Annotated in this window: 55 protein-coding genes (2 of these 55 running past the window's edge); 30 read left to right on the top strand and 25 right to left on the bottom strand. The window is 71.7% G+C overall.

Annotated elements, in window-relative coordinates:
* A protein-coding gene (locus J2X46_RS03265) for a hypothetical protein (RefSeq protein ID WP_310246810.1) crosses the window boundary here: on the top strand, positions 1-284 show its 3' portion. It extends 43 nt beyond the left edge of the window; 284 of the gene's 327 nt are visible here — the last part of the coding sequence; its start codon lies off the left edge, out of view; it ends in the stop codon at positions 282-284.
* 3 nt (positions 285-287) lie between these two features.
* On the opposite strand, the gene J2X46_RS03260 is transcribed toward J2X46_RS03265, so the two are convergent.
* Positions 288-500, bottom strand: coding sequence for a hypothetical protein (locus tag J2X46_RS03260; RefSeq protein ID WP_310246809.1), 213 nt, complete (start codon positions 498-500; stop codon positions 288-290).
* Positions 501-795: 295 nt separating this feature from the next.
* On the opposite strand from J2X46_RS03260, the gene J2X46_RS03255 reads away from it, so the two are divergent.
* A complete protein-coding gene (locus J2X46_RS03255) occupies positions 796-1,191 on the top strand; it encodes a DUF1801 domain-containing protein (RefSeq protein WP_310246807.1) in 396 nt (131 codons plus the stop codon).
* A gap of 70 nt (positions 1,192-1,261) precedes the next feature.
* Here J2X46_RS03255 and J2X46_RS03250 read toward each other — a convergent pair whose 3' ends face one another.
* The 3 genes from J2X46_RS03250 to J2X46_RS03240 form a co-directional block, all read right to left on the bottom strand.
* A complete protein-coding gene (locus J2X46_RS03250) occupies positions 1,262-1,402 on the bottom strand; it encodes a hypothetical protein (RefSeq protein WP_310246804.1) in 141 nt (46 codons plus the stop codon).
* Between the two features lie 186 nt (positions 1,403-1,588).
* On the bottom strand, positions 1,589-2,722 hold the full coding sequence (locus J2X46_RS03245; RefSeq protein WP_310246802.1) for a DUF222 domain-containing protein: 1,134 nt from the start codon (positions 2,720-2,722) through the stop codon (positions 1,589-1,591).
* A 267-nt stretch (positions 2,723-2,989) separates the two neighbouring features.
* Entirely contained in the window at positions 2,990-3,457 is a 468-nt protein-coding gene (locus tag J2X46_RS03240; protein ID WP_310246801.1) for a nucleoside deaminase, read from the bottom strand.
* Between the two features lie 38 nt (positions 3,458-3,495).
* On the opposite strand from J2X46_RS03240, the gene J2X46_RS03235 reads away from it, so the two are divergent.
* From J2X46_RS03235 to J2X46_RS03180, 12 genes are all read left to right on the top strand, one after another.
* Positions 3,496-3,879 (top strand): VOC family protein, encoded by a 384-nt coding sequence (locus tag J2X46_RS03235; protein WP_310246799.1) that lies wholly within the window; start codon positions 3,496-3,498, stop codon positions 3,877-3,879.
* A 104-nt stretch (positions 3,880-3,983) separates the two neighbouring features.
* Positions 3,984-5,699 (top strand): sodium:solute symporter family protein, encoded by a 1,716-nt coding sequence (locus J2X46_RS03230; RefSeq protein ID WP_310246797.1) that lies wholly within the window; start codon positions 3,984-3,986, stop codon positions 5,697-5,699.
* A 22-nt stretch (positions 5,700-5,721) separates the two neighbouring features.
* Positions 5,722-6,033, top strand: coding sequence for a hypothetical protein (locus tag J2X46_RS03225; protein WP_310246794.1), 312 nt, complete (start codon positions 5,722-5,724; stop codon positions 6,031-6,033).
* Between the two features lie 20 nt (positions 6,034-6,053).
* Positions 6,054-7,307, top strand: a complete 1,254-nt coding sequence (locus J2X46_RS03220) for a DUF6986 family protein (RefSeq protein WP_310246793.1) — start codon at positions 6,054-6,056, stop codon at positions 7,305-7,307.
* Between the two features lie 4 nt (positions 7,308-7,311).
* Positions 7,312-8,673, top strand: a complete 1,362-nt coding sequence (gene pucL, locus J2X46_RS03215; protein ID WP_310246791.1) for a factor-independent urate hydroxylase — start codon at positions 7,312-7,314, stop codon at positions 8,671-8,673.
* Positions 8,673-8,993, top strand: coding sequence for a hydroxyisourate hydrolase (uraH, locus tag J2X46_RS03210; RefSeq protein ID WP_310246789.1), 321 nt, complete (start codon positions 8,673-8,675; stop codon positions 8,991-8,993). The genes pucL and uraH overlap by 1 nt, the downstream gene beginning before the upstream one ends.
* Complete coding sequence (gene allB, locus J2X46_RS03205; protein ID WP_310246786.1) at positions 8,994-10,319, top strand: allantoinase AllB; 1,326 nt, start codon at positions 8,994-8,996, stop codon at positions 10,317-10,319.
* On the top strand, positions 10,319-11,134 hold the full coding sequence (locus J2X46_RS03200; RefSeq protein WP_310246785.1) for a bifunctional allantoicase/(S)-ureidoglycine aminohydrolase: 816 nt from the start codon (positions 10,319-10,321) through the stop codon (positions 11,132-11,134). Before allB ends, J2X46_RS03200 begins: the two co-directional genes overlap by 1 nt.
* Before the next feature lie 110 nt (positions 11,135-11,244).
* Positions 11,245-12,639, top strand: coding sequence for an FAD binding domain-containing protein (locus J2X46_RS03195; RefSeq protein WP_310246783.1), 1,395 nt, complete (start codon positions 11,245-11,247; stop codon positions 12,637-12,639).
* The gene (locus tag J2X46_RS03190) at positions 12,636-14,921 is read left to right on the top strand and encodes a molybdopterin cofactor-binding domain-containing protein (RefSeq protein ID WP_310246782.1); all 2,286 of its coding nucleotides are present in this window, start codon (positions 12,636-12,638) and stop codon (positions 14,919-14,921) included. The genes J2X46_RS03195 and J2X46_RS03190 overlap by 4 nt, the downstream gene beginning before the upstream one ends.
* Position 14,922: 1 nt before the next feature.
* Positions 14,923-15,732, top strand: coding sequence for a xanthine dehydrogenase accessory protein XdhC (gene xdhC / locus J2X46_RS03185; protein ID WP_310246780.1), 810 nt, complete (start codon positions 14,923-14,925; stop codon positions 15,730-15,732).
* Positions 15,729-17,072, top strand: coding sequence for a guanine deaminase (locus J2X46_RS03180; RefSeq protein WP_310246778.1), 1,344 nt, complete (start codon positions 15,729-15,731; stop codon positions 17,070-17,072). Before xdhC ends, J2X46_RS03180 begins: the two co-directional genes overlap by 4 nt.
* On the opposite strand, the gene aceB is transcribed toward J2X46_RS03180, so the two are convergent.
* Positions 17,035-18,615 carry a malate synthase A gene (aceB, locus tag J2X46_RS03175; protein ID WP_310246776.1) on the bottom strand — a complete coding sequence of 527 codons (1,581 nt, stop codon included), beginning with the start codon at positions 18,613-18,615 and terminating at the stop codon, positions 17,035-17,037. The genes J2X46_RS03180 and aceB overlap by 38 nt on opposite strands.
* A gap of 24 nt (positions 18,616-18,639) precedes the next feature.
* Between aceB and J2X46_RS03170 the strand changes: the two genes are divergently transcribed.
* The gene (locus tag J2X46_RS03170) at positions 18,640-19,332 is read left to right on the top strand and encodes a hypothetical protein (RefSeq protein ID WP_310246774.1); all 693 of its coding nucleotides are present in this window, start codon (positions 18,640-18,642) and stop codon (positions 19,330-19,332) included.
* Positions 19,329-20,105: a type I methionyl aminopeptidase gene (gene map, locus J2X46_RS03165; RefSeq protein WP_310246771.1), complete on the top strand. Its 777-nt coding sequence runs from the start codon at positions 19,329-19,331 to the stop codon at positions 20,103-20,105. The genes J2X46_RS03170 and map overlap by 4 nt, the downstream gene beginning before the upstream one ends.
* Before the next feature lie 38 nt (positions 20,106-20,143).
* On the opposite strand, the gene J2X46_RS03160 is transcribed toward map, so the two are convergent.
* The 4 genes from J2X46_RS03160 to J2X46_RS03145 form a co-directional block, all read right to left on the bottom strand.
* Positions 20,144-22,294, bottom strand: coding sequence for an MMPL family transporter (locus J2X46_RS03160; protein WP_310246767.1), 2,151 nt, complete (start codon positions 22,292-22,294; stop codon positions 20,144-20,146).
* Positions 22,295-22,367: 73 nt separating this feature from the next.
* Positions 22,368-23,420, bottom strand: coding sequence for a hypothetical protein (locus J2X46_RS03155; RefSeq protein WP_310246765.1), 1,053 nt, complete (start codon positions 23,418-23,420; stop codon positions 22,368-22,370).
* A 35-nt stretch (positions 23,421-23,455) separates the two neighbouring features.
* On the bottom strand, positions 23,456-24,289 hold the full coding sequence (locus J2X46_RS03150; protein ID WP_310246763.1) for a glycerophosphodiester phosphodiesterase family protein: 834 nt from the start codon (positions 24,287-24,289) through the stop codon (positions 23,456-23,458).
* The gene (locus tag J2X46_RS03145) at positions 24,286-26,139 is read right to left on the bottom strand and encodes an AMP-dependent synthetase/ligase (protein ID WP_310246760.1); all 1,854 of its coding nucleotides are present in this window, start codon (positions 26,137-26,139) and stop codon (positions 24,286-24,288) included. The genes J2X46_RS03150 and J2X46_RS03145 overlap by 4 nt, the downstream gene beginning before the upstream one ends.
* Before the next feature lie 107 nt (positions 26,140-26,246).
* Here J2X46_RS03145 and J2X46_RS03140 point away from each other — a divergent pair, with 107 nt between their 5' ends.
* Both J2X46_RS03140 and J2X46_RS03135 read left to right on the top strand, forming a co-directional pair.
* Complete coding sequence (locus J2X46_RS03140; protein WP_310246758.1) at positions 26,247-27,077, top strand: arylamine N-acetyltransferase; 831 nt, start codon at positions 26,247-26,249, stop codon at positions 27,075-27,077.
* A 136-nt stretch (positions 27,078-27,213) separates the two neighbouring features.
* Positions 27,214-27,495, top strand: a complete 282-nt coding sequence (locus tag J2X46_RS03135; RefSeq protein WP_310246756.1) for a hypothetical protein — start codon at positions 27,214-27,216, stop codon at positions 27,493-27,495.
* Here the strand turns inward: J2X46_RS03135 and J2X46_RS03130 are convergent.
* The 3 genes from J2X46_RS03130 to J2X46_RS03120 form a co-directional block, all read right to left on the bottom strand.
* Positions 27,492-27,863 (bottom strand): nuclear transport factor 2 family protein, encoded by a 372-nt coding sequence (locus tag J2X46_RS03130; RefSeq protein ID WP_310246755.1) that lies wholly within the window; start codon positions 27,861-27,863, stop codon positions 27,492-27,494. The two genes, J2X46_RS03135 and J2X46_RS03130, sit on opposite strands and share 4 nt — an antisense overlap.
* A gap of 75 nt (positions 27,864-27,938) precedes the next feature.
* Positions 27,939-28,733, bottom strand: a complete 795-nt coding sequence (locus J2X46_RS03125; RefSeq protein ID WP_310246752.1) for a DinB family protein — start codon at positions 28,731-28,733, stop codon at positions 27,939-27,941.
* 49 nt (positions 28,734-28,782) lie between these two features.
* A complete protein-coding gene (locus J2X46_RS03120; protein WP_310246750.1) occupies positions 28,783-28,998 on the bottom strand; it encodes an amphi-Trp domain-containing protein in 216 nt (71 codons plus the stop codon).
* A 97-nt stretch (positions 28,999-29,095) separates the two neighbouring features.
* Here J2X46_RS03120 and J2X46_RS03115 point away from each other — a divergent pair, with 97 nt between their 5' ends.
* Together J2X46_RS03115 and J2X46_RS03110 are read left to right on the top strand one after the other, a co-directional pair.
* Positions 29,096-29,983, top strand: coding sequence for an alpha/beta hydrolase (locus tag J2X46_RS03115; RefSeq protein WP_310246745.1), 888 nt, complete (start codon positions 29,096-29,098; stop codon positions 29,981-29,983).
* A gap of 8 nt (positions 29,984-29,991) precedes the next feature.
* Positions 29,992-30,843 carry a helix-turn-helix transcriptional regulator gene (locus tag J2X46_RS03110; protein WP_310246742.1) on the top strand — a complete coding sequence of 284 codons (852 nt, stop codon included), beginning with the start codon at positions 29,992-29,994 and terminating at the stop codon, positions 30,841-30,843.
* 2 nt (positions 30,844-30,845) lie between these two features.
* Here J2X46_RS03110 and J2X46_RS03105 read toward each other — a convergent pair whose 3' ends face one another.
* The 9 genes from J2X46_RS03105 to J2X46_RS03065 all read right to left on the bottom strand — a co-directional run bounded on the left by J2X46_RS03105 (position 30,846) and on the right by J2X46_RS03065 (position 40,506).
* Positions 30,846-31,736, bottom strand: a complete 891-nt coding sequence (locus J2X46_RS03105; RefSeq protein ID WP_310246741.1) for an aldo/keto reductase — start codon at positions 31,734-31,736, stop codon at positions 30,846-30,848.
* A gap of 80 nt (positions 31,737-31,816) precedes the next feature.
* On the bottom strand, positions 31,817-32,965 hold the full coding sequence (locus tag J2X46_RS03100) for an acyl-CoA dehydrogenase family protein (protein ID WP_310246738.1): 1,149 nt from the start codon (positions 32,963-32,965) through the stop codon (positions 31,817-31,819).
* Positions 32,958-33,845: an oxygenase MpaB family protein gene (locus J2X46_RS03095; RefSeq protein ID WP_310246735.1), complete on the bottom strand. Its 888-nt coding sequence runs from the start codon at positions 33,843-33,845 to the stop codon at positions 32,958-32,960. The genes J2X46_RS03100 and J2X46_RS03095 overlap by 8 nt, the downstream gene beginning before the upstream one ends.
* Before the next feature lie 4 nt (positions 33,846-33,849).
* Positions 33,850-34,890: an LLM class F420-dependent oxidoreductase gene (locus J2X46_RS03090; RefSeq protein ID WP_310246733.1), complete on the bottom strand. Its 1,041-nt coding sequence runs from the start codon at positions 34,888-34,890 to the stop codon at positions 33,850-33,852.
* A gap of 24 nt (positions 34,891-34,914) precedes the next feature.
* Positions 34,915-35,301, bottom strand: coding sequence for an EVE domain-containing protein (locus tag J2X46_RS03085; protein WP_310246731.1), 387 nt, complete (start codon positions 35,299-35,301; stop codon positions 34,915-34,917).
* A gap of 96 nt (positions 35,302-35,397) precedes the next feature.
* Positions 35,398-36,375 carry a hypothetical protein gene (locus tag J2X46_RS03080; RefSeq protein ID WP_310246728.1) on the bottom strand — a complete coding sequence of 326 codons (978 nt, stop codon included), beginning with the start codon at positions 36,373-36,375 and terminating at the stop codon, positions 35,398-35,400.
* 57 nt (positions 36,376-36,432) lie between these two features.
* On the bottom strand, positions 36,433-38,175 hold the full coding sequence (locus J2X46_RS03075; RefSeq protein ID WP_310246726.1) for an ABC transporter ATP-binding protein: 1,743 nt from the start codon (positions 38,173-38,175) through the stop codon (positions 36,433-36,435).
* The gene (locus tag J2X46_RS03070) at positions 38,172-39,896 is read right to left on the bottom strand and encodes an ABC transporter ATP-binding protein (RefSeq protein ID WP_310246725.1); all 1,725 of its coding nucleotides are present in this window, start codon (positions 39,894-39,896) and stop codon (positions 38,172-38,174) included. The genes J2X46_RS03075 and J2X46_RS03070 overlap by 4 nt, the downstream gene beginning before the upstream one ends.
* Before the next feature lie 67 nt (positions 39,897-39,963).
* Positions 39,964-40,506 carry a YbaK/EbsC family protein gene (locus tag J2X46_RS03065; RefSeq protein WP_397212669.1) on the bottom strand — a complete coding sequence of 181 codons (543 nt, stop codon included), beginning with the start codon at positions 40,504-40,506 and terminating at the stop codon, positions 39,964-39,966.
* A gap of 66 nt (positions 40,507-40,572) precedes the next feature.
* On the opposite strand from J2X46_RS03065, the gene J2X46_RS03060 reads away from it, so the two are divergent.
* From J2X46_RS03060 to J2X46_RS03050, 3 genes are all read left to right on the top strand, one after another.
* Positions 40,573-41,691, top strand: coding sequence for a glycerophosphodiester phosphodiesterase family protein (locus tag J2X46_RS03060; RefSeq protein ID WP_310246722.1), 1,119 nt, complete (start codon positions 40,573-40,575; stop codon positions 41,689-41,691).
* Positions 41,646-42,200, top strand: coding sequence for a pyridoxamine 5'-phosphate oxidase family protein (locus J2X46_RS03055; protein ID WP_310246721.1), 555 nt, complete (start codon positions 41,646-41,648; stop codon positions 42,198-42,200). The genes J2X46_RS03060 and J2X46_RS03055 overlap by 46 nt, the downstream gene beginning before the upstream one ends.
* Positions 42,201-42,275: 75 nt before the next feature.
* Positions 42,276-43,964 carry an aminotransferase class V-fold PLP-dependent enzyme gene (locus J2X46_RS03050; RefSeq protein WP_310246720.1) on the top strand — a complete coding sequence of 563 codons (1,689 nt, stop codon included), beginning with the start codon at positions 42,276-42,278 and terminating at the stop codon, positions 43,962-43,964.
* Here the strand turns inward: J2X46_RS03050 and J2X46_RS03045 are convergent.
* Both J2X46_RS03045 and J2X46_RS03040 read right to left on the bottom strand, forming a co-directional pair.
* Positions 43,961-44,257: a hypothetical protein gene (locus J2X46_RS03045; protein WP_310246719.1), complete on the bottom strand. Its 297-nt coding sequence runs from the start codon at positions 44,255-44,257 to the stop codon at positions 43,961-43,963. The genes J2X46_RS03050 and J2X46_RS03045 overlap by 4 nt on opposite strands.
* 11 nt (positions 44,258-44,268) lie before the next feature.
* Positions 44,269-45,588 (bottom strand): PspC domain-containing protein, encoded by a 1,320-nt coding sequence (locus J2X46_RS03040; protein ID WP_310246718.1) that lies wholly within the window; start codon positions 45,586-45,588, stop codon positions 44,269-44,271.
* A 143-nt stretch (positions 45,589-45,731) separates the two neighbouring features.
* Here J2X46_RS03040 and J2X46_RS03035 point away from each other — a divergent pair, with 143 nt between their 5' ends.
* The 5 genes from J2X46_RS03035 to pcrA all read left to right on the top strand — a co-directional run bounded on the left by J2X46_RS03035 (position 45,732) and on the right by pcrA (position 52,020).
* Positions 45,732-47,036: a PspC domain-containing protein gene (locus J2X46_RS03035; protein ID WP_310246717.1), complete on the top strand. Its 1,305-nt coding sequence runs from the start codon at positions 45,732-45,734 to the stop codon at positions 47,034-47,036.
* Positions 47,033-47,686, top strand: a complete 654-nt coding sequence (locus tag J2X46_RS03030) for a response regulator transcription factor (protein ID WP_310246716.1) — start codon at positions 47,033-47,035, stop codon at positions 47,684-47,686. The genes J2X46_RS03035 and J2X46_RS03030 overlap by 4 nt, the downstream gene beginning before the upstream one ends.
* A 67-nt stretch (positions 47,687-47,753) precedes the next feature.
* Positions 47,754-49,175 (top strand): APC family permease, encoded by a 1,422-nt coding sequence (locus tag J2X46_RS03025; protein WP_310246715.1) that lies wholly within the window; start codon positions 47,754-47,756, stop codon positions 49,173-49,175.
* Between the two features lie 22 nt (positions 49,176-49,197).
* Positions 49,198-49,551 carry a hypothetical protein gene (locus J2X46_RS03020; RefSeq protein ID WP_310246714.1) on the top strand — a complete coding sequence of 118 codons (354 nt, stop codon included), beginning with the start codon at positions 49,198-49,200 and terminating at the stop codon, positions 49,549-49,551.
* Between the two features lie 93 nt (positions 49,552-49,644).
* A complete protein-coding gene (pcrA, locus tag J2X46_RS03015; protein ID WP_310246712.1) occupies positions 49,645-52,020 on the top strand; it encodes a DNA helicase PcrA in 2,376 nt (791 codons plus the stop codon).
* A 448-nt stretch (positions 52,021-52,468) separates the two neighbouring features.
* Here the strand turns inward: pcrA and J2X46_RS03010 are convergent, their stop codons facing one another.
* The gene (locus J2X46_RS03010; protein WP_310246710.1) at positions 52,469-53,194 is read right to left on the bottom strand and encodes a M23 family metallopeptidase; all 726 of its coding nucleotides are present in this window, start codon (positions 53,192-53,194) and stop codon (positions 52,469-52,471) included.
* 245 nt (positions 53,195-53,439) lie between these two features.
* The gene (locus J2X46_RS03005) at positions 53,440-54,765 is read right to left on the bottom strand and encodes a deoxyribodipyrimidine photo-lyase (RefSeq protein WP_310246707.1); all 1,326 of its coding nucleotides are present in this window, start codon (positions 54,763-54,765) and stop codon (positions 53,440-53,442) included.
* 129 nt (positions 54,766-54,894) lie between these two features.
* On the opposite strand from J2X46_RS03005, the gene sucC reads away from it, so the two are divergent.
* Together sucC and sucD are read left to right on the top strand one after the other, a co-directional pair.
* A complete protein-coding gene (gene sucC / locus J2X46_RS03000) occupies positions 54,895-56,064 on the top strand; it encodes an ADP-forming succinate--CoA ligase subunit beta (protein WP_310246705.1) in 1,170 nt (389 codons plus the stop codon).
* A 20-nt stretch (positions 56,065-56,084) separates the two neighbouring features.
* Positions 56,085-56,089: the beginning of a succinate--CoA ligase subunit alpha gene (sucD, locus tag J2X46_RS02995; protein ID WP_310246703.1), read on the top strand. It continues 877 nt past the right edge of the window; only the first 5 of its 882 coding nucleotides appear in the window; its start codon is at positions 56,085-56,087; its stop codon lies beyond the right edge, outside the window.

The following is a 56,089-nucleotide window of genomic DNA, read 5'->3' as shown; positions in this document are numbered from 1 at the left end:
CCTCGGCGGTTGCGGCCGCGCGCCCGGAGGTCGACCTCGCCACGGCCCGCGAGCTGATGTCCGAGGCCGCCACCATGCTCGACAACAGCCTGGCCCTCGACTCGCTCTCGGAGTCCGACGCCGCTGTCGTCGTACGACACCTCGCGGCCGACCTGACCGCACTCGACCCCTCGGCCGCCGTGCTGGCCCGCTCGCTCGCCGTGCCCGACGACCCCGCCGGGCTCGACGAGCCGACGGTCGTGGCGGAGACCTACCTCGTCTGCGCCGCGGTGCTGGGGCTCTGAGCCCTAGTCCGTGGGGCCCAGCTCCTCGATCCGGGCACGCAGGCTCCTTTCGGCCTGGCGCCACAGAGTCGCGGAGTGGGCATGCAGGTGGTGCACTGCGGTGCCCGGTCGAGCCCGGTCCCGGCTGACCTCCTGGGCCTGGGCGCGCGCTGCGAAGTCGTCAGCCACGCTGCTCAGCGCGCTGATCGCCGGCGACCCGTCGACCTGCATCGTCATGGACCGAGGATGCCCCGCCCGTCGTCCGTCGTCCGTGGATGGCGACGGATCTGCTCAATTTTGGCTGACCTGGCCCCGGTCGCCCTCGTGGCTACGGGTTCCGCCAACCCTGACGGGCATGGATGATCTGCTCATGGACGGGCTCTCCCTGGTGATGGTCGGCGGGCCGTCAGGCGTGGGAAAGAGCCGTCTGGCCCATGGCCGAGCGGTGCCGTGACCTCGGTCTGCCGGCACTGAGCGCGCGGCCGTTCGCCACCCTGCTCACACGGGTACGGGACGCACTAGGAGTGGACACATGACCGACCGAGCACACCCCGGGGTGGACGCGTACATCGCGCAGCTGCCCGAGTGGCAGCAGGCGATCTGCACCGAGCTGCGCGAGCTGATCTGGGCCACCGACCCCGAGATCGAGGAGACGATCAAACGGACCGTGCAGCCGTACTTCGTCCTCCAGGGCAATGTCTGCGCGCTGCTCGCGACGAAGGACCACGTCAACCTGTTCCTCTACGACCCGACGCTCACCGATCCGCACGGGATCATCAACCAGGGCCACGGCAACGCCACCGGCCGGGCGGTCCAGATCTACGCGGACGACGAGATCGATCGCGACGCCGTGGTCGGGCTCCTCTCGGAGATCGTCGACCACAACCGTCGGGGCGGCTGGCGGAAGCTGCAGGGCGGCTCTGACTAGTACGCCATTGCGTGCCCTGGACGTGCCTGTGGCCCCGCCATCGGGGTGACTGGCGGGGTGCGGGGCAGGGTCATGGTCGAGCTGGTGGTTCGTCCGGGTCGAGGGGTCTGGTGCCGGTGCGGTCGCGGATGAAGTGGTGGCCGTGGGGGCTGGTCCACTCGAAGACTCCGGGCTCGAGCATCCGGTAGGTCCAGGCGGAGTGCGTCTTCAACCTGTGGTGAGTACGACACAAGGCCGCGAGGTTGCTCGTCGTGGTGGGGCCGGGTTGCTCGCGGCCTTCGGCCTCCGCCTGGTCGTCGTACTCGACGATGTGGTCGACATCCGCCCGCCAGGCGGTCTCGTGCAGTGCGGGAACACGCAGGTGCGGTCGCCGAGGATGACCTGCTCGCGGATCCGGTCAGGGATGTCGTAGCCGGGTGCGCTCAGCTCGGCGGTGAGGTCGATGACGGGCTTGATGGTGACCTTGGTCCTGGAGTCGCCGCACCAGGACTTCAACTGGTCGAGCAGGATCAGGCGCTGGCCTTCCTCCATCCCGGCCGGTCGGACCGAAGACCGTGGTTTCGCCGATGGCGGTGGCGTCGAAGTGGGCGTGGATCACCACCTCGCGCGCCGCGGGAAGGGCGGTTCCGAGGTCGGGTCTCGATACGCCGGCTCGTTCCTCGCCGGCTACTCGACCACCTGGAGGAGGTTCCTCGCCGGCTGCTCGACTACCCAACAGAAGAGTGAGGTCGAGGGCGGTCTGGGTGCGGGCGAGGTCCCCCAGCGCGGCTGAGCGGCGTGAGTCGAGCGAGGCCTCGGAGCCGAGGGCCTTCAGGGTCGCGGCGCCGTGGGCGAGCGCGTGGTCGAGGTCGAGGGCGTCGGCGATGTCGAGCTCGGCCTCGAACCGCATGGTGCCGGCGAAGTGGACGTCCTCGTCGTGCAGGGTGGCGTGGCGGGGGTCGACGTGGAGGTAGCCGTCCTCCGGATCCGCCGCGGGGTCGGGGGCGTCGAGGTCGTACCGCTTGATCGTCTCGGCGACGAGCCGGTCGAGCTGCGCGGGGCCGATGCGGCCCGCGACCGCGGCGACCTGCGCATCCACGAAGGCCGCCGCCTCGACAGTGAGGGTAGGAGTCGAGTGGATGGTGGTCTCGGCGACCGACCGGGCCCGCCACGCGGGCACGACACCCGCCTGGACCTGCGCCCACAACTTCGGGAGGCGGTGGCGCAGCTCGAGGGCGTGACCGATGAGCTTCTTCGCCGAGGTGGTCGAGATGCCGAGGACGGCGCAGAGCTCGGCGATGCAGAACTCCGCGACCAGCGGGGTGCCTTCGCCGGCGATGGGTTCTTCGTGCTCGCAGCCGGGGATCGTGAAGGTGGCGGCGTGGTGGATGGACTCTGGCGGGTGGAGGTCGGCCCACCGGGCGGCGAGGTCGAACTGACGGGCTGTCTCGGCGTTCTCGATCTGTCGGGAGGACTTGATCGAGGCGAGCAGGGCGGATGCCGTGAGGTCGTCTGCGACCCTCTCGGCGTCCTGCTCCAGCTTCTCGATCATGTGTTCGACTCTAGGTGATGGCACCGACAATCGGAACGAGCGAGCGGGAATGGTGGAGAGTGGTTTCGAGGCTCGCTCCGCTCGCACCTCAACCACCAATGGGTCCTTGGTTTCGACACGCTCGCTGGCGCTCGCTGCTCAACCAGCGGAGAGGGCTGGCGCTCGCTGCTCAACCAGCGGAGAAGGGCTGTCGCGAGATGCTCAACCAGCGGGGCGGGGCTGTCGCGAGCTGCTCAAGCCAGCGGCGCGGCCATCAGTGAGCAGGTCTCAGACCCAGAAGTCCTCGTGATGCGCTGCGGCGTCATCCTCCAGCAGCGGACCGGTGACGTCCGTGGCGCGGCTGCCCGCGGCGAAGACGTCGCGGGAGGGGAGCATGAGGGTGGGGTTGTCGGGGTGGGCGCCGGTCAGCGACAGCAGTCGCGACTCGGAGAGGGCGTAGACGACGCGCCCGATGCCGGCCCAGTAGATCGCGCCCGAGCACATCGCGCACGGCTCGCAGGAGGAGTAGAGCGTGTGGCGCGGGAGGTCGGCGTACGGGATCGAGGCGCAGGCCAGCCGCACAAGGTTGAGCTCGGCGTGGTGGGTGACGTCGCGCCCGGTGGTCACCGAGTTCTCCGCAGTGAGCACGACGGCGCCGGAGGCGTCGGCCAGGAGGGCGCCGAACGGATGGTTGCCGTGCCTGCGTGCCTCGGCCGAGACCTCGATCGCCCGGCGCAGCAGCTCCTCGTCGTCCATCCCCGAACGATCGCACGGATGCGGTCTACGTTGAGCCCATGACGCGAGCCGTGCACCACCTCGACCTGTGGGTCGACGACGTCGAGATCGCCGAGGGGGAGTGGGGGTGGTTGCTGGCGTGGTGCGGGTGGCAGCGCGAGGAGGGCATGCGGTCGTGGCTGCACGACGACGGGACGTACCTCTTCATGGAGCACTCGCCCGACCAGCACGGCGCGCACGACCGCCTGCTGCCCGGCATCAACCACCTCGCACTGATCGTCGAGAGCCGCGACGAGCTCGACCGGATGCGGGCCGAGTCGACCGAGCACGGGTGGCACGAGATGTACGCCGACCGCTACCCGCACGCGGGCGGTGACGAGCACGTCGCGCTCTACCTGGAGAACTCCGAAGGCGTGGAGGTCGAGGTGGTGGTGGGCGAGTAGGGAGGAGACGATCGCCCGGAGGGGTGGGTGCGCCGAGCGGTTCGCGGGTCTAGGTTGGCGGGTGGTCCAACTGAATCTCGCCCCGACTCTCGGGAGGTAACCGCGTGTCGTCCGACACCTTGATCGACGCATCCTGGCTCGACTACCTGCTGGTGGCGATCTACTTCGCCTTCGTCCTCGGCATCGGTGTGATGGCCCGTCGATCGGTCTCGGACTCGATCGACTTCTTCCTCTCCGGCCGCTCGTTGCCGGCGTGGGTGACGGGTCTGGCGTTCATCTCCGCCAACCTCGGCGCGGTCGAGATCATGGGCATGTCGGCCAACGGTGCCGAGATCGGCCTGCCGACGGTGCACTACTTCTGGGTCGGCGCCGTCCCCGCGATGCTGTTCCTCGGCGTCGTGATGATGCCGTTCTACTACGGCTCCAAGGTCCGCTCGGTCCCGGAGTTCATGTTCAAGCGCTTCGGCACCGGGGCCCACCTCGTCAACGCGATCAGCTTCGCCGTCGCACAGCTGCTCATTGCGGGCGTCAACCTCGCGCTCCTCGCCGGCATCGTGCACGCCCTGCTGGGCTGGCCGATCTGGATCGCCCTCCTCGTGGCCGGCGTGATCGTGCTGTCGTACATCACCCTCGGTGGCCTGAGCGCCGCGATCTACAACGAGGTCCTGCAGTTCTTCGTGATCGTTGCCTCGCTGCTGCCGCTGACCCTGATCGGACTGCACCGCGTCGGAGGCTGGGACGGGCTCACCGACAAGATCACCGCCGCCGCCGCAAACGCGCCCGCCGATGCGGCCGTCGCGCCCGCCTCTCAGCAGCTCGAGTCGTGGCCCGGCCAGGCGCTCTCGGGCTTCGACTCCTCGCTGCTCTCGGTGATCGGCATCGTCTTCGGCCTCGGCTTCGTGCTGTCCTTCGGCTACTGGACGACGAACTTCGTCGAGGTCCAGCGCGCGATGGCCTCCGACTCGATCTCCGCGGCCCGCAAGACGCCGATCATCGGTGCCTTCCCGAAGATGTTCATCCCCTTCATCGTGATCATCCCGGGCATGATCTCGGCGGTCCTCGTGCAGGAGATGATCGACCTCAAGAACGGCGGCACCCCATCCGGCGGCGCCTCCGGCGACGGCGTGGCCTACAACGACGCGCTCCTGCTGCTGATGCGCGACGTGCTGCCCAACGGCCTGCTGGGCCTGGCGATCGCCGGCCTGCTCGCCGCCTTCATGGCTGGCATGGCGGCCAACATCTCCGCCTTCAACACGGTGTTCTCCTACGACCTGTGGCAGCGCTACATCCGCAAGGACCACACCGACGACTACTACCTCCGCATCGGCCGCCTCGCGACCGTCGCGGCCACCGTCATCGCGATCTTCACCGCCCGGATCGCGATGGGCTACACGAACGTCATGGACTACCTCCAGACGCTCTTCGGCTTCTTCAACGCGCCGCTCTTCGCGACCTTCATCCTGGGCATGTTCTGGAAGCGGATGACCCCGACCGCAGGGTGGGTCGGCCTGGTCGCCGGCACGCTGTCGGCGGTCGCCGTCGACCGCCTCGCCGCGGCCGGTGTGATCGACCTCCCCGGCCAGGGCGCTGCCTTCCTCGCGGCCTCGACAGCCTTCGTGGTCGACATCGTGCTGAGCGTCCTGGTCTCTCTGGTCACCGAGCCCAAGCCGGCCTCCGAGCTCAAGGGCCTCGTCTACTCCGAGACGCCCAGGGAGGACCTCGTCGACCCGGACGAGGCCTCGCACCCGTGGTACCGCCGCACCGTCCCCCTCGCCGGGGTCGCACTCGCGATGGTCATCGTCCTCAACATCGCCTTCTGAGACCGGCCCGAGAGGAGCACCCATGTCTGACGACACCACCGACACCAAGGCCCCCCACAAGGCTGGCGCCTTCGACATCCGCAACATCATCGGCGCGCTCATGGGCGTGTACGGCGTGATCCTGGCGCTCGCCGGGATCTTCGGCGACCAGGAGAGCGACAAGACCGGAGGGATCAACGCCAACCTCTGGACCGGACTCGCCCTGATCGTCGTCTCCGCGTTCTTCATCGGCTGGGCGCGGCTCAAGCCGATCGTGGTGCCCACCGAAGTCGACCGTCCCGACGACGACCCGACGCGCCCCGCACCGGCGCGGAAGCGCCCGCCGGTGCACTGACGCGGGTCTAGGGTCTCCGCATGGAGAGCCTGGTGCCCGGTCTCGACCTCGACGAGCTCGCCGCCGAGCTCGACGAGCGGCTGCGGGCGGCCGACGCCGACCTCGCCCGCCACTACCCGGGCGCGCGCCCCGGGCGCCAGCCCGTGCACACCGTCTACGTCCCCGCCGACCGCTTCCACGAAGGCCTCGTCGAGGAGTACGGCACAACGGCGCTGCGCGCCACGGAGGAGCACGAGGCGACCCTGCGCGGCCTCCTCGGCGACGACGACCTGCTGGCCCGGGTGCAGGCGAAGCTCGCCGCCGAGCCCGTCGAGGACCTGCGCATCGACCTCGAGGACGGCTACGGGAACCGGCCCGACGACGAGGAGGACCGCGACGTCGTACGGGCTGCGGGCGAGCTGCGGGCCGCCATCGCGAACGGCACCGCCCCGGCCGGCACCGGCATCCGCTTCAAGAGCTTCGAGGCGCCGACCCGTCGTCGCGGCCTCCGCACGCTGGCCCTCTTCGTCGAGCGCCTCGCCCAGGGCGGCCCGCTGCCGCCCGGCTTCGTGGTGACGCTGCCCAAGGTCACGGCAGTGGAGCAGGTCGAGGCGCTCGTGCACGCCGCCGAGCGGCTCGAGGCGGCGCTCGACCTGGGTGCACTGCTGCGGTTCGAGATCCAGGTCGAGACCCCGCAGTCGATCCTCGGCCCCGACGGCACCGCCCTCGTCGCGCGGATGGTGCACGCGTCGGGCGGTCGGTGCACCGGGCTGCACTACGGCACCTACGACTACAGCGCCTACTGCGGCATAGCCGCCGCCCAGCAGAGCCTCGAGCACCCGGTCGCCGACCACGCCAAGGCGGTCATGCAGGCGGCTGCGGCCGGGACCGGCGTACGCCTCTCCGACGGGTCCACCAACGTGCTCCCGGTCGGCAGCCACGACGAGGTGCGGGCCGCGTGGGCCAACCACCTGCGGCTCGTACGCCGCTCGCTGGAGCGCGGCTACTACCAGGGCTGGGACCTCCACCCCGCGCAGCTGCCGACGAGGTTCGCGGCCACGTTCGCGTTCTACCGCGAGGGCTGGACGACCGCGGCCGCGCGGCTTCGCACCTACGTCGAGCGTCGGGAGTCCGGCGTCCTCGACGAGCCCGCGACGGCGCGGGCGCTCGCCGACTTCCTCCTGCGCGGCCTCGACTGCGGGGCGCTGACGGCGCAGGAGGTCGAGGACGCGACCGGGCTCGACACGCGGGCCCTGGGGACACTGGCGCACCGCGCCGCCGAGGCTGGAGGCTGACGACATGGGCATCGTGCTGGGACCGAACCGCTACGGCAAGGCGGAGACCCGCGTCGTACGCATCGTCCGCGACACCCCGCGCCACGAGATCCGCGACCTCAACGTCAGCACGTCCCTCTACGGCGACTTCGCCGCGGCCCACACCGATGGCGACCAGTCCCAGGTGCTGCCCACCGACACCCAGAAGAACACCGCCTTCGCCTACGCGAAGAAGGTCGGCGTCCACTCCCCGGAGGACTACGCCGTTGCCCTCGGCACCCGGCTGCTCGAGGCCACCCCCGCCGCGCAGGGAGCGATCGTGCTCGTCAAGGAGTACGCCTGGGACCGGGTCGAGGTCGACGGCCGCGGCCACGACCACGCGTTCGTACGACGTGGCGGCGAGGTGCGCACCGTCAAGGTCGGCGTGAAACGGGGCTCCGTCGACGTCTTCGCGGGGCTCGAGGACCTCGTCGTGCTGAAGTCCACGGGCTCGGAGTTCAAGGGCTTCCTGCGCGACGAGTACACGACGCTGCCCGACGCCGACGACAGGATCCTGGCCACGGCCCTGCAGGCCGAGTGGTCCTACCGACAGGGGCTCGACCTCGACTTCGACGCGACCTACGACGCCGTGCGCGCGCTGCTGCTCTCGACCTTCGCGACGACCTACAGCCGCGCGCTGCAGGAGACCCTCTACGCCATGGGCAGGGCGGTCCTCGAGGCGCACGACGAGATCGACCTGATCTCGTTCAAGGCGCCCAACAAGCATCACTTCCTCGTCGACCTCGAACCGTTCGGGCTCGACAACCCCGGTGAGGTCTTCATCGCGGCTGACCGGCCCTACGGCCTCATCGAGGCGATGGTCACGCGAGAGCCGGAGGGCGGGACCCTGCTGTTCGGGCTGCCCGCCTTCGAGGCGATGCCGGCCGACGAGGCAGGTGAGCTGCTGCGGACCTTCCTCGACGTGCCGCGCTGGGCCGACGACGTGCTGGCCGGGCGCCCCTACGCAGACACCGGCGAGCTCGAGGCGGCGATGGTCGCGGCGTCCGCGACGATGACCGACGACGAGCTCGAGCAGGCGCTCGCGCGCCACCCGCGGATCGGAGAGCGCGCCGATGCCGCGAAGCACGACGCGGAGCACTCGACGCGTGAACAGTCGGGCGTCGACCGCGGCGACGCCGACGTCGTACGACGTCTCGAAGAGGGCAACCGTGCCTACGAGGAGCGCTTCGGCCGGGTCTTCATCATCCGGGCGGCCGGTCGCGACGCCGAGGAGATCCTCGCCGAGCTCCGTCGCCGGCTCACCAACCCCGACGACGCCGAGCGCGCCGAGACGATCGACCAGCTCACCCAGATCGCGGTGCTGCGGATGAAGGAGGCAATGGGCTGATGGCATCACTGAGCACGCACGTCCTCGACACGTCCACCGGGCGGCCGGCCGCCGGGGTGGGGATCACCCTGGAGTCGGCCGACGGCAGCGTCCTCGCCGAGGGCGTCACCGACGCCGACGGCCGGATCGGCGAGCTCGCCGCCGACCTGGTTGCCGAGGACCACGTCCTGCGCTTCGACACCGGCTCCTGGTTCGCCGCGCAGGGGACCACCGCCTTCTACCCCGAGGTCGTCGTCACCTTCGCCGTCGGCGGCGACGAGCACTACCACGTGCCGCTGCTGCTGAATCCCTTCGGCTACTCGACCTACCGGGGCAGCTGAGTGGCAGGCGGGACCCTCCTCCGCGCGCACCGCGCGGTCGTCGACGGTGCCGAGGTGTCGTGCTCGGTCCGCGTGCGCGACGGTCGGATCACCGCCGTCGAGGAGTACGACGCCCCGGCCGGCGAGGCCGAGGTCGTCGAGCTCGCGCCCGACGAGGTGCTGCTCCCCGGCCTGGTCGACACCCACGTGCACGTCAACGAGCCGGGCCGCACCGAGTGGGAGGGCTTTGCCAGCGCCACCCGCGCCGCGGCGGCCGGGGGCGTGACCACGATCGTCGACATGCCGCTCAACAGCATCCCGCCGACCACCACGCTCGCCGCGCTCGACCTCAAGCGCGACGTGGCGAGGGACCAGGCGTGGGTCGACGTCGGCTTCTGGGGCGGCGCGGTGCCGGGGAACACCGGCGACCTCGCGGACCTCCATGCCTCCGGCGCCTTCGGCTTCAAGTGCTTCCTGCTCGACTCCGGCGTCGAGGAGTTCCCGCACCTCACCGCACCGGACTTCGCCACCGCGATGGCCGAGACGGCACGGCTCGGCGCGCTGATGATCGTGCACGCCGAGGACGGGGACGCGGTCGCCGAGTGCGCCCACGGAGCGTCGTACTCCGGGTTCCTCGCGAGCCGGCCCGACGCGGCCGAGGAGCGCGCGATCGCCCTCGTCCTCGACACCGCCCGCGCCACCGGCGGCCGCGCCCACATCGTGCACCTGAGCGCATCCGGCGCCGTGCCGGCACTCCGCGAAGCCCGCGAGGCCGGCGTCGACGTGAGCGTGGAGACCTGCCCCCACTACCTCGTGTTCGACGCAGCGACCATCCCCGACGGGGCCACCGAGCTCAAGTGCTGCCCGCCGATCCGCGACGCCCGCAACCGCGACGCGCTCTGGGCCGCGCTGGGCAGCGGCGACATCGACCTGGTCGTCAGCGACCACTCCCCGTGCACGGCCGACCTCAAGCGGCAGGACACTGGCGACTTCGCCGACGCGTGGGGCGGCATCGCCTCGCTCCAGCTCGGGCTGCCTGCTGTGTGGACCGCCGCCCGCGAGCGCGGGGTGCCGCTGACCGACGTGGTGCGCTGGATGTCGACGGCTCCGGCCCGGAGGGTCGGGCTGGCAGGCAAGGGCGAGATCGCCGTCGGCGCCGACGCCGACTTCTGCGTCTTCGCCCCCGACGAGGAGTGGACCGTCGACCCCGCGCGGCTCCACCACAAGAACCCCGTCTCGCCCTACGCCGGGCGTACGCTCACCGGCACCGTCCGCCAGACCTGGCTGCGCGGCGCACCGATCGACCTGGCCGCGGCCCCGACGGGCCGGCTGCTGAGGAGGACGTGATGACCTACTACGTGCCGACGGGTGGGCTGCCCGGCCAGACCGAGCTGACGACGGACCGGGCCGTCTTCACCGAGGCCTACGCCGTGCTCCCGCGCGGCACGATGCGCGACATCGTCACCAGCCGCCTGCCGCACTGGGCCGACACCCGGCTCTGGGTGATCGCCCGCCCGCTCTCGGGATTCGCCGAGACCTTCTCCTGGTACGTCGCCGAGGTGGCGCCCGGTGGCGGGTCGGAGCGTCCCGACGACGACCTCGACGCCGAGGCCGTGCTGCTCGTGGTCGGCGGCACCGCGTCGCTGACCCTCGACGGCATCGAGCACCGCGTCGGCCCCGGTGGCTACGCCTTCGTGCCGCCCGGCACCGAGTGGGCACTGCACAACCACGGCGACGAGCCCGCGACCTTCCACTGGATCCGCAAGGCCTACGAGCGGGTCGACGGCGTCGAGGTGCCCGAGGCGTTCGTCGTGCACGAGGACGACGTGGCGATCGAGCCGATGCCCGACACCGACGGCGCGTGGGGCACGCAGCGCTTCGTCGACCCCCTTGACGTGCGCCACGACATGCACGTCAACATCGTCACCTTCGAGCCGGGCGGGGCGATCCCGTTCCCGGAGACCCACGTCATGGAGCACGGGCTCTACGTGCTCGAGGGCAAGGCCGTCTACCTCCTCAACAAGGACTGGGTCGAGGTGCAGGCCGGCGACTTCATGTGGCTGCGCGCCTTCTGCCCGCAGGCCTGCTACGCCGGCGGCCCGGGCCGGTTCCGCTACCTGCTCTACAAGGACGTGAACCGGCACCCGAGGCTCCGCCTCTAGCTCCACGCCGATGTGACCCCGGTCACGTACACTCGTCTACGGCAGGTCGTCGTTCGGCATGGACAACCGGCGGCCCGCGACTCCCTGAACCATGCACGAAGGGGAGTGCCGTGCCCGATCCGCAGATCACCGTCAACGGGCAGTCGCGTCCGCTCGCCGGTGTGCCCGTCCACACCAACGCGCTCGACTTCCTGCGCGGCCTCGGGCTGACCGGCGCCAAGGAGGGGTGCGCCGAGGGGGAGTGCGGCGCCTGCGCGGTGATGGTGGCCCGGCCCGACGGCGACCGCACCCGGTGGACGCCGGTCAACGCCTGCCTCGTCCCCGCGGCCGCGCTCGACGGCCAGGAGGTCGTCACCGCCGAGGGCATCGGCAGCCCCGGTGACCTGCACCCGGTGCAGGCCGAGCTCGCGGTGCGCGGCGGCTCGCAGTGCGGCTACTGCACGCCGGGCTTCGTCTGCTCGATGGCGGCGGAGTTCTACCGCCCCGACCGGGCGGCCGGTCCCGACAGCTTCGACCTCCACGCGATCGACGGCAACCTCTGCCGCTGCACCGGCTACCGCCCCATCCGCGACGCGGCCCTGGCCCTCGGCTCCCCGGCGCCCGGCGACGTCCTCGCCGAGCGGCGCTCCAGCCCCGCACCTGCCGCTGCCGCCACGCGGCTCGACGGCTTCGCCCGGCCGCGCGACCTCGCCGAGGCGCTGGCGCTGCTGGCCGAGCACCCCGACGCGACGGTCGTCGCCGGCTCCACCGACTGGGGCGTGGAGGCCAACCTGCGCGGCCGCCGGGCGTCGTACGTCGTCGCGGTGGACCGGGTGCCCGAGCTGCGCGTCCTCTCCACCGACGAGGTCGTCGAGATCGGCGCGGCGCTGACGCTGAGCGAGGCCGAGCGCGCGCTCGGCGACACCGTGCCGCTGCTGGCGCAGGTGTGGCCGCTCTTCGCCTCCCGCCTGATCCGCAACAGCGCCACCATCGGCGGCAACCTCGGCACGGCCTCGCCCATCGGCGACCTGGCGCCGGCGCTGCTGGCGCTCGACGCCACGCTGGTGCTCGCGTCCACCGACGGCGACCGCGAGGTGCCGCTGGCCGACTTCTTCACCGGCTACCGCGAGACCGTGCTGCGGCCCGGCGAGCTGGTGCGCAGCATCCGCATCCCGCTGCCGCTCGCCCCGCTCACCACCTTCCGCAAGGTCGCCAAGCGCAGGTACGACGACATCTCGAGCGTCGCGGTCGCGGCCGCCCTCGACGTGCTCGACGGCACCGTAGTGCGGGCCCGGATCGGGCTCGGCGGTGTCGCGGCCACGCCCATCCGCGCGCTGGCCACGGAGGCGGCGCTGGAGGGGCGTCCGTGGACGTCCGCGAGCGTCGAGGAGGCGGCCACGGTGCTGGCGGGCGAGGGCACCCCGATCGACGACCAGCGGGCGAGCGCGGCGTACCGGTCCGCGATGCTCGGCACCGCCCTGCGGGCCTGGTGGGCGGAGTCGGCGGAGCCGGAGGTCGTGCGATGAGCCGGCTGTCCGAGCGACCCGGCGACGCCGTCGTCGGCCTCGCGCTGCCCCACGAGAGCGCCGACCGGCACGTCACCGGCCACGCGCTCTACACCGACGACCTGGTCCACCGCACCCCGCGCGTCCTCCACGCCCACCCGGTCTGCTCGCCGCACGCCCACGCCAGGGTCACCCGGCTCGAGGTCGCGCCGGCGCTGCAGGTCGAGGGCGTGGTCCGGGTGCTCACGGTGGACGACGTGCCGGGCGTGAACGACGCCGGGGTCAAGCACGACGAGCCGCTCTTCCCGAGCGAGGTGATGTTCGTCGGCCATGCCGTCTGCTGGGTGCTGGGGGAGACGCTCGAGGCCGCGCGGCTCGGTGCCGCGGCAGTGCAGGTCGATTACGACCCGCTCCCGTCGGTCGTCGCGCTGACCGAGGCGATCGCCGCCGAGAGCTTCCAGGGTGCCCGTCCCGTCGTCGAGCGCGGCGACGTCGACGCGGCGCTCGCCGGAGCGGCCCACGTCTTCGAGGGCACCACCGAGATGGCCGGGCAGGAGCACTTCTACCTCGAGACGCACGCCTCGCTCGCGCTGGTCGACGAGGGCGGCCAGGTCTTCGTGCAGAGCAGCACCCAGCACCCGACCGAGACCCAGGAGATCGTCGCGCACGTGCTCGGCGTGCCGTCCCACGCGGTCACCGTGCAGTGCCTGCGGATGGGCGGCGGCTTCGGCGGCAAGGAGATGCAGCCGCACGGCTTCGCGGCGATCGCGGCCCTCGGCGCCACGCTCACCGGGCGCCCGGTCCGGCTGCGGCTCGACCGCACCCACGACATGACGATGACCGGCAAGCGGCACGGCTTCCACGCCACGTGGAAGGTCGGCTTCGACGACGACGGCCGGCTGGTCGGCCTCGACACGACCCTCACCTCCGACGGCGGCTGGAGCCTCGACCTCAGCGAGCCCGTGCTGGCCCGGGCGCTGTGCCACGTCGACAACGCCTACTGGATCCCGCACGTGCGCGCCCGCGGTCGTGTCGCCCGCACCCACAAGACGTCGCAGACCGCGTTCCGCGGCTTCGGCGGGCCGCAGGGGATGCTCGTGATCGAGGATGTCCTCGGCCGCTGCGCGCCACTGCTCGGCATCGACCCGATCGACCTGCGCCGGCGCAACTTCTACGTCGAGGGGCAGGCCACGCCCTACGGCCAGCCCGTCCGCCACCCCGACCGCGTGCGCGCCGCGTGGGAGCAGGTGCTCGCCTCCGGCGACGTCGTACGACGCCAGGCGGAGGTGGCGGCCTTCAACGCCTCCCACCCGCACCGCAGGCGGGCGCTCGCGCTGACGCCGGTGAAGTTCGGCATCTCCTTCAACTTCACCGCCTTCAACCAGGGCGGCGCCCTCGTGCACGTCTACAAGGACGGCTCGGTGCTGATCAACCACGGCGGCACGGAGATGGGCCAGGGTCTGCACACCAAGATGCTCCAGGTCGCCGCGACCAGCCTCGGCATCCCGCTCGAGCGGGTCCGGCTCGCGCCGACCCGCACCGACAAGGTGCCCAACACCTCGGCCACCGCGGCCAGCTCCAGCGCCGACCTCAACGGTGGTGCGGTCAAGGACGCCTGTGAGCAGGTCATGGCCCGGCTGCGGGAGGTCGACGCCGGGCGCGGGCTCGCGTGGGACGACCTGGTGCGCGAGGCGTACTTCTCGCGGGTGCAGCTGTGGGCGGCCGGCTTCTACCGGACCGAGGGCCTGCACTGGGACCCGGTCGCCATGCAGGGTCACCCGTTCAAGTACTTCTCCTACGGCGTGGCCGCCACCGAGGTCGAGGTCGACGGGTTCACCGGCAGCCACACCACCCGGCGCGTCGACATCGTGCACGACGTCGGCGACAGCCTGTCGCCGCTGGTCGACCTCGGTCAGGTGGAGGGCGGCTTCGTGCAGGGGCTCGGCTGGCTCACCCTGGAGGACCTGCGGTGGGACGAGTCCGACGGCTCGGGTCGTGGCCGCCTCACCACACAGTCCGCCAGCACCTACAAGCTGCCGAGCCTGGGCGAGCTCCCCGACGAGCTCCACGTTGCGCTGCTCGAGCACGCCCACGAGGACGGCGCGGTCTACGGCTCCAAGGCCGTCGGCGAGCCGCCGCTGATGCTGGCGCTGTCGGTGCGCGAGGCGCTGCGCCAGGCCGCGGCCGCCTTCGGCCCGCCCGGCACGAGCGTCGAGCTGGCGTCCCCGGCAACGCCGGAGGCGGTCTTCTGGGCACTCGAGCGGGCGCGGGCCGCGGCGCCCGCCCCGATGGTGGAGGTCTGAGGTGCACTGGCTGGCTGCGGTCCAGATGCTCCGCGACGAGCGGGCGGCGGGCGTCCTCGTCACCGTGACCGACGTGCGCGGCCACGCCCCGCGCGACGCGGGCGCCAAGATGGTCGTGGCCGAGCGCCGCACCTGGGGGAGCGTGGGCGGGGGCAACCTCGAGGAGACCGCCGTCGACCGGGCGCGGGCGATGCTGACGACCGGTGCCGCCGAGCCCGAGCAGCTCACCCTCGGCCTGACCGACCGGGCCCGCACCGACCACGGGCGCCAGTGCTGCGGCGGCGAGGTGACCCTGCTCCTCGAGCCGCTGCCGGTCGTCCCGGCCGTCGCGATCTTCGGCGTCGGCCACGTCGGGCTCGAGCTCGCCCGCATCCTCTCCGGCCACGACCTCGACCTGCACCTCGTCGACTCCCGCGCCGACCAGCTGGCACCGGAGCGGCTCGCCGCGGTCGAGGCGGGGGAGGCCCGGGTGCGGGTCCACCACGCGCCGGTCCCCGAGCTCGCGCTCGGCGCGGTGCCGCAGGGCACCCACGTGCTGGTGATGACCCACGACCACGCCGAGGACTTCGCGCTGTGCGACGCGGCCCTGCGGTGCGCGCACCTGGGCTCGGTCGGGCTGATCGGCTCGGCGGCCAAGTGGGCGCGCTTCCGCACCGGCCTCGCGGTCGAGGGCCACGACGAGGCGGCCCTCGGCCGGATCCGCTGCCCGATCGGCCTGCCCGGGCTCGCCGGCAAGGAGCCGCCAGCCATCGCGGTGTCGGTGGCCGCGGAGCTCGTGGGGCTGTTCGCCGCCGACCGGGCACGCGCGTGAGCAGCGCGGGGGTCCTCTACCGGGCCCACGCCTTCGACGCCCCCGACGACTCGGGCTTCCGCCACGACGACGACCTCGGCCTGCTCGTCTCCGACGACGGCGTGATCCTCGCTCGCGCCCCGTTCGCGACGTTGAGCGCGCGCCACCGCGACGTCGCCGTCATCGACCTGCGTGCCGGGATCCTGCTGCCCGGCCTCGTCGACACCCACGTCCACTTCCCGCAGGTGCGGGTGATCGGCGCGCTCGGCATGCCGCTGCTGGAGTGGCTCGACCGCTGCGCGCTGCCGGAGGAGCAGCGCCTCGCCTCGTCGTCGTACGCCGCCACGATCGCGGGCGAGTTCGTCGCCGGGCTGATCTCCGCCGGGACGACGACGTCGCTGGTCTTCGGCTCGCACTTCGCACCCGCGGTCGACGCGCTGTTCACCGAGGCGTCCCGCTTCGGGCTGCGGATGACCAGCGGCCTCGTGGTGAGCGACCGGATGCTGCCCGAGCCGCTCCTCACCACACCCGAGCGGGCCTTCGACGAGGCCGTCGCACTCGCGTCGCGCTGGCACGGCCACGACCGGCTGCGCTACGCCGTCACCCCGCGCTTCTCGCTGTCGGCCTCCGACCCGGTCCTGGCTTCCTGCCGCGGGGTGCTCGAGGCGGTCGACGGCGCCTGCTTCACCTCCCACGTCAACGAGAACAACGCCGAGGTGGCCACCGTCGCCGGGCAGTTCCCCGACCGGGCGCACTACGTCGACACCTACGACCACCACAAGCTGCTCGGGCCGCTCTCGGTGCTGGCCCACAACGTGCACCCCACCGACCCCGAGCTCGCCGTGATGGCCGAGCGTGGCACGTCGGTGGCCTGGTGCCCGACCAGCAACGCGGCCCTCGGGTCGGGGATGTTCCCGCTGCGGCGGCACCTCGCCGCCGGCGTGCGCGTGGCGCTCGGCAGCGACGTGGGGGCAGGCACCGGCTTCTCGATCTTCAAGGAGGGCCTGCAGGCCTACTTCCTCCAGCACCTGATGGGCGAGGAGGGGATGGCGCTCGGCGCCGGCCGCCTGCTGCACCTCGCCACTGCAGCCGGAGCCGCTGCTCTGGGCCTGGAGGACACGGTCGGCGACCTGTCGGAGGGCAAGCAGTTCGACGCGATCCTGCTGCGCCCGCCGCCCGGCACCGCGCTCGACATCGGGCTGCGGCACGCCGATGCCCCGGAGTCCGCGCTGGGCAAGATCTTCGCGCTCGCCTCCGACGCGGACGTCGCCGACGTGTGGGTCGGTGGCGAGCAGATCGCGTCGGGTGGCTTCGTCCGGCCGGTCAGTCCCCGCGCGCCAGCAGGACGTCGTACGCCCTGAGGGTGAGGAAGTCGGGGAAGTCCTCGCCGAGCGCGCAGTCGACGAACAGGCGCCGTGCGTCGTCGTCGACCGACCCGCCGAGGGCAGCGTGCTCCTCCTCGACGAGCCGCTCGACGAGCTCGCGGGTGACGACCTCGCCGGTGTCGAGGCGGGCCTCGTTGAAGACCCACTGCCACACCTGGGAGCGGGAGATCTCCGCGGTGGCGGCGTCCTCCATCAGGTTGTCGATGCCGGCGGCGCCGTTGCCGGAGAGCCAGGCGTGGAGGTACTGCATGCCGATCCGCACGTTGCCGCGCAGCCCCGCCTCGGTGCGCTCGCCGGGAGTGGCCGCGACGGCGAGCAGGTCGGCGGCCTCGACGGAGACGTCGTCGCGGGCGACGTCGAGCTGGTTGTCGCGCTCGCCCAGCGCCGCGTCGAAGACCTCCGCGCACAACGGGACGAGGTCGGGGTGGGCCACCCACGACCCGTCGAAGCCGGCACTCGCCTCGCGCGTCTTGTCCTCGCGCACCTTCGCGAAGGCCCGCTCGTTGACCTCGGGGTCGCGGCGGCTCGGGATGAACGCGGCCATCCCGCCGATGGCGAAGGCGCCCCGGCGGTGGCAGGTCCTCACGAGCAGGTCGCTGTAGGCCTTCATCATCGGCGCCGCCATGGTCACCGCGTTGCGGTCGGGCAGCGTGAAGCCCGGGCCGGCGTCGCGGAAGTTCTTGATGATGCTGAAGAGGTAGTCCCAGCGGCCGGCGTTGAGCCCGGCGGCGTGGTCGCGCAGCTCGTGGAGGATCTCGTCCATCTCGAAGGCGGCGGTGATCGTCTCGATCAGCACGGTCGCCCGCACCGAGCCGTGCGGCACCCCGAGCGCCTGCTCGGCGTGGGTGAAGACCTCGTCCCAGAGCCGCGCCTCGAGGTGCGACTCCATCTTGGGCAGGTAGTAGTACGGCCCGCTGCCGGCGTCCAGGAGCGCCTGGGCGTTGTGGAAGAAGTGCAGGCCGAAGTCGACGAGCGCGGCGACCACCGGGCGTCCGTCGCGGGTCAGGTGCGCCTCGTCGAAGTGCCACCCGCGCGGCCGCGGCAGGATCACCGGTGCCGTGGCCGGGTCGGTGACGGCGTACTCCTTGCCCTCGGGCGAGGTGAACGTGAGCTGTCCGCGTACGGCGTCGCGGAGCGTGAGCTGCCCGCCCACGACGTTGCGCCAGTGCGGGGTGTTGGCGTCCTCGAGGTCGGCCAGCCACACCCGGGCGCCGGAGTTGAGGGCGTTGATCGCCATCTTCGGCTCGGTCGGACCGGTGATCTCGACCCGGCGGTCGCGCAGGTCGGCCGGCACCGGGGCGACCGTCCAGTCGCCCGCCCGGACGTCGGCGGTCTCGGGCAGGAAGTCGAGGGTGCCGGTGCGCGCGACCTGCTCGCGACGGGCCCGGCGGGCGGCGAGCAGGTCGTCGCGGCGGGCGTGGAAGCGCTCGTCGAGGTCGGCGACGAAGGCCAGCGCGTCGGGCGTGAGGACCTCCTCCGACCGCGGCACGGACGGGGCGGCGACGTCGAGGCCGGACATGCCCGTCACGATAGCCTCGCCCTGATGCTCCGCGCCCGTCTCCTTCCCCTCGTCCTCGCCCTGCTCGCGCCCTTCCTGGCGGCGTGCCTGGGCGACGACCCGACCATCGCGCTGCTCGTCGCCGACCGCACCGACAACTCGTCGCGCGCGGTCGGCGTGGAGGCATTCACCGACCGGGTCGAGGCGACCTGCGACGACTGTCGCGTCACCGTGTACGACGCCGAGGGCGACGTCGAGATGCAGAAGAGCCAGGCCCGCCAGGCCGAGGCCGCCTCCGCCGACGCGCTGGTCGTGGAGGCCGTCGACCCCGACGCACTGGAGGCGGTGGTCGGCCGCGACCTCCCCGTCGTGTCCCTGGGGGTCCTCGTGCCCGGCTCGGACCGCTTCGTCGGCCTCACGGGCGGCGAGGAGCCGGTCTCGCAGGGGTCGGACCTCGAGGCCGCGCGCGAGGTGCTGATGGGCGAGGAGAAGTCGATGACCTACGTCCCGACCCGCGCGATGAGCGAGCAGGCGGCCGACGTCGCCGTGGCCTACCTGGCCGACACGGGGGTGTCCGGTGGCGAGGACGTCGACGGGGTCGAGTCGTGGCTCTACGACGAGGTCGACGTCACCGTCGACACGCTCACCTCGGTGCTCGTCGCGCAGGGCGTGATCACCCTCGACGACCTCTGCAGCGGCACCACCGCGAAGCGCTGCGTACGGTGGGGCCTGCGATGATCGAGATCCTCACTCCCACCCACGTCGACCGAGCCCGCCGCACCGGTGCGCTCGTGGCCGACATCCTCCAGTCCCTGCGCAGCCGCAGCGCGGTCGGCACCAACCTGCTCGACCTCGACCGCTGGACCGCCGAGATGATCCGCGACGCCGGCGCGGAGTCCTGCTACGTCGACTACGCGCCGTCCTTCGGCCGCGGTCCGTTCGGCCACTACGTCTGCACCGCGGTCAACGACGCCGTGCTGCACGGGCGCCCGCGCGACCAGCGGCTCGCCGACGGCGACCTGCTGACCCTCGACCTGGCGGTCCGCCTCGACGGCATCGCCGCCGACTCCGCGATCAGCTTCATCGTCGGCGAGAGCCGCCCGGCCGCGTCGGTCGAGATGATCGAGGTGACCGAGCGTGCGCTGGCGGCCGGCATCGCGGCCGCTAGGCCCGGAGCCCGCATCGGCGACCTGTCGCACGCCATCGGCACGGTGCTCTCCGCGGCCGGCTTCCCGATCAACATGCAGTTCGGCGGCCACGGCATCGGTACGACGATGCACCAGGACCCGCACGTCTCCAACGACGGACGCCCCGGCCGGGGCTACCAGCTCCGACCGGGCCTCCTGCTCGCGCTCGAGCCGTGGATCATGGCCGACACCGACGAGCTCGTCACCGACGACGACGGGTGGACGCTGCGCAGCGCGACCGGCTGCCGCACGGCCCACAGCGAGCACACCATCGCCATCACCGAGGACGGCGCCGAGATCCTGACGTTGCCGTCCGTGCGCTGAACCGTCCCCCGACGGTCAGTGCACGGACGGCCGCACGATCAGTGCACCGTCTCCATCGGTGCCTCGGCCTCCGCCTCGGTGAGCGCGTGGTCGGCCGAGTCGAGCTTGCTCGGCCACCAGATCTTGCCGCCCAGGTCGAGGTTGAGCGCGGTGACCAGCACCGACCGGACGATCAGGGTGTCGAGCATGACGCCCAGCGCCACGGCCACGCCGAGCTCGGCCAGGAACACCAGCGGCAGCGAGCCGAGCACCAGGAACGTCGCGGCGAGCACGATGCCGGCCGAGGTGATCACGCCACCGGTGGAGGCCAGGCCGATCAGCGAGCCCTTGCGGGTGCCGTAGGTCTGGGTCTCCTCCCGGACCCTGGTCATCAGGAAGATGTTGTAGTCGATGCCCAGCGCCACGAGGAACACGAAGGCGAACAACGGGAAACCCGGGTCGGACCCGGCGAAGCCGAAGGCGTACTCGAAGAGCAGCGCCGAGATGCCCAGCGCGGCGCCGAACGACAGCACCACGGTCGCGATCAGGATCACCGGCGCGAGCACGGCCCGCAGCAGGCCGATCAGGATCAGCAGCACCACGGCCAGCACCAGCGGCATGATCACCTTGCTGTCGCGCTCCGAGGCGATCTTGGTGTCGAGGTAGAACGCGGCACCCCCACCCACGATGGCGTCGGCCCCGGACACCTCGTGGACGGCCTCACGGCTGGCCTCGACGACGTCGGCCGCGGTGGTCGAGGAGATGTCGGCGTTGACCGTCGCCTCGAACCAGACGCGATCGCCGCTGACCGGCTGCGGCTCGCTGGGCGTGCCCAGGCTGTCGATGCCCTCCAGCGACGCGGCGACATCGGCGGCCTGGGCGGAGTTGGTGACGACCTGGATGGTGTTGGAGTTGTCGGCGAGGCCGTGCTCGGTGAGCAGCTTCTGGCCCTTGATCGAGTCGAACTCCTTCGTGTAGGTGTCCTCGGTCGACAGGCCGGACGCGTCGAGTCGGAACAGGCCCAGGCAGGCGAGCAGCAGCAGGCCGGTCGTGGTGATCCACACGCGGCGCGGGCGGTGGCTGATGGCGCGACCCACGCGGGCCCACAGGCCGTTGGCGGTCGGCTCGGTGCTGCGGAAGGTGGGGCGCTTGGGCCAGAAGACCCAGCGGCCGCAGATCACCAGCAGCGCCGGGAGCAGCGTCACCATCACGAGCAGGGTCACCGCGACGCCGATGGCGAGGACCGGGCCGAGGCCCGCGGTGGAGTTGAGCTCGGCGAACGACAGGCACAGCATGCCGACCGCGACGGTCGCGCCGCTGGCGAAGATCGCCGGGGCAGCGCGGTGCAGGGCGAAGGCCATCGCCTCGTGGCGGTCCTCGTGGCGACGGAGCTCTTCCCGGTAGCGGGCGACCAGCAGGAGGGCGTAGTCGGTGCCCGCGCCGATCACCAGGATGCTGAGGATGGCCTGGCTCTGCCCGTTGACCGTCAGGTCGGCGTACTTGGCCAGCAGGTAGACCAGGCCGGTGGCGATGAAGTTGGCCGAGACCGCGCAGAGGATCGGGAGCAGCCACAGGATCGGGCTGCGGTAGGTGAACAGCAGGATCACGATGACCACGGCCAGGGTGGCGAAGATCAGGTTGGTGTCGATGCCCTCGAACGCCTCGGCCGAGTCGGCCGCCTGGCCGCCGTAGCCCGCGAGGTGGACCTCGCCGCCGTCGAGCGTGGCGATGTCGCGGATCTCGTCGGCGGCGTCGGGGATGTCGTTCCAGCCGTTGGTGCCGAAGTTGAGCACGAAGTAGAGGTAGGCGACCTCGCCGTCGTCGGACACCAGCGTCGGCACCGGGGCGCCCTGGTCGGCCGCGGCCTGGGCGGCGGCCGGGGTGAGCACGCCCTGGTCGGTGACGCCGTCGAGCTTCGCGATCTCCGGGCCGTCGGCCTCCATCGCGGCCAGGTCGGCGTCGGTGAGCCCGCCGTCGCGGTGGAAGACCACGAGGGTGGGGATGTCGTTGGGGTCGACGGTCTCGGACAGCTCCTCGAGGACCTTCGTCGACTCGGCCGATCCGGGCAGCCAGGACGAGGCCTCGTTGTTCTGGACCGACGTGAGCTTGGCCGAGAAGCCGGCCATGATCACGGTGATGCCGAGGACCGCCACGAGGACGATCCACTTGGTCACGCGTCCGGTCAGGGCTCCAGCGATCTGTCGATGCATGGCTCCAGCAGATCAGCCGGCACCGACATCGTGCATCGGTGATTTCCCGGAGGTCTAGACCGGGTCGTCCCGGTCAGCGGGTCTGCAGGTGGAACGGGTTCCGGGTGTCGATCGTCCCGGCGCGCGGGGCGACGGCGTACTCCATGGAGCCGTCGACGCCCAGCCTGACCACGGCCCACTCGTCGTCCTGGAAGGTCACCACGAGCACGTGCTCGGCGTCCTCCCAGACCTCGTCGAAGTACGTCGCCGAGTGCCCGTTGCGGGCGTAGGTGAAGGTGCGGGCCACGTCGCCGTCGGCCGTGGCCAGGACGTCGAGCACGGTCGGGCCGAAGCCGTCGGCGTAGGCCGGCGTGCCGAGCACGTGGCCGTTGTCGGGCGCGACGTCGGAGAGGATGTTGTCGCAGGTGCGCCACTTCACCCGCCAGTTGCGCATCATCGCGCTGCACGACCCGAAGTCGCTGAGCGAGGTGATGCCGCCGAGCCAGCGGCCGCGGCCGGTGGTGGTCTGCTTCAGGTGCGGCATGGTGTCGACGATGCCGTGCGAGGACGTGTAGAACGCGCGGTGCGGGCCGTTCACGGCGATCGTGCACCCGAAGCCTGGGTCGCCCTCGCCCTCCTTGCAGTTCTCGCCCGTGACCGCGACGGCCCGCGCGGTGCCGGTCACGGGGACCGGGTTGAAGCGGAACACGCGGTCGCCCTCCTGGTCGATCGTCCACACCTTGCCGGCCCGGCCGGCGAAGGAGACCACCTGGCCCTGCGGCGACACGGCGAGGCCGTAGCCGGTGCGCCACTCGCCGCGGCCCGGCGTGCCGTCGGCGGCGACCCAGCGCACCGTCGTGGGGCGGTTGAGTGCCGTCTGGACGACGTAGCCCGAGCCCATCGGGGCGAACGCGACGAGGTTGTTGGCCACCGGGGTCCGCGTGCCCTCGGGCCCGTGGATCACGGTCTTCCCGCTGCGTCGCTCGGACCACGCGATGGCCGGCGGCTCGCCCTGCGCGAGGTCGCGGACGTCGAGCACGGTGCGCGGCGCCTTCGCCGCCACCCGTCCCTCCGCGCTCACGGCCGGTGCGGACGGGACGAGTGCGGCGACGGCGAGCGCGGTCGCGGCGAGGACGAGGGTCTTCATGCTGAGGAGACGTCGCCGACCGGGGGTTGGTTGCGTCAGGCGCCCGGAAAGGCCGGCGGCACGTCGAGGCCCTCGTCGGCCAGGACCTCGCGGAGCCGGTCGGGTCGGTTGGTGATCAGCCCGTCGACGCCGAGCCGCACCAGGTGGCGCTGCGTGGCCTCGTCGTCGACGACGTACGGGATGACCGCCAGACCGGACGCGTGCGCCCGCTCGACCAGGTCGGCCGAGGCGAACGGCTTGTAGGCCGGGTCCTCCACGCCGCTCAGGTAGGGCGAGCCGTGGATGGGGGAGATCGCCGTGAAGCCCTCCGCCGCCGCGGTGCGCACGAAATCGGCGTCGACCGCAAGCCCGTCGAACCACGGCGACGGGGCGTCGGCGCTCGCCTTGAGGTACTTCGGCGAGACGAGCAGGTTGCGGTCCAGCACCGGCTCGGCCTCACCGACGCGGGTCAGCACGCCCCAGTCGAAGCACTGGATGCTGGTGCGCCCGACGAGCCCGTCGACCCGCAGCGCCTCGACGACCTTCGCGACGAACGCCTCGCGCGTGGTCAGCTGTGCGGCGTCGAGGGCGTCGTACTTGATCTCGAGGTTGATCCGCACCGGGTCGGCACCCCGGTCCTCGAGCAGCGCGGCGACCTGGCGCAGCAGGGGCATGGTCGGCGGCAGGTCGGCGCGGGTGAGCTGCCGGATCAGCCGCGCGTCGGCCAGCGCCGCGTCGTGGCAGACAACGACGTCGTCCTCGGCCGTGAGGTGCACGTCGAGCTCGAGCGTCGAGACGCCGAGCGCGAGCGACCGGCCGAAGGCCTCCAGCGTGTTCTCGGGCCAGAGGCCGGCCCCGCCGCGGTGGGCCTGAAGGTCGAAGGACGTCACCCGTAGAGTCTGTCGACCACGTCGGAGTACTTCGCGTTGACCACGCGCCTCTTCAGCTTCAGCGTCGGCGTCAGCTCCTCGGACTCGGCCGTCCACTCGTGGGGCAGCAGCTCCCACGCCTTGACCTGCTCGGGGCGGGAGAGCCGCTCGTTGGCCGCGTCGACCGCGGCCTGCGCCATCGCGCGGATCTGCGGCTTGGTGGAGAGGTCGGCCAGGTCGGTGAACTCGATGCCCATCTTCGCGGCGACCAGCGGCGCGATCTCGCCGTCGAGGGTGAGGATCGCGACGACGTAGGGCTGGTTGTCGCCGAGCGCCATCGCGTGCCCGACGATCGGCGACTCCTTGAGGTAGTTCTCGATGTTGGAGGGCGCGATGTTCTTGCCGGCCGAGGTGATGATCAGCTCCTTCTTGCGGTCCACGACCGCGTAGAAGCCGTCGTCGTCGACCGTGCCGATGTCGCCGGTGTGGATCCAGCCGTCGTCGTCGATGAGGTTGCGGGTCGCGGACTCCTGGCGGTGGTAGCCGGGGGTGTTCACCGGCCCGCGGGTGAGGATCTCGCCGTCCTCGCCGAGGCGCACCTCGATGCCGGGGTTGGGCCGCCCGACCGTGCCCAGCTTGAAGTGGCCGGGGCCGTTGGAGGTGAAGGCCCCGGTCGTCTCGGTCATGCCGTAGACGTCGTACACCTGCAGGCCGAGGCCGCCCATGAACTTCGCGACCTCGAGCGGCATCGGCGCAGCCGCGCTGGCCGCCCACTGCACCTGGTCGAGGCCGAGCAGCAGCCGCAGGAAGCCGAGGATGGCCTCGTCGGCCTTGGCGTAGGCCTCCTCGACCTCGGGCGTCATCTCGTTGCCGTACTCGTGGGCCTGGGTCCACGCCAGCCCCGCGGCCATCGCGTTCGTGACCATCGTCTGGTTGTCGGGGTTCGGGTCCTCGGCGAGCTTGGCCGAGATGCCGGTCTTGATCTTCTCCCACACCCGCGGGACGCCGAAGAACGCGGTCGGGTGGACCTCGCCGAGCGCGCCGAGCAGCCCCGCCGGGTCGGGGATCGCGTGCACGTGGCTGCCCAGGAACGGGGGACCGTACGTCGCCAGCACCCGCTCCGCGATGTGGGCGAGCGGGAGGTAGCTGATGGTGCGCTGCTGGCCCGTGAGGCCGGCGGCGTCGAGCGTGGAGACCGCCTCGTACATCACGTTGTGGTGGGTGAGCACGACGCCCTTGGGGTTGCCGGTCGTGCCGGAGGTGTAGAGGTAGGTGGCCGGCAGGTCGGGGGTGATCTGGTCCATCCGCGCCTCGACGCCGCTGGTGTCGGAGCCGCGGGCGACGAAGTCGTCCCACGTCATCACACGCGCGTCGTCGGCCGTGTCGGCCTCGCTGAGCATCACGACGTGGCGGATCGAGTCGACCTCGGCCAGCGCGCGCTCCCAGCGGCGGTAGCGGTCGTGGTCCTCCAGGATCACCACGACGGGTCGCGCCTCGCCGGCGATGAACGCGACCTGGTCCTGGGCGAGCGTGTTGTAGATCGACATCGGCACCGCGGCGGCGGCCATCGAGCCGTAGTCGGCGAGCGTGTGCAGCGTGCGGTTGGAGGCCATCAGCGCAACCGCGTCGCCCTTCTGCACGTCGAGGGCGATCAGCGCCGCCGCGACCTGCTGGGTCCGCTCCCACGTCTCGGCCCAGCTGATCGTCGACCAGGTCTCGCCCTCGGGCACGTCGAAGCGGTCCGAGAAGGCGGGCTGGTCGCCGAACCGCTCGGCGGCCTGGCGCACCGTGGCCGGCATGTGCAGGCCCAGGATCCGGGCCTCGTAGTCCTCGCGGGCTGCCGCGACGTCGGCGGCGATCTCGTGGGCCATCTTGGTCTCCAACCTGTCTCGCACATGTCTCGGGGCATGTGGCGGGGGTCACATCATGGCCGCGGCGCCCGTGGGCTGGCTAGGTGTCGGTGCGGTTGGATGGACCGGTGACAGGTGATCCGTGGCAGGTCGACCGGCTGGACCTCGACAGCTATCTCGCACGCGTCGGCGTGCCCGCCTCGCCGCCGAGCCGGGCGTCGCTCGACGCGCTGCACGAGGCGCACGTGCGCTCCTTCACCTTCGACAACGTCGACGTGCTGCTCGACCGCCACGCCGGGGTCTCGCTGGAGGCGGTGCAGGAGAAGTTCGTCGGCCGCGGTCGCGGTGGCTACTGCTTCGAGCACAGCACCTTGTTCGCGGCCGTGCTGGAGCGGCTCGGCTACGACGTCCGACGACACCTGGGCCGCGTCGGTGACCCGGCCGCCGGCACCCAGCAGGCGCGCACCCATATGACCATCTCGGCCGTCGTGGACGGGTCCCGGGTGCTGTGCGACCCCGGCTTCGGGATGAGCCTGCTGCGGCCGGTGCCGCTGGAGGACGGCGGGGAGGACGACTACCTGCCGGGCTGGCGCTACCGCGTCCGTCGTACGACGGAGGGGTGGGCGCTGGAGCGCCTCCGCGAGGCCGGCTGGGAGGTCGCCCACACCACCGACGACCTGGCCGTGCTGCCGGTCGACGTGGCGATGGGCCACCACTTCACCAGCACGTTCCCCGGCTCGCACTTCCGGTCCGGGCTGATGGTCACCCGCCACCTGCCCGGGCGCCACGTGACGGTGACCCACGAAGCGCTCACCGTGCGCGTCGCCGGCGGCCCCACCGAGCACCGGCCGCTGCGCGACGGCGAGCTGGGGGAGTGGCTCGACGCCCTGGAGACCGGGCTGTCGGACGAGGAGCGCGAGCTGCTGCTCAGCCGCTTCGCGTCCCCGGCGGCCCCCTAGGAGAGGAGGCGGCGCCAGCCGCGCTTCGGGTGCGGTGACCGGCGCACGTGCGGCGGTCGTGGCCCCTCCACGCTCGACAGGGCAGACGGTGGCACCGTCCGTATGACGTCCCGCGGCCGCGGCGTAGGTTCGAGGCATGGCAACCGACGAGAACACCATCGATGACATGGTCGCCGAGTCGGCCCTCCAGCTGTGGGCGGCCGCCCAGACCGACTTCGACCCGTTCGAGGTGCCGTCCGACGAGTGGCCGGACGACCCCGTGGCGGTGCGTGACGCCGACATCGCCGTCGACGCGCGGCTCGAGGTCGTCGACGTACGCGCCTCGCTGGACCGGCTCGACGGCGTCAAGGTCGTGGTCGGTCGTGATGCCGGCACGTGGAGCGTGCTCCGCACGATCCCCGAGGACACCCCGCTCTAGGACGACCGCGGGCGGAAGCCCGAGCACATGATCCGGAGGTGGCTGATCGTGCCGTCGCCGCGGTAGTAGGCCTGCTGCTCGGCGACGTACTCCCCGTCGGGGTTGGCCAGCTCGAAGCGGTAGCTGACGTGCGCGGTGTCGACCACCTCGTCACCGTCGCTGACCGCGACGACCCGCTCGATCGTGTCGGACGGCTCGAACCACGATCCGAACACCGTCTCCACCACGTCGTCGGGGCCAGTGCCCTCCCAGAGCCGTCGCGGGGTCAGTCCCTTGAAGTCCACGTCGTCCGCGAGCAGCGCGCGGAGCGCCGCCTCGTCCTTCGTGGCGATCGCGTGTGCCAGCCGGCTGCCCAGGGTCTCCGTCACTGGGCCAGTGTGCTCCCGCACGCGTGGCGAGGGAAGGCGCCTCGTCACACGGATCCGTCCGCGAGCGGCAGCGTCTCAGCCCGCCAGCGCGGCGAGGTCGCGCTCGGCGTAGAGCCGGTGCTCCCACTCCTCGTTGAGGATCACCTTCAGGCAGTCGGCGACGGTGAGCGAGTCGGCCTCGGTCATGAACGGTGTCGCCGAGGTGACGTGGCGGGCGAGCCCCTCGTCGTCGAGGTCGGCGAGCACCGCGGCGACGGTGGCGCGCCGCTGTGCCCGGAGGTCGAGCACCTCGTCGAGCGGGGGACGTACGTCGCGGTCCCACGGCACGCCCTCGAAGGTCGGCGCCTCGTCCCACGGCAGGTCGAGCGCGTGCCAGGGCGAGGGGTCGGCGAGCACGACGCCGGAGACCCAGCAGGCGTGCGCGAACCCGAGGTGGCGCAGGGTCTCGGTGAACGACCACTCGCCGTCGACCTGCTCGTGCAGGGTCTCGGCGGGCAGGGCCCGGGCCTTCTCGACCGTGCCCGCCCAGAGCCGGTCGAGCGTCTCGAACGCGAGCCGGAAGCCGGCGGCGTCGGTGGGGGACATGAGCGCGCGCTCGGGCATCCGGCGGTTGAGCTCGGCGTCGACGAGGGGTACGACGTCGACGCCGTTGACCACGACCCGGCCGAGCTCGCCGTAGATCTCGAGGTCGGGCACCTCGACGCCCGTCATCCGTACGCCGTTGAGCCAGGCGGACCGCATGCGCAGCCCGCTCAGGTCGGCGTCCCGGATCGTGGCGTCGTTCAGTCGCACCTCGCTCAGGCGCGCGCCGGAGAGGTCGACCCGCACGAACGTCGAGCCGCTGAGGTCCTGCTCAGTGAAGTCGGTCATGGACCACACCGTAGGGAGGGTTGCGGACGTTCGGCGACCGCTTCGCGGCTCACCAGGTGAGCTCGATCTCCACCTCGTTGGAGTCGCCGAGCTCCACCTCGACCTTCAGGCTGACCTCGTCGGGCACGCCGACCGTGATCCGGCCGCCGTCGCGCGCGAACTCGACCGAGTTGTGCTTGGCCAGGGAGTCGGCGAGGGTCCGCAGCCGGGCGGCGGCCTCCTCGCGGCTCATGGTCCGGGTCTCGTCCATCTCGAAGAGGTCCATCGGGTCTCCTGCTCGCTGGTGGCGGTGTGCCCCGAACCTAGCCAGCGGGTGGGAATCCCCACTGCCGCCTGTCGGTGCCGCGTGGCACGCTGGCCGCGTGACCGACTCCCACCGCCACACCCTCGACGTCCCCGGCGCCACCCTCAGCTACGTCGTCCGCGGCGACCTCGCCGACGCGACCGCCGACTCACCGCCCCTCGTGCTGTGCGGCTCGCCGATGGACGGCACCGGCTTCGGCAGCCTGGCCGACCGCATCCCCGACCGCGTGCTGGTGCTGGTCGACCCGCGCAACACCGGGCACAGCCTGCGCGAGGACCCCACCGCTCCGGTCACGCCCGAGCAGCACGCGGAGGACCTGCACGCCCTCGTCGGGGCGCTCGGTGCCGGCCCGGTCGACGTGTTCGCGTCCTCCGGGGCGGCGGTCAACTTCCTCTTCCTCGTCGCCGCCCACCCCGACGACGTACGGATCCTGGTGGCGCACGAGCCGCCGATGGCCGGGTTGCTGCCCGACGCCGCCGCGATCTCGGCCACGTGCGACGACATGGTCGCGACCTACGACGCCTCCGGCTTCGGTCCGGCGATGGCGCGCTTCATCGGCCTGGTCATGCACCGCGGCCCCGTCGACGATGACTACCGCGCGGCCCCGCCGCCCGACCCGGCGATGTTCGGCATGCCGACCGACGACGACGGCTCCCGCGAGGACCCGCTGATGGCAAACCTGCGCGGGGGCGGCGTCACCCGCGTGCCCGACCTCGAGGCCGTGCGATCGGCGTCCACCCGCGTGGTCGTCGGGGTCGGTGAGGAGTCAGGTGGGCCCGAGGACGGCGAGATCGCCGGCCGATCGGCGCACGCAGTGGCGGCCGCGCTGGGCGTGGACCCCGTTGTGTTCCCCGGTGGGCACAACGGCTTCCTGGGCGGCGAGTTCGGCCAGACCGGCAAGCCCGACGAGTTCGCCGAGCGTCTACGTGAGGTGCTGGCTGGTTGACTCGTCGCATGGACTCTAGCGGGCTTGCCACGCAGCTGAGGCTGTGGCGCGACCGGACGTCACCGGCGTCGGTGGGGCTGCCGAGCCAGCCGCGCCGCCGGGCTCCCGGGCTGCGGCGCGAGGAGGTCGCCCAGCTCGCGGGGATCTCGGGTGACTACCTCGTCCGCCTCGAGCAGGGGCGGGCCCAGCACCCGTCGGTCCAGGTCGTGCAGTCGCTCGCCCGGGCGCTGCGCCTCGACGACATCGAGCGTGACGTCCTCTACCGCCTGGCGGGGCACCTTCCGCCGTCACCCTCGCGGATCCAGCGCCACGTCCCGCCGAGCGTGATGCGGCTCGTCGACCGCCTCGGCGACACGCCGGTCAGCGTGATCGACGCGTCGTGGCAGACGATCCTGCAGAACCAGGCGGCCACCGCCCTCTTCGGCGACCTGTCCGGGGAGTCCGAGCGAGGACGCAACCGGGCGTGGCGCACGTTCATGGACCTGCCCGGGATGGGCCGGTTCGAGCCGCAGACCCGCTCGATGGTCGAGCGCGACGTGGTCGCCGACCTGCGCGCGGCGCTCCTCCGGCTGCCCGACGACCCCGACCTCGCCTCCCTCGTGCGCGACCTGCGCGAGCAGAGCCCGCGCTTCGCCGAGCTGTGGGAGACGACGCCGGCGAAGCCGCGCGGCGCCCAGCGCAAGACGTTGCACCACCCGGTCGTCGGGTGGATGACGCTCGACTGCGACAAGCTGACCGTCAACGACGGCGAGCTCCAGATCGTGGTCTTCACCGCCGAGCCCGGCACGCCCGACGCCGAGGCGCTAGCGCTCGCGGTGGTGATCGGCCTCCAGGAGATGGAGGCCGTCGCCACCGGGTGAGGTCAGTGGCCGACCGGCTTCGGCTCGACCTTGTCGAGCAGCGTGAGGTCGTCCTGGTCGAGCGCGATGTCGAGCACGGCCAGGTTCTCCTCGAGGTGCGCGACCGAGCTGGTCCCGGGGATCAGCAGCAGCCGGTCGTACTGCGCGAGCAGCCACGCCAGCGCCACCTGGCTGGCGGTCACGCCGTGCTTGCGGGCCACCGCGGAGACGTGCTCGTCGGCGGCGAGGGCGGCCGGTCCGCCGGTGAACGCCGAGCCCAGCGGGAAGTAGGGGACGTACGCCACGTCGTGCTCGCGGCAGAGGTCGAGCACCGGCTCGTCGCTGCGGTCGAGGATGCTGAAGGCGTTCTGCACCTCGCCGATGCCGACGAGGTCGATCGCCTTCCGCACGGTCTCGGCGCCGATGCTGGAGACGCCGATGAGGTCGAGCTTGCCCTCGTCGCGAAGCTCGGCGAGCGCGCCGAGCTGGTCCTCGAGCGCCGGCTCCTGCCGGGTCGGGTCGTCGCGCTCGAAGCGGCGCAGGTTGACCAGGTCCATCCGCTCGACGCCGAGCGAGCGCAGGTTCTGCTCGACCTGGGCCTTGAGGTCGGCGGACTCGGCGCCCGGCAGCCAGGCGCCGGTGTCGTCGCGGGTCGCGCCGACCTTGGTGACCAGGCGCAGGCCCTCGGGGTAGGGGTGGAGGGCCTCGCGGATCAGGTCGTTGACGACGTCGGGGCCGTAGAACTGCGCGGTGTCGATGTGGTCGACGCCGAGCTCGACCGCGCGCCGCAGCACGGCGCGGGCCGCGTCGGGGTCGGCCGGCGGACCGAAGACGCCGGGTCCGGCGAGCTGCATGGCACCGAAGCCGATGCGGTGGACGGGCTTGTCGCCCAGGAAGGACACGTGGTTGCTCATGCCTCCACCGTGCGTCGGCCGCGGACGGGGGACCAGCGGACCCGTTGTCATGGGAACGGGAGTACCACCCTCGGCACGCCTTAGAGGCCGAGCATCCGGCCGATGATCTCCTTCTGGATCTCGGTGGTGCCGCCGTAGATCGTCTGGATCCGCGAGTCGGTGTAGGCCTTGGAGATCGGGTACTCGTTCATGTAGCCGTAGCCGCCGTGGAGCTGGACGCCCGCGTCGACCACGCGCTTCTGCAGCTCGGTGGTCCACCACTTCGCCATCGAGGCGAGCGCGGTGTCGACCTCGCCGGCGTTGAGCCGCAGCACGCAGTCGTTGATGAAGACGCGCGCGATGTGCGCCTCGGTCGCCATCTCGGCCAGCACGAAGCGGTTGTGCTGGAACTTCCCGATCGGCTTGCCGAACGCCTCGCGCTCCTTGGCGTAGGCCAGGCACAGGTCGAGGACGTGCTCGACCGCGGCGACAGCGATGCAGCCGATCGAGATCCGCTCCTGGGGGAGGTTCTCCATCAGCGAGATGAAGCCGGAGCCCTCGGCGCCGAGCAGGTTCTCCTTCGGCACCCGTACGTCGGTGAACGACAGCTCGGCCGTGTCCTGGGCGTGCAGGCCCATCTTGTCGAGGTTGCGGCCGCGCTCGAAGCCCTCCATCCCGCGCTCCACGACGAGCAGCGAGATGCCCTGGTGGCCGGCCTCCGGGTTGGTGCGGCAGACCACGATCACCAGGTCGGACAGGATGCCGTTGGAGATGAAGGTCTTCGAGCCGTTGAGGACGTAGTGGTCGCCCGCGTCGACGGCCGTGGTCCGGATGCCCTGCAGGTCGGACCCGGCGCCCGGCTCGGTCATCGCGATCGCCGTGACGATCTCGCCGGAGACGCAGCCCGGGAGCCAGCGCTGCTTCTGCTCCTCGGTCCCGAGGGAGGAGATGTAGGGGACGATGATGTCGGTGTGCACGGCGAAGCCCGGCCCCGAGGCGCCGGCCCGCGCGGACTCCTCGGCGAGCACCATGTTGTAGCGGAAGTCCTGGATGCCTGGCCCGCCGTAGGCCTCGTCGACGTCGAAGCACAGCAGTCCGCGCTCGCCGGCCTTGCGCCAGATGTCGCGGTCGACGATCCCGTCGGCCTCCCACTTCTCGTGGTAGGGCACGACCTCCTTCTCGAAGAAGGCGCGGGCGACGGCGCGGAAGTCCTCGTGCTCCTGCTCGAGGATGCTGGGGCGGTCAGGCATGTGATCTCTCTCCGTGGTGATGAGCGTTGAGGGTGTCGAGCATGGCGAGGGGACCGAGGTCCTCGAGGCGGTAGCCGTGGGGGTACGTCGTCGGCCGATGGCGGTACGCCGTCCGCCGCGGCGGCGCGAGGCGGAGCAGCCGGCCGCGCAGCCGGAGGCCGGCACGCACCGTCCGCACGAACCAGGCGGGCTGGCGTGGCAGGCCGAGCACCTCGCGCAGCGGCTCGTCCATCACCGCGATCGTCACCCGGCGCAGCAGCGGTCGCAGCGGCGGAGGGGCGACCTCCTTGGCGATCCGGATCGACGACTCGGCCAGCCGGGTGGCGGCCGGCGTGTGGGCGAAGTGCCGGCGCTCGGTGTCGACGAGCAGCGTGAGGTAGCCGTCGTACGTCGTCGGGAGGTCCTTGATGCCCATCAGCTCGCCGAAGCGGGTCGTCACCTTCGCGATCGCTGCCAGCTCGTGCGGGTCGAGGGGTCGCCAGCCGTAGGCCTCGATCCAGCGGACCGGGCCGACGATGGTGGTGGCGAGGACGTAGGCGAACTCCTCGTTGGTGATGTCGTAGTGGCCGTGGATGCGGTTGAGCCGGCGCAGCGCGGCGTGCGAGCGGGGCGAGTCGATGCCGTCGAGGGTGGCCTCGTCGCCGATCAGGATGGTGTCGTCGTAGCGCTTGGTGCCGTGGTCGGCGAACTCGCGGGTGCGGTCGAGCAGGTCGGCGATCGAGGGGACGCCGTAGTCGCGCATGAAGGCGATGCCCGTGCCCTGGACGTAGTCCCAGGGGAACTCGAAGCGCGCAGTCAGCCGGAGGATCTCGTCGTGGTCGACCTCCGGGTCCAGCGACTGGATCCGGCGCAGGTTGGCGTAGCGACCCGGCGCGTGCACGGCCTCAGGACACCCATTCCCTGACCTGCGCCACGGTGGCGGCGGGGTCGTCGGAGACGGGGGTGATGTTGAGGTCGGTGACGCCGGCCTCCTTGAAGGCGGCGATCCGCTCCTTGACGTAGGACTCGGGGCCGACGAGGTTGGCCGCCTCGAGCCACTCGGTCGGGATCAGCGCCTCGGCCTCCTTCTTCTTGCCCGAGAGGTAGAGGTCCTGGATCTCCTCGGCCTCCTTCTCGTAGCCGTAGGCGCGCGCGACGTCGTTGTAGAAGTTCTTGCCCTTGGCGCCCATGCCGCCGACGTAGAGCGCGAAGATCGGCCGCGCGAAGTCGAGCAGCGCCTTGGTGTCAGGGCCTTCGCCGATCGCGACCATGCCGCCGGCCATCACCTGCAGCGGCTCGAGGCCCTCCTGCCGCTTGGCGTTGCCGGCCTTGAGCGCCTCGCCCCACACGAGGTGCGCGCGCTCCGGGTGGAAGAGGTGGGGGATCCAGCCGTCGGCGATCTCGGCGGTCTGCTCGACGTTCTTCGGGCCGAGGGCGGCGATCCAGATCGGGATGGTGTCGCGCTCCGGCTTGGTGAGCAGCTTGAGCGGCTTGCCCAGCCCGGTGACCGCGCCCTCGTCCTTGGTGAGCGGGAGGTGGAAGACGCCGTCGGATGACAGCGGCTCGCGCTTGAGGCCGCTGCGGATGATCTCGATGACCTCGGCGGTGCGGGCCATCGGCTTGGAGTACGGCACCCCGTGGAAGCCCTCGATCACCTGCGGGCCGCTGACGCCGATGCCCAGGATCGCGCGCCCGCCGCTGACGTTGTCGAGGCCGGCCGCTGTCTGCAGCAGCGCGCCCGGCGTGCGCGAGTAGATGTTGAGGATGCCCGAGCCGATCTTCACCGTCTCGGTCTTCGCCGCGAGGTAGCCCATCAGGGTCGGGGAGTCGAAGCCGTAGGCCTCCGCGACCCACACGCTGTCGAGGCCCGCCTTCTCCAGGGCGACCACCTGGTCGGCCGCGTTGCGGGGGTTGCCGTCGTACATCAGCAGGGTGGCGAGACGCATGGATCAATCGTGACAGTTTCACTGTCACGATGGCAAGAGGCTCCAGATCGCGTCGGCGTCGTCGGCCGGCAGCTCGAAGAAGCCGAACCTGATCCTGCTGGTCGGCAGGTGGTCGCGGACGGCGGCCAGCGGGATCGGCTCGACCTCGCGCAACGCTGCCGCGCGCCTCCACCCGCCGTCGATGACGGTGCTGGGCACTGGCTCCGAGCCGGTCACCTCGCCGGCCATCGTGATCGCCCGCAGCGGCTCGCCCTTCGGGTACGCCGTCGTCGGGGAGTACATGAGGATCCGGTCGCCGACGGACATCCGGGCGACGGGCGCCTTCTTCCCGTGGTTGGCCATCACGAAGCCCGCCTCCAGCCCGCGGCGCGCATGGTCGAGCGAGGCGACGAGGACCCAGGTGCGTGTCATGCCTCCGACGGTAGGACGGGGGTCCGACAACACGTGTCCGCGAAGTCGCCCTGGGGATCGGCTGGGAGGGGCGGCATCTCGGACACGTGTACGACGTCAGCGGCGCAGGCGGTCCAGAATCCGCTGGGCGCGCTGCGACGGGTACCAGAACTCCTGGTCCTCGGGGGCACCGGTGTTGACGTCGCTGAGGAGGTAGGTGTCGCACACGCCGCGGATCGCGACGACGTCGCCCCAGCGGGTCTGGCCCACGAGGTCGTGTGAGGTCCAGGGCTCGCCCACGCACGGGTCCGCGCCGTTCCACCCGAGATCGGCACGGCTGTGGCGGCGCATGTCGTCGGCCAGCACGGCCACCCAATGGTCGGGCACCGGGGTAGGTCCGATCCAGGGTGCGACGTCGTCCTTGCTGTCCGGCCGCCAGCACGACACGGCACGCACGAGCTCACGCGGATCCCCGATCCTCGACAGCACGTGATCCTTGAACGTCGTGTCCGACCCGCAGCCGAGGGGGAGCGACGCGAGGTCGCTCGCGGGCTTCGACGCCGCCCGCTGGTCGGTGATGCCGGAGAGGAAGGTCGCCAGCACCTCGTCGGAGCCGACCACGTCCTCGCCGCCGATCCGGACGGTGCTGCAGCCACCGGTGTCGCCGGAGATCGAGACGGTCTCGCCGGACGCGAGCGCGAGCCGGAGGTCGAAGCCCCAGCCGCCGTCCTGCGGGCAGATGTAGCGCCCTTCGGGTGTCGACTCCGGCATCGGATCGAGCGTGACGAGGAGCTCGAGCAGCGGAGCGAGGTCCGCGTGGAGGCCGTCCTGCGGCGCGTACCACCGCACCAGCCCGTTCTCAGTGGGACACAGTCGCGCGGCCACTACGTCGGTCGGCACCTCACGCGCAGGATCAGCGGGGTCGGTGCAGGCCATCGACGCCGCTACCGCCTGATCTCCGGCGATCGTCCGGGGTGCGCGGTCCTGGGCTGGAGCCGGCTCCTCGACGCCGGCGACGAACGGCGCCAGCCCGAGCGGCACGACGAGGAGCACGAGCGCGGCGAGCGCCACGGCGACGTACCCCCGTCTCGTCATGCGCCGAGCATGGAGCCGGCGGAGCGGCGACGGAAGGCTCGTCACCGAACCGTGACGTCAGCCCTTGCCGTGCCAGGAGTCCCAGAGTGCGGCGTAGGAGCCGCCGGCGGCGACGAGGTCGTCGTGCGAGCCGAACTCGGAGATGACGCCGTCCTCGACGACGGCGACCCGGTCGGCGTCGTGGGCGGAGAAGAGGCGGTGCGCGATCGCGATGACCGTACGTCCCTCCAGCACGGCCGCGAGCGAGCGCTCGAGGTGGCGGGCGGCGCGGGGATCGATCAACGAAGTGGCCTCGTCGAGCACGAGGGTGTGGGGGTCGGCGAGCACCAGCCGGGCCAGCGCGACCTGCTGGGCCTGGGCCGGCGTCAGGGACCGGCCGCCGGAGCCGACGACCGTGTCCAGGCCGTCCGGGAGGGCAGAGACCCACTCGAGGGCGTCCACGGCCTCGAGGGCCGCCGAGATCGCCTCGTCGGAGGATCCCGGCCGGGCCAGTACGACGTTCTCCCGCAGCGTGCCGACGAAGACGTGGTGCTCCTGGGTGACGAGCGCGACGTGGCCGCGCAGGTCGTCGAGCGGCAGCTCGACCAGTCCGACGTCGCCGACGGTCACCCGGCCGGTGCGCGGCGGGTGGATGCCCGCGAGCAGGCGTCCGAGCGTCGACTTGCCGGCACCCGACGGCCCGACCATCGCGATCCGCTCGCCGACCCCGACGTCGAGGTCGACGCCGTGCAGCACGTCGCGTCCCTCGATGTAGGAGAACCGCACGTCCTCGGCGTCGAGCTTCTCGTCGGCCGGCACCGCGCCGGAGACCTCGCGGTCGTCGGGCACCTGCCCCACGCCGAGCAGGCGGGCGAGCGAGGCCGCGCCCATCTGGAGCTCGTCGAGGATCGCCACGATCCGGTCGACGGGGTCGATGAGCATCTGGACGTAGAGGGTCGCCGCGGTCACCTCGGCCAGCGACACCTGGCCGCGGGTGTAGAGCCAGCCGCCGAACAGCAGCGTGCCGACCACGGGCAGCAGGTAGGCGATCTCCATCGACGGGAAGAAGACCGTGCGCAGCCGCAGGGTGTAGCGCTCCGCGTCGTACGACGCCCTGCAGTCCGCGTCGGCGCGCGCGACCCGGTCGCCGCCGAGGCCGAGCGCCTCGACGGTGCGGGCGCCCTCGACGGTCTCGGCGAGCGTCGTCGTGATCTGGCTGTACGACGCCGACTCGCGCTCGTAGCCGGGCCGGGCGCGGCGGAGGTACCACCGCAGGCCGGTCACCAGCGGCGGCAGCGCGAGCAGGCAGGGGAGGAACACCCACCAGCCGACCGACAGCGCGGCGGCGAAGGTCAGCACCGCGGTCACCACCGCGATGGTCCACTCGGGCAGCGCCCAGCGCACCGACCAGCCGAGCTGGTCCACGTCGCGGCTGGTGCGGGTCAGCAGGTCGCCGGAGCCGGCCGACTCGACCGTCCCGACCGGCAGCGCCAGCGCGTTTTCCACGAAGTCCTCGCGCAGCTCGGCCAGGACCTGCTCGCCGAGCACTTGCGAGAGGTAGCGCGCGAAACGCGTGAGCACCGTCTGCAGGACGAGGAAGCCCGCCAGGATCAGGGCGATCCGGTCGACGTGGGACACCGTCGTGCCGTCCTCGACGGCCTGCACCAGGCCGCCGAGCAGGCGCGGCGCCGCGAGCCCGGCAGCGGCGGCCAGCACGTGCAGACCGACCGCGGACCAGAGCATCCGCGGGTGCCGACGGGCGAGGTCGCGCGCGTAGCGGCGTACGGCCGCACCGTCAGCAACAGGAAGGCGGGTATTCACGAGGCCTCCTCGACGTCGGGCTCGACCTCGCGCGTGACGATCGCGCGGTAGGCGGCGTTGGTCTCGAGCAGGTCGGCGTGCGTGCCGGTCGCGACGACCGCGCCCTCGACCAGCAGCGCGACCTCGTCGACCGCGTCGAGCAGGAGCGGGCTGACCGTGGTGACCACGGTGGTCCGACCGGTCCGGTGGCTGCGGAGGCGCGAGGCGATGCGCGCCTCGGTGTGCGCGTCGACCGCTGACGTCGGCTCGACGAGCACCAGGACCTCGGGGTCGGTGGTCAGCGCACGGGCGAGCACCAATCGCTGCCGCTGGCCGCCGGAGAACGACCGGCCCCGCTCGGCGACGATCGCGTCGAGGCCGTCGCTGAGGCCGTCGAGCACGTCCTCCGCCGAGGCGGTGTGCATCGCCGCGTCGACTCCGCCGCGGCCGCGCACGTCGAGCCCGGCGCCGAGCGGGCCGCTGAACAGCTGGCTGCTGGTGTCGGACACGACGATCCGGCGCCGCACCTCCTCGCGCGCCAGCGCCGTGAGCGGTACGCCGCCCAGCGTCACGTCGTCGTCGACGGGAGCAGCACACAGGCCGAGCCGGTCGGCGAGCGCGGCCGAGTCGTCCGGCTGGTCGCTGACGATCGCGACCATCCGCCCGGGCTCGACCCGCAGCCCGGAGCGGGCATCGGCGAGGACGCTGCCGACCGGAGGGGAGGCCGCCGGCGATCCCGGGTCGGCCACGTCGGGCTGGAGAGCGAGCACCGTGCAGACGCGACGGGCCGCGACGTGGGCGCGGATGTAGCGGTTGGCGAACTCCGTCGCGGTGCGCAGCGGCAGCATCAGGAAGGCCGCGTAGCCGTAGAAGGCGACCAGCTCGCCCGCCGTGATCTGGCCGGAGACCGCGGTGCGCGCACCCAGCCACACCACGACCACCACGAAGATGCCAGGCAGCAGCACCTGCAGTGCGTCGAGCATCGACTGCACGCGGGCGACCTGCACGCCGGCGGACCGGGTGCTCTGCGACTCACGGCGGTAGCGGTCGAGGAAGACCTGCTCGCCGCCGATCCCGCGCAGCACCCGCAGCCCGCCGACGATGTCGCTGGCGGTGTTGGCCAGCGCCCCCATGAGGTGGCGCTGGTGGGCGCTGCGCGCCTGCAGCGGCTTGAGCAACGGCCCCACGGCGACCATCAGGAGCGGCACGCCGATGAGCACGACGAGCCCCAGCGTGACCGACGTACGGAGCAGCAGGAAGGCGACCAGGAAGAAGGACACGATGGAGCCGGTGAAGCGCGCGCTCACGTCCATCAGGCTGCCGAGGTGCGAGAGGTCGCTGGTGCCGATCGCGACGACCTCGCCGGTCGAGACCTTGCGCGGCAGCGTCCCGCCGAGGCGGACCGTCTGCCGGGTGACGAGCTGGACGGTGCGGTAGGCCGCGGTCAGCCAGTTGGTCACCGCGAAGCGGTGCCGCATGATCCCGCTGACCGCCTGCACCAGGCCGACGCAGAGCATCACGCCGGTCCAGTACACGAGCTGTGAGGTGTCCTTCGCGGCCACGCCGAGGTCGATCGCGCGGCCGAGCACGGCCGGCATCACGGCCTGGGCGGCACCCCAGAGGATGCCGAAGAACATGCCGCCGGCCAGCGTCCGCCACTGCAGGCGGGCCATCCAGAGCAGGAAGCGACCCGGTGTGCGGTGGTCCGCCACTCCGGGATCGGGGACGGGAAGGCTGCGCACCTGCAAAGCCTAGATTTCGGGCGACGTGCCGGACGAATCCTTTTCCGACCGCCCGGTCAGCGACCCCTCACCGACCCAGGTCGGGCACCACCTCGGCGCCGGGGAGGTCGCCCAGCAGCCGGCCCGGCACCAGCAGCTTCGAGCTCCGTACGCCGCTGCCGACCACGACGACGGGCTCCTCGAGCAGCGCCTCGTGGACCAGCACCCGCCAGCCCTCGGGCAGGCCGAGCGGGGTGATGCCGCCGTACTCCATCCCGGTCTCCTCGACCGCGCGTTCCATCGGCAGGAAGGAGCACTTGCGGACGTCGAGCATCTTGCGCACCAGCGTGTTCACGTCGGCGCGGGTGTCGGCCCGCACGACGCAGGCGGCGATCCGCTCCTCGCCCGCCCGCGCCCCGGCGACGACCACGCAGTTGCCGCCGGCGGTCATCGGCACGTCGTAGGCCTCGCTCATCGCGGCCGTGTCGGCGAGCTCGGGATCGATCTCGACCACCGCGACCTCCGCGGCGCCCGGCCACCCGGCCAGCGCCGCGGCGACCGGCGCAGCGACGAGCGAGGGGTGGTCGAGTGAGGGCAGCGAGGTCAGCGTCGGGAAGGAGGGGAGCGTCACGCGGCCATCATGCGTCATTCACCCAGAGGTCACCGGCCGGTCCCGCGGGCCGTGCAGGCTGGCCCCATGACGGTGACCCGCGAGGCGCCCAGGTCATGGGAGGGCGTGGCCCCGTCGTTGGTCCTCACGCCCGCCGTGGTTGCGCACCGCGGCGCCTCCGGCCACCGTCCCGAGCACACCCTCGAGGCCTACCGGACCGCCATCCGGATGGGCGTCGACGACATCGAGCTGGACCTCGTCGCCACGCGCGACGGCGTCCTGGTCGCCCGGCACGACCTCGAGCTCAGCACGACGACCGACGTGGCGTCGCGTGCCGACCTCGCCCACCTCCGGCGCACCCGCAGCGTCGACGGGGTGGCCCAGTGCGGGTGGTTCGTGCAGGACCTCACGCTCCCCGAGCTCAAGACGCTCGCCACGCGTGAGCGGATGCCGGGGACCCGCCCCGACAACACGGCGTACGACGGCGCGGAGGGGATCCCGACGCTGACCGAGGTGCTGGCCATGGTCGGCGCCGAGTCGGTGCGCCGCGGTCGTCCGGTCGGCGTCCTGCTCGAGCTCAAGCACGCGACCCACCACGAGGCGGCCGGCCTGCCGCTCGAGGCGCCGCTCCTGCGCGACCTCGCCCGGCACGGGCTCGACCATCCGTGGGCGCGGGTGGTGCTCATGTCGTTCGAGACCACCGTCCTGCGCCGCCTCGCCGCCCGCACCCGGCTGCCGATCGTGCAGCTCCTCGAGACCGCGCAGCGCCATCCCGCCGACCTGGTCGCGGCTGGTGACCAGCGGAGCTACGGCGACCTGATGACGCCCGACGGCCTGGCCTGGATCGACGAGTACGCCGACGGCATCGGCCCGCACAAGTCGCTCGTCCTGCCCCGCGACGCCGGAGGAGCGATCGACACCCCCTCGACCCTCGTCCGCGACGCCCACCGCCGCGGCCTCACCGTGCACGTGTGGACGGTCCGCGGCGAGAACCGCTACCTGCCCAGCAACCTGCGCCACGGCGACGCGCCCGACGCGCTCGGGGACATGGCCGCCGAGGTCCGCGCGCTGCTCGCGGCGGGGGTCGACGGGGTCATCACCGACCACCCGGAGGAGGCACTGGCCGCGGTGCGGTCCCACGCGCGTGCGAGCCTTGGGCCATGGCACCACCCAGCCCGGGAGACCTTCGTCGGATTCCCTCCCTGACCGGAAGCGCTCCGTCGATCGACCTGCACGACCTGCCGCGGGACCCGACGGAGATGTTCGCCGCGTGGCTCGACGTGGCGCTCGACCGCGGCGTGCCCGAGCCCGTCGCCGCGACGCTGGCCACGGTCGACGACGACGGCGTCCCCGATGCGCGGACGCTGATCATCAAGGCCGTGGACGAGCACGGGTGGGCCTTCGCGGGCACGGCCTCGTCCCGCAAGGGGCAGCAGCTCGCTGCCTGCCCGAACGCGGCGCTCACCCTGTGGTGGCAGCCGCTGGTGCGAGCCGTCCGGGCACGCGGAGCGGTCGTCGAGGCGTCGCGCGACGATGCCGCGGCCGACCTCGCCGCGCGCAGCGAGGCCGCACGCACGGGGGTCGACCCGGAGGACTGGAGGCTGTGGCGCCTGGTCCCTTCCCGCGTCGAGTTCTGGCAGGGATCTCCGGACCGCCGGCACCTGCGGATCGTCTACACCCGTGACGGGGCCGGCTGGCACCTCGACCCCGGCTGATCAGGACGCGGCTCGTGCGAGGGGCTGCCTTCCGCCGATGGCAGGCCGCCCCTCTCGTCGGCGTACGCTCGGCGCGTGACGCACACCACGGACCGCTCGCGCGCCCTCCTGGAGCGCATCCGTGCCTCCGTCATCGGCGACGACCAGGTGATGCAGGGCCCCTACGGCCCGCGCCGGGTGACGTACGCCGACTACACCGCGTCGGGCCGCAGTCTCACCTTCATCGAGGACTTCATCCGCAACGAGGTGCTGCCGGCCTACGCCAACACCCACACCGAGGCGAGCGGCACCGGCCTGCAGACCACCCGCCTGCGCGAGGACGCGCGGCGCATCATCCGCGACGCCGTCGGCGGCGACGAGGAGACCGTGGTGGTCTTCTGCGGGTCGGGCAGCACCGCCGCGATCGACAAGCTGATCGGCATCCTCGGCCTGCGCGTCCCGTGCACCCTCGAGGACCGCTACGACCTGACCTCGCTCATCCCCGCCGACCAGCGTCCCGTGGTCTTCATCGGCCCCTTCGAGCACCACTCCAACGAGGTCAGCTGGCGCGAGACGATCGCCGACGTCGTCACGATCCACGAGGACGCCGACGGCCGGGTCTCCCTCGACCACCTGCGCGAGGAGCTCGAGCGGCACGCCGACCGGCCGCTCAAGATCGGCTCCTTCTCCGCGGCGTCCAACGTGACGGGCATCGTCACCGACACCGAGGGCGTGGCCGACCTGCTCCACGAGCACGGCGCCCTCAGCTTCTGGGACTTCGCGGCCTGCGCGCCCTACGTCGAGATCGAGATGAACGGCCCGGGCAGCTCCTACAAGGACGCGATCTTCATCAGCCCGCACAAGTTCATCGGCGGCCCCGGCACGCCCGGCGTGCTCGTCGTGCGCAAGGAGCTGATGGCCAACCGGGTGCCCGTCGTGCCCGGCGGCGGCACGGTCATGTACGTCAACCCGACCGAGCACCGCTACCTCGACGACAAGGCCCACCGCGAGGAGGGCGGCACCCCGGCGATCGTGGAGTCGATCCGCGCCGGGCTGGTCTTCCAGCTCAAGCAGGCCGTCGGCGTGGAGACCATCCAGGCCCACGAGGAGGAGATGCTCCAGCGGGCCGTCGCGGCGTGGGTCGCCGAGCCGACCATCCAGATCCTCGGCAACCTCGACTCGCAGCGGCTCTCGATCGTCTCCTTCGTGGTGAAGGCGCCCGACGGCACCTACCTCCACCACAACTTCGTGGTCGCGCTGCTCAACGACCTCTTCGGCATCCAGACCCGCGGCGGTTGCTCGTGTGCCGGCCCCTACGGCCACCGGCTGCTCGACATCGACCTCGACCACAGCCACCGGTTCGAGGCGCAGATCGCAACCGGCTGCGAGGGCATCAAGCCCGGCTGGGTGCGGGTGAACTTCAACTACTTCGTCGACGAGGAGGTCTTCACCTACGTCGTGGAGGCCGTGCGCCTCGTCGCCCGCGAGGGCTGGCGGTTGCTGGGCGACTACCGCTTCGACCCGCTCACCGGGCTGTGGCACCACCGCACCGGAGCGGTCGAGCCGCCGCTGCGCCTCGCCGACGTGTCGTACGACGTCAGCGGCGCGATGACGTGGCCCGCGCACACGACGACGGCCCCCGTCTCGGTGCTCAGGGAGCACCTCGACGAGGGCCGCGCGATCATGGCTGCCGCGTCGCCTCCGGACTGGTCGGACACCGCGCACCTGGGTGAGGACTTCGACGACCTCCGCTGGTTCGCGCTGCCTGCCTGCTCCCTGGGCTAAACCCGCGACTTCCGCGAGGGCCACACGGTCGCGGCCAGTCCGGCGGCGCCCGCGGCGAGCCACGGGATCGGCAACAGCCAGCGCAGCTCGTCGGTCTCGACGACGTCGCCCTGGACCAGCGCCCACACCAGGACCATGCCGGCGAAGGCGACGCCCATCACGAGCTGGCCGATGTTGACGGGGTGGCGGCCCGAGGGCTTCTCGGGTGCGTCCAGCGGGCCGACCATCGGCTCGTCGTAGCCGTAGACGTCCGTGTCGTAGCTGGTGTCGTACGTGCTGTCGTTCTCGCTCATGTCAGTGCTCCTCAGGCGGCTTCGCGGACGACGATCTCGCCGGCGACCAGGTCGATGTTGATGGTCATGTCGGGCACACCGGCACCGCCGTCGCGGCTGCCGTCGACCTTGATGTCGAACCCGTCGTTGCGCTGGTCGAAGACCCGGCTGTCGCCGGCCACGACCTCGGTGGTCACGTCGACGTCCATGCCGTCGGGGACGATCACCTCGACCCGTCCGCCGACCCCGTCGACGGAGATCTCCTTGCCGTCGAGGGCGTCGACGTCGCTGACGGCCGACAGGTCCAGCAGGAACTCCCCGCCACCGAACTCGTAGCTGTCCTTGACCGCGCCGGGCGTGGTCGGGACGTAGGTGTGGTGGTCGTCGGGGAAGTGGTCGCCGGCGGTGGCGCCGGCGGTGGCCAGTGCAGCCACGAGGCCGAGGGCGATCAGGCCACCGGCACGGCCCCAGAACGAGCCGACGAGCAGCATCAGCGCGATGATCCCGAGGGCGAGTGCCGGGTAGGCGCTGTCGGTGATCGAGGCACCGGCCAGGTCGACCACGCCGAGGACGCCCTCGGCGAGCGCGATCAGCGCCAGCGTGAAGAAGAACAGGATGGGTCCGCGACGGCGCGGGTTGCGCGGCCGGCGCCGGGTCTCGCGGGAGTACGACGCCGGCGGGGGCGCCCAGCCGTACTGCTGCTGGCCGTAGCCCTGCTCGTAGGTCTGGCTGTACGTCTGGCCGTAGGTGTCGGTGGCGGCGATGTCGTCGACGTCCGCGTCGGTCGTCGCGTCCTCGTCGGTCCCGACGCTCCCGGTGGGAGCCTGGGGAGCGGCGGTGGCCGTGGCCCAGGTGCCCGTGGGGCTGGTCGGCGGTCCGGTGTAGCCGTAGCCGCTGCGCGGCTCGGCGTCGTTCTGCTTGCGGTTGAGGAACCAGACGATGACGACCGCGGCGATCGCGAGCGGCCACGGGAACCAGAAGGCGCCGGCCCAGTCGCCGAAGGCGCACAGCACGGCGAGCACGCCGACGCCGGCGAGGGCGAGCTTGCGGTTGCGCTGGTCGAGGCCGAGGGGCTCGTCGTTGGTGCCCTCCTCGGGCACCAGGATCCAGGCGCCGACGTAGGCCAGCAGGCCGGCGCCGCCGAAGAACACCGCGACCACCAGCGCGACTCGCACGATGATCGGGTCGATGTCGAGGTGCCGGGCCAGCCCGCCGGCGACACCGGCGATGTGGCGGTCGGTGACGCTGCGGCGCAGGCGGCCGAGGTCCTTCATCTCCTCGCGGCTGACGCGGGGACCGGGACCGCCGGCAGGCGGTGTGGGGTGCTCGGTGGTGGGGCTGGCGTTGTCCATGGCTCCACTCTGGTCCGCGGCGGGGCTCCTCACCATCGGGGACAGCCCTGATTCACCGCGGCCCTGCCCGGGACCGGCTCAGGGTCGGCTCGGGGTCGATCCTCATGGTTCGCTGCCTGCGTGCCTGCGACGATGGAGGCACGATGAGCCACACCACCCCCAGCCCCGCCTCCACCTGGCGCCCCGGACAGCCGCGCCGCGCCTACCGCGACCTGTCCCACCCGATCGCGGGTGGTGTCGCGTCCGGCCTCGCCGCGCACCTCGCGGTGCCCGTGCTGTGGGTGCGTGTCTTCTTCGTCGCGACGGCGCTGCTCGGTGGTTTCGGCCTGATGCTGTACGCCGGCCTGTGGGTGTTCCTGCCCGCCGGCCAGGGCTTCGAGGTGAGCGCACCCGGCCTGGAGAGCGCCACCCGCACCGGCAAGCGCCCCGGCCGACGCTCGCGGTTGCGCGACGCCGGCCCGGCGATCGCGATCGGCGCGCTGCTGTTCGGCGTCGTGCTCGGCTTCGAGGGGATCTTCGGACAGGGCGCCCTGTTCTGGCCGGTCGTCCTCGGCATCGCCGGCGTCGGCCTGCTGTGGCGCCAGGCCGACGAGGCGCAGCGCGAGCGCTGGATCGACTCCTCGGGACGGATCGACCCGTTCCGCGCTGTCTTCGGCAACGGCGGCTGGGCGGCGTACACGCGCTTCGCGGCCGGTCTCGGCCTGATCCTGACCGCGCTCATCGTCTTCGCCGTCGCCGCCGGCCAGGCGACGTTCGCCGTGCCGGTCCTGGTGGCCGGGCTGCTCGGCCTGGTGGGCCTGGCGATCGTGGTGGGCCCGTGGGCGATGCGCCTGATCAACGACCTCGGCGCCGAGCGGGCCGAGCGCGTGCGCACCCAGGAGCGCGCCGACATGGCCGCCCACCTGCACGACTCCGTGCTCCAGACGCTCGCGCTGATCCAGAAGAACGCCCACGACTCCACCACCGTCGCGCGGCTGGCCCGTTCGCAGGAGCGCGACCTGCGGCAGTGGCTCTTCGAGGCCGACACCTCCGACGCCACCACGCTCGCCGGTGCGCTGAAGGAGATGGCGGCCGAGGTCGAGAGCCAGCACGCCGTCGTGGTGGACGTGGTCACCGTCGGTGACTGCGACCTCGACGAGTCGCTGCGGCCCGTCGTGCACGCCGCACGCGAGGCGGTGGTCAACGTGGCCAAGCACGCCGGCACCCAGCGCGCCGACGTCTACGCCGAGACGACCTCCGGCGCGGTCGACGTCTTCGTGCGTGACCGCGGCGCCGGCTTCGACGTCGACGCCGTCGCCGGTGACCGCCAGGGCGTGCGCAACAGCATCGTGGACCGCATGTCGCGGCACGGCGGCAGCGCGGACGTACGCTCTGCTCCCGGGGAGGGCACCGAGGTCCGCCTGCACATGCCCCGCAGCCATTCCCGCAGTGACGAGGAGAACCGATGAGCCAGCCACCCGTGCGCGTCGTCCTGGTGGACGACCACGCCATGTTCCGGGCCGGGGTCCGGGCCGAGCTGGCGTCCAGCGGCGCCGGCGTGGTCGAGGTCGTCGGTGAGGCCGCCGACGCCGATGCCGCGATCGCCGTCGTCCACGACCTGCAGCCGCAGGTCGTGCTGCTCGACGTGCACCTGCCCGGTGGCGGGGGCGTCGAGGTGATGCGTCGCCACCCCTCGCCCAACACGCTCTACCTCGCCCTGTCGGTCTCCGACGCGGCCGAGGACGTCATCGGCACGATCCGCGGCGGTGCCCGGGGCTACGTCACCAAGACGATCACCGGCCCCGAGCTCGTCGACGCGATCACCCGGGTCGCCGGGGGAGACGCGGTGTTCTCGCCGCGGCTGGCCGGCTTCGTGCTCGACGCCTTCGCTGGCTCGATCGACGTCGCGGCGGTCGACGAGGACCTCGACCGGCTCACCGAGCGCGAGCGCGAGGTGATGCGCCTGATCGCCCGTGGGTACGCCTACAAGGAGGTCGCGAAGGAGCTGTTCATCTCCGTGAAGACCGTCGAGACGCACATGTCGTCGGTGCTGCGGAAGCTCCAGCTCTCGAGCCGCCACGAGCTCACGAAGTGGGCCTCGGACCGGCGCCTGCTCTGATCCGTCGTACACCCCCCAGGGGTGGTCGACGTTTGACATCTCGGTGTCGACCCGATGGGGTCGGCGGATGTCTGAGACAGCCACGGCGCCCGAGCTCGACGACCACGACAGCGAGCTGAAGAGGTCCATCACGGGCCGGCTCCTGTTCTTCTACACGCTCGGAGACGTGCTCGGATCGGGCATCTACGTGCTCATCGGACTGGTCGCCGCCGCGGTCGGTGGCGCGTTCTGGATCGCCTTCGCCCTCGGCGTGACCGTCGCCGCGATCACCGGGGCGGCGTACGCCGAGCTGGTGACGAAGTACCCCCGCGCGGCCGGCGCGTCGCTCTACGTCAACAAGGCGTTCGGCAACCGCGCGCTGACCTTCCTCGTGACGGTGTCGTTCCTCGCCGCGAGCATGGCGGCCTCCGGCTCGCTGGCGACCGGCTTCGCGTCGTACTTCGCCGAGCTGTGGTCGGGTCCGCCGGCGCTGCTGGTGTCGCTGGTCTTCGTGGCGATCCTGGTGGTCGTCAACTACATCGGCATCACCGAGTCGGTCGTGATCAACATGCTGATGACCTTCGTCGAGGCCGCTGGCTTGGTGATCGTGATGATCATCGGCGTGGTCCACGTGGCCAGGGGCGACGCCGACTTCGGCGTGCTCACCCACATCGACACCGGCGGCGACTACACCAGCCCGGCGCTCGCCGTGCTGGCCGGCATCTCCTTCTCCTTCTTCGCGATGACGGGCTTCGAGAACACCGTCAACGTCGCCGAGGAGACGATCGAGCCCTACAAGGCGTTCCCGCGCTCGCTGGTCGGCGGCATGCTCGTCGCCGGGCTCGTCTACGTCCTGGTCTCCATGGCTGCCGCGCTGACCGTGCCGACCGAGACGCTCGCCTCCTCCGACGCGGCCCTCCTCGAGGTGGTGAAGGCAGGCATCCTGCCCTTCTCGACCGAGCTGATGACGACGCTCTTCTCGGTCATCGCGCTGGTCGCGATCACCAACACCACGCTCGTCACGATCGTGACGCAGCCGCGCATCCTCTACGGCATGGCCCGCGAGGACGTCGTGCCGGGCATCTTCGCCAAGGTCCACGCCGAGCGCCGCAGCCCGTGGGTCGGCCTGCTCTTCAGCGGGACCGTGGTCGGCCTGCTGCTCGTCGTCGGCACCCTGCTCACCGAGGCCGGGGGCGGCATCGACCTGGTCGGCCGGCTGGCGACAGTGACCGTCGTGCTGCTGCTCGCGATCTACGCGCTGGTCATCGTGGCGTGCCTGATGCTCCGCGGCCACGACGAGCACGACGACATCTTCCGCGCCAACACCCCGCTGCTGCTGGTGGGCCTCGTCGGCAACCTCGCGATCCTCGGGTTCACCGTGTACGACGACCCGACCTCGCTGGTGTGGTGCGCAGGCCTGCTCGCCATCGGCGTCGTGCTCTTCCTCGCCGAGTACCTCTTCGGCAGCAAGGGCACCGCCGACGACACCCCGGAGTACGACGCTGTGTAGGAGAGCCCACTAGGCTGTGCGCATGGAGACCCTGCGGCTGGTGCTGCTGTTCGTTCACATCCTGGGCTACGCGGCCCTCCTCGGCGGGCTGCTGGTGCAGGTGCGCGAGGAGACCAAGTCGGTCAACCCACTGATGCGCGACGGCATCGGCACCGCGTTCGTCGCCGGGCTGCTGCTGGTCGGGGTGCTCGAGAGCCTCGGGTCGCCCGACCACGCCAAGATCGGCGTGAAGTTCGCGATCGGCCTGGTGATCCTGGTGCTGGTGATGGCCAACATGCGCAAGCCCAGCATCCCGCAGGGCCTCTACCTCGGGCTGCTGGTGCTCACGCTCGCCAACATCGCGGTGGCCGTGTTCTGGTCGCCGGTCCACGCCTGATCCGCGCCTGGTGCACTCCTGATCCAGGGCCCCGTCCACAGCGTCCACCAGGGCGTCCCGGCTGTCGTACCGGCCGCATAGGCTGGGTCCGACATGAGCCCCACAGATGCATCCCTTGATCGAGCGCTGATCGACAACCCCCTCCTCGAGGGCCTCAACGAGCCCCAGCGAGCCGCCGTGGTCCACGCCGGCGCGCCCCTGCTCGTCGTCGCCGGCGCGGGCTCGGGCAAGACCCGGGTGCTGACCCGCCGGATCGCCTGGCTGATCAACGAGCGCAAGGCCCACCCCGGCTCGATCCTCGCGATCACCTTCACCAACAAGGCCGCGGCCGAGATGAAGGAGCGCGTCGAGGCGCTCGTCGGCAAGCGCGCCCGGATCATGTGGGTCTCCACGTTCCACTCCGCGTGCGTGCGGATCCTGCGCAAGGAGATCGACCGCGTCGGGTTCAAGTCGAACTTCTCGATCTACGACGCCGCCGACTCCAAGCGGCTGATGACGATCGTGCTGCGCGACCTCGAGCTCGACCCCAAGCGCTACCAGCCCAACGCGGTGCTCCACTGGGTCTCCGACCAGAAGAACGAGCTGCGTGACCCGGAGGACGCCGCCAAGGATGCGCGCAACTCCTTCGAGGAGGCCTACGCCAAGGCGTTCGTGGGCTATCAGCGCCGCCTGCGCGAGGCCAACGCCCTCGACTTCGACGACCTGATCATGATGACGGTGCACCTGCTGCAGGCGTTCCCCGACGTCCGGGAGAACTACCGCCGCCGCTTCCGCCACGTGCTCGTGGACGAATACCAGGACACCAACCATGCGCAATACAGCCTGATCCAGCAGCTGTGCGGGCAGTCCTTTGAAGAGGGACACCAGGAGTCGGTGGAGCCGAGCGAGCTGATGGTGGTCGGCGACGCCGACCAGTCGATCTACGCCTTCCGCGGCGCCGACATCCGCAACATCCTCGACTTCGAGCAGGACTTCCCCGACGCCACGACGATCCTGCTGGAGCAGAACTACCGCTCCACCCAGACCATCCTGTCCGCGGCCAACTCCGTGATCGGCAACAACCGCGGCCGCAAGCCCAAGCGGCTGTGGACCGACGCGGGGGCCGGCGAGCGGATCACCGGCTACGTCTCCGACGACGAGCACGACGAGGCACGCTTCGTCAGCGAGGAGATCGACAAGCTCGTCGACGACAACGGCATCAAGCCTGCCGACGTCGCGGTGTTCTACCGCACCAACGCGCAGTCCCGCGTCTTCGAGGAGGTGTTCATCCGCACCGGCCAGCCCTACAAGGTCGTCGGCGGGGTGCGCTTCTACGAGCGCCGCGAGGTCCGCGACGCGCTGGCCTACCTCCGGATGCTGGTCAACACCGCCGACGAGATCTCGCTGCGCCGGGTGCTCAACACCCCCAAGCGCGGCATCGGCGACCGGGCCGAGGCGTGCATCGCCGCGCTGGCCGACCGCGACCGCACGACCTTCTGGGAGGCGCTGACCCGGGCCGCCGAGGCGCCGGGCCTGGCCACCCGCAGCCTGAAGAACATCGAGGCGTTCGTCGCGATGATCCAGGAGCTCCAGTCGATGGTCGAGGCCGACGAGCGTCCCGACGTGATCCTCGAGTCCGTCCTCGAGCGCTCGGGCTACCTCGCCGAGCTCGAGGCCAGCGACGACCCGCAGGACGGCACCCGCGTGGAGAACCTCGCCGAGCTCGTCGCCGTGGCGCGCGAGTTCGCCGAAGACCCGCAGCCCGGCCCGAGTGCCGACCCAGCCGACGTGGAGGCCGGCACGGTGGCGGTCGGCCTGGGCGACTTCCTGGAGCGGGTGGCCCTGGTGGCCGACGCCGACCAGATCCCCGACGCCCCCGACGGCGACGACTCCGGCGTCGTCACGCTGATGACCCTCCACACCGCCAAGGGCCTGGAGTTCCCCGTCGTCTTCCTGACCGGTCTGGAGGACGGCGTCTTCCCGCACCAGCGCTCGCTGGGCGACCAGCCCGAGCTGGAGGAGGAGCGGCGACTGGCCTACGTCGGCCTCACCCGGGCCCAGCAGCGCCTCTACGTCTCCCGCGCGATGGTCCGCTCCGCCTGGGGCGCGCCCGCCCACAACCCCGCCAGCCGCTTCCTCGACGAGCTCCCGGTCGACCTCGTGGACTGGCGTCGTACGGCAGCCGAGCAGACCCGCTGGGGTCGCCCCGACCTCTCCGGCGGAGGGTCCACGCGCCTCGGCACGCCCACCGACGCGGGCCGGCGCAACTTCAGCTCGGCCGCGCTCCGCGCCGACGCCGCGGCCAAGGCCAAGCCCGCCCGCGAGATCCCGAGCCTCGAGCCCGGCGACCGGGTCGTGCACGACTCCTTCGGCATGGGCACCGTGGTCGCCGTCGACGGGGTCGCGGACAAGTCCGTCGCCTCCATCGACTTCGGCTCCGAGGGCGTCAAGCGCCTGCTGCTCCGCTACGCCCCGGTCGAGAAGCTCTAGCCGCCGCCCTCCGCGAGCGGTGCGTGAGGGGGATTCGAGCGTCGCGGAATCCTCCTCAGCAACCGCTCGCGTGCGTGTCGCCGTACGACGCACCGGCTGGCGGTGTGTGAAGGGGATTCGGGGGCCGGGGAATCCTCCTCACGCACCGCTACCAGGTCGGGCGGTGCGTGGTGCAGGTTCTGGCGCGCCGAAACATGCCTCACTCACCACTACCAGACCGGGCGGTGCGTGGTGCAGGTTCTGGCGCGCCGAAACATGCCTCACTCACCGCCGAATCGGTGATGGGTCGTCTCGCTCGCCGCGGCTTCGTTCCTCAGCCGCGGGTCGCTCGACTCGGGTGGCGACGCACACCGATCGAGAGATTTCGATACGCGCGGCAGCGCCTTCGCGAGCTCAGGCGCTCGCGCTACTCAATCTCCCCTGACTGCCGACGCGCTCCGCGCGTCGGTCAGGGGACGATGCCGTGCTCGACGAAGGCCTGGAACGGGTCGACCGGGCCGCCGCCGCCGGGGCGGACCTCGACGTGGAGGTGGGAGCCGGTCACGTGGCCGGTGGCGCCGACGGTGCCGATGACCTCGCCGCCGGTGACGTGGTCGCCGACCGAGACGTAGATCGAGGTCTGGTGGCAGAACCAGATCTCGGTGCCGTCGTCGAGGGTGATGACGGTCTTGTTGCCGTAGGCGCCGTCGTAGCCGGTGGAGGTCACCGTGCCGTTGGCGATCGCCATGATCTCGTCACCGGTGTCGCCGTTGAAGTCGAGGCCGGTGTGGTAGCTCGACCAGAGGCCGTACTGACCGAAGGTCGCGGTGATCTGGTAGTGCGCGAGGGGGAGAACCCACTTGTTCTCCTTGATCTTCGCCGCCTGCTTCTCGGCCGCCTTGCGCATCTCCTCGAGCTTGGCGGCGCGCTCGGCCATCTGCTTCTCGGCCAGCGCGACGAGCTCGGGATCGGTCTCCTCGGCGCTGACGTCGGAGTCGCGGGTCGCGCTGCGGCTCACGACCTCACCACGACGGGCGAGGGCGGTGCCGGCAGCGCCGACGGCGTTGGAGGCGTCGAGCGAGGTGCCCGACGAGGTGAGGGCAGTCGCACCCGCACCGGCAGTGACGGCTCCACCCGCGGAGATCGCGAGGACGGCCACACCTGCCACCAGGGGCAGCGACGGCAGGCTGCTCACCATCGAACGGCGCGGGGGCGGGGTGGCCCGTCGCTTTCCGGTCGTGGGTGCAGCCGGTGCCGAGGTGGCGCGACGCTTGGGAGCGCGCTCCGCTCGGTGGTTGCCCATAGGGGTAGTTACCAATCTGCCGGGTCAGGGGGGTCGGGTCGGCAAGACCGCGACGACTGTAACGGAAAGATCACGGGAAAGTGCAACCCTCGATCAAATTAGTGGTGGGAGCGCGCTCATTGGTCGCTATCCGGACGTCACGCCCGCGCGGCCTGGTAGCGATCGAGCGCCTCGAGCCGTTCCTCCGCGTGGTCGACGATCCGCAGCGGGTAGTCCTGCTCGTAGCCGGTGTCGGACTTCCACGGCTCGTGGGCCGCCTTGCCGGGCAGGTGGTCGAGCTCGGGCACCCAGCGGCGTACGTAGTCGCCCTGCGGGTCGAACTTGATGCCCTGCGTGACGGGGTTGAAGACCCGGAAGTACGGCGACGCGTCGGTGCCGGTGCCGGCCACCCACTGCCACCCGTGGTTGTTCGAGGCCACGTCGCCGTCGATGAGCAGGTCGAGGAAGTGCCGTGCGCCCTCGGGCCACCAGACGTGGAGGTCCTTGGTGAGGAAGGAGGCGGTGATCATCCGGACCCGGTTGTGCATCCACCCGGTCTCCTTCAGCTGTCGCATGCCCGCGTCGACGATCGGGAAGCCGGTCTTGCCGTCGCGCCACGCCTCCACCGCGTCCTCGTGGTCGTCGTACCTCATCCCCTTCAGCGCGGGCTTGAGGTCGGCCCACGCCGACTCGGGGTGGTGCCACAGCACGTCGGCGTAGAACTCGCGCCACCCGAGCTCGTTGGCGTAGGTCGAGGAGTGGTCGACCTCGGCCAGCAGCGAGCGCGGGTGCAGCACCCCGAGGTGGAGGTACGGCGACAGGCGGGAGGTGCCGTCGTGGTCGGGCCGGTCGCGCTCGCTGCGGTAGTCGCGCAAGCCGTCCTTCACGAAGGCCTTCCACCGGCGCCAGGCGGCGTCCTCGCCGGCGCCGGGCAGGTCGAACGGCGCGTCGGCGACCGCCTTCTCCAGCATGTCGATCGCCCGCTTGCGGGAGTCGGCCGGAGCGAGGTCGGGGGAGCGCGGCGTCGTCGCCGGCTCGGGCCAGCCGTGCTCGCGCCAGGCCCGGGCGAAGGCGGTGAAGACCTGGTAGGGGTCGCCGCTGCCGTTGCGGACGCGCCCCGGCCCGACGGCGTACGGAGAGCCGGTGGCGACGAGCTCGACGGACTCGCCGACGGCGGCGTCGCGGCGCGTGCCGTAGGGCGTGGTCTCCGCCGACACGTGCACCCGCCGGTCGCCGGCCACACGCGGCACCACCTCGCGAGGATCGCCGTGGTGGATCGTCAACGGGATCCGCTCGGCGAGGGCCAGCACGTTGGCGGCCAGCCACGCCCGGCGCGCTGCGCCGGCCCCGGACCAGAGGGCGGGGTCGACGACGAAGAGCGCCGTGACCGTCCCCTCCTCCAGCGCGGCGAGGAGCGCTGGGTTGTCGCGCACCCGCAGGTCGCGCCGGAACCACATGACTGCTGAGCTCGAGCTGGCGGGCATGTCCCTCAACGTAGCCCGGGGTGACCACCACCACGCTCACCCGACCTCGTGCGACCCGCCGGGGGAGGTCTAGGGTGCCGAGAGGGAATCCCCGCCACTGTTCGCAAGACGAAAAGGACTGGTCACCTCGTGGACCTGATGGAATTTCAGGCGAAGGAGCTCTTCGCCAAGCACGGAGTCGCAACCACGCTGGGTGTGATCGCCGAGACCCCCGAGGCGGCCCGCGCGGCTGCTGAGGAGATGGGCGGCGTCACCGTCATCAAGGCGCAGGTCAAGGCCGGTGGCCGCGGCAAGGCCGGTGGCGTGAAGATCGCGAAGACCGCCGACGAGGCCGAGTCCTACGCGCGCGACATCATCGGCATGGAGATCAAGGGCCTGCGCGTCAACCGCGTCCTGGTTACCCCGGCGACGCCGCCGGTGGAGGAGTACTACTTCTCCTTCCTTCTCGACCGCTCCAACCGCTCGCACCTGTGCATCGCGTCCGTCGAGGGTGGTGTGGAGATCGAGGAGGTCGCCAAGACCAACCCCGAGGCCGTGCGCCAGATCCGCATCGACGCCCTCGAGGGCGTCACCCCGGAGAAGGCCGCCGCGATCGTCGACGAGGCCAAGTTCCCCGCCGAGCTGCGCGACCAGGCCATCGAGATGGTGCAGAAGCTGTGGCAGGTCTACGTCCAGGAGGACGCCACCCTCGTCGAGGTCAACCCGCTGGCCCGTCTCGAGGGCGACAAGCTCGAGGCGCTCGACGGCAAGGTGTCCCTCGACGACAACGCCTCCGAGGTGCGTCACCCCGACCACGAGCAGTTCGAGATCCGCGAGGAGGCCGACCCGCTCGAGGCGAAGGCCAAGGACAAGGGCCTCAACTACGTCAAGCTCGACGGCCAGGTCGGCATCATCGGCAACGGCGCGGGCCTCGTGATGAGCACCCTCGACGTCGTCGCGTACGCCGGTGAGGCGCACGGCGGCGTGAAGCCCGCCAACTTCCTCGACATCGGCGGCGGCGCCAACGCCCAGGTGATGGCCGACGGCCTCGACGTGATCCTCAACGACGAGCAGGTCAAGAGCGTCTTCGTCAACGTCTTCGGTGGCATCACCGCGTGCGACGAGGTCGCCAACGGCATCAAGGGCGCGCTGGAGATCCTCGGCGACGAGGCCTCCAAGCCGCTGGTCGTCCGCCTCGACGGCAACAACGTCGAGCAGGGTCGCGCGATCCTCGACGAGCTCAACCACCCGCTGGTCACCCAGGTCGACACCATGGACGGCGCGGCCGACAAGGCCGCCGAGCTCGCCCACCAGGCCTGAGAGAGAGAAACAGAACTCACATGTC

Origin of the sequence: Nocardioides sp. BE266 (assembly GCF_031457855.1) — a bacterium.
In the GTDB taxonomy this organism is placed as follows: domain Bacteria; phylum Actinomycetota; class Actinomycetes; order Propionibacteriales; family Nocardioidaceae; genus Nocardioides.
Note: the sequence above shows the minus strand (reverse complement) of the source record. Positions and strands in the feature narration are given on the sequence as shown.

Excerpts from the sequence above, each read along its gene's own strand:
- J2X46_RS03260 (WP_310246809.1), bottom strand. The coding sequence starts at position 500 with ATGACGATGCAGGTCGACGGGTCGCCGGCGATCAGCGCGCTGAGCAGC.
- J2X46_RS03255 (WP_310246807.1), top strand. The coding sequence starts at position 796 with ATGACCGACCGAGCACACCCCGGGGTGGACGCGTACATCGCGCAGCTG.
- J2X46_RS03245 (WP_310246802.1), bottom strand. The coding sequence starts at position 2,722 with ATGATCGAGAAGCTGGAGCAGGACGCCGAGAGGGTCGCAGACGACCTC.
- J2X46_RS03240 (WP_310246801.1), bottom strand. The coding sequence starts at position 3,457 with ATGGACGACGAGGAGCTGCTGCGCCGGGCGATCGAGGTCTCGGCCGAG.
- J2X46_RS03235 (WP_310246799.1), top strand. The coding sequence starts at position 3,496 with ATGACGCGAGCCGTGCACCACCTCGACCTGTGGGTCGACGACGTCGAG.
- J2X46_RS03225 (WP_310246794.1), top strand. The coding sequence starts at position 5,722 with ATGTCTGACGACACCACCGACACCAAGGCCCCCCACAAGGCTGGCGCC.
- J2X46_RS03220 (WP_310246793.1), top strand. The coding sequence starts at position 6,054 with ATGGAGAGCCTGGTGCCCGGTCTCGACCTCGACGAGCTCGCCGCCGAG.
- pucL (WP_310246791.1), top strand. The coding sequence starts at position 7,312 with ATGGGCATCGTGCTGGGACCGAACCGCTACGGCAAGGCGGAGACCCGC.
- uraH (WP_310246789.1), top strand. The coding sequence starts at position 8,673 with ATGGCATCACTGAGCACGCACGTCCTCGACACGTCCACCGGGCGGCCG.
- J2X46_RS03200 (WP_310246785.1), top strand. The coding sequence starts at position 10,319 with ATGACCTACTACGTGCCGACGGGTGGGCTGCCCGGCCAGACCGAGCTG.
- J2X46_RS03190 (WP_310246782.1), top strand. The coding sequence starts at position 12,636 with ATGAGCCGGCTGTCCGAGCGACCCGGCGACGCCGTCGTCGGCCTCGCG.
- aceB (WP_310246776.1), bottom strand. The coding sequence starts at position 18,615 with ATGTCCGGCCTCGACGTCGCCGCCCCGTCCGTGCCGCGGTCGGAGGAG.
- J2X46_RS03170 (WP_310246774.1), top strand. The coding sequence starts at position 18,640 with ATGCTCCGCGCCCGTCTCCTTCCCCTCGTCCTCGCCCTGCTCGCGCCC.
- map (WP_310246771.1), top strand. The coding sequence starts at position 19,329 with ATGATCGAGATCCTCACTCCCACCCACGTCGACCGAGCCCGCCGCACC.
- J2X46_RS03160 (WP_310246767.1), bottom strand. The coding sequence starts at position 22,294 with ATGCATCGACAGATCGCTGGAGCCCTGACCGGACGCGTGACCAAGTGG.
- J2X46_RS03155 (WP_310246765.1), bottom strand. The coding sequence starts at position 23,420 with ATGAAGACCCTCGTCCTCGCCGCGACCGCGCTCGCCGTCGCCGCACTC.
- J2X46_RS03145 (WP_310246760.1), bottom strand. The coding sequence starts at position 26,139 with ATGGCCCACGAGATCGCCGCCGACGTCGCGGCAGCCCGCGAGGACTAC.
- J2X46_RS03135 (WP_310246756.1), top strand. The coding sequence starts at position 27,214 with ATGGCAACCGACGAGAACACCATCGATGACATGGTCGCCGAGTCGGCC.
- J2X46_RS03125 (WP_310246752.1), bottom strand. The coding sequence starts at position 28,733 with ATGACCGACTTCACTGAGCAGGACCTCAGCGGCTCGACGTTCGTGCGG.
- J2X46_RS03120 (WP_310246750.1), bottom strand. The coding sequence starts at position 28,998 with ATGGACCTCTTCGAGATGGACGAGACCCGGACCATGAGCCGCGAGGAG.
- J2X46_RS03110 (WP_310246742.1), top strand. The coding sequence starts at position 29,992 with ATGGACTCTAGCGGGCTTGCCACGCAGCTGAGGCTGTGGCGCGACCGG.
- J2X46_RS03105 (WP_310246741.1), bottom strand. The coding sequence starts at position 31,736 with ATGAGCAACCACGTGTCCTTCCTGGGCGACAAGCCCGTCCACCGCATC.
- J2X46_RS03100 (WP_310246738.1), bottom strand. The coding sequence starts at position 32,965 with ATGCCTGACCGCCCCAGCATCCTCGAGCAGGAGCACGAGGACTTCCGC.
- J2X46_RS03090 (WP_310246733.1), bottom strand. The coding sequence starts at position 34,890 with ATGCGTCTCGCCACCCTGCTGATGTACGACGGCAACCCCCGCAACGCG.
- J2X46_RS03085 (WP_310246731.1), bottom strand. The coding sequence starts at position 35,301 with ATGACACGCACCTGGGTCCTCGTCGCCTCGCTCGACCATGCGCGCCGC.
- J2X46_RS03080 (WP_310246728.1), bottom strand. The coding sequence starts at position 36,375 with ATGACGAGACGGGGGTACGTCGCCGTGGCGCTCGCCGCGCTCGTGCTC.
- J2X46_RS03060 (WP_310246722.1), top strand. The coding sequence starts at position 40,573 with ATGACGGTGACCCGCGAGGCGCCCAGGTCATGGGAGGGCGTGGCCCCG.
- J2X46_RS03055 (WP_310246721.1), top strand. The coding sequence starts at position 41,646 with ATGGCACCACCCAGCCCGGGAGACCTTCGTCGGATTCCCTCCCTGACC.
- J2X46_RS03045 (WP_310246719.1), bottom strand. The coding sequence starts at position 44,257 with ATGAGCGAGAACGACAGCACGTACGACACCAGCTACGACACGGACGTC.
- J2X46_RS03040 (WP_310246718.1), bottom strand. The coding sequence starts at position 45,588 with ATGGACAACGCCAGCCCCACCACCGAGCACCCCACACCGCCTGCCGGC.
- J2X46_RS03035 (WP_310246717.1), top strand. The coding sequence starts at position 45,732 with ATGAGCCACACCACCCCCAGCCCCGCCTCCACCTGGCGCCCCGGACAG.
- J2X46_RS03030 (WP_310246716.1), top strand. The coding sequence starts at position 47,033 with ATGAGCCAGCCACCCGTGCGCGTCGTCCTGGTGGACGACCACGCCATG.
- J2X46_RS03025 (WP_310246715.1), top strand. The coding sequence starts at position 47,754 with ATGTCTGAGACAGCCACGGCGCCCGAGCTCGACGACCACGACAGCGAG.
- J2X46_RS03020 (WP_310246714.1), top strand. The coding sequence starts at position 49,198 with ATGGAGACCCTGCGGCTGGTGCTGCTGTTCGTTCACATCCTGGGCTAC.
- pcrA (WP_310246712.1), top strand. The coding sequence starts at position 49,645 with ATGAGCCCCACAGATGCATCCCTTGATCGAGCGCTGATCGACAACCCC.
- J2X46_RS03005 (WP_310246707.1), bottom strand. The coding sequence starts at position 54,765 with ATGCCCGCCAGCTCGAGCTCAGCAGTCATGTGGTTCCGGCGCGACCTG.